Source organism: Stenotrophomonas sp. STEN030 (assembly GCF_056759995.1).
This window is the reverse complement of record NZ_JBRREB010000010.1, coordinates 1-52,675: the sequence shown is the minus strand read 5'-3', so window position 1 is coordinate 52,675 and position 52,675 is coordinate 1. Positions and strand designations below refer to the sequence as shown.

The following is a 52,675-nucleotide window of genomic DNA, read 5'->3' as shown; positions in this document are numbered from 1 at the left end:
TGCCGGTCATCGCTTCGAGCGTGGTGTCGATCCGCAGCTGCCGCGTACCGCCATCGAATACGCCACCAAGCTGGTGCTCGACCTAGCTGGCGGTACGCCGGCTCCGGTCACCGAAGCCGTGCGCGAAGCTGATCTGCCGGTCGCCGCCAGGATACTGCTGCGTCGCGCCCGCATCGTGCGCGTGCTCGGCATCCAGATTGAAGACGCTGAAGTCGAGCGCATCCTGCGCGCGCTTGGCATGCAGGTCGAGGCTGTTGCCGATGGTTGGAACGTCACCGGCCCGAGCCGTCGTTTCGATATCGCCATCGAAGAAGACCTGATCGAGGAACTGGCCCGTATCCACGGCTACGAATCCATCCCGACCACCTTGCCGGGCGGCGCTGCACGCATCGCCATGCCCAGCGAAACCCGTCTGGATGACCTCAGCGTGCGCCGCCAGCTGGTGGCCCGCGAAATGCTGGAAACCATCAACTTCGCCTTCGTCGATGCCGAGCTGCTGAAGCAGTGGCAGCAGAGCGAAGGTCTGGTTGGGCTGGCCAACCCGCTGTCGGCCGAGTTGGCGGTGATGCGTCCGTTGCTGTTGCCGGGTCTGGTGGCAACCTTGGGCCGCAACGTAGCCCGTCAGGCCGGTCGTGTGCGCCTGTTCGAGATCGGCCGCGTGTTCGCAGCGCAGGCCGGCGAGGGCAAGCCCGCGCCGAAGGAAACCGTTCGCGTTGCTGCTGCCGTATGCGGTGATGCTGCCACCCTGCAGTGGGGCGAAAAGGCGCGTAAGGTCGATTTCCATGACCTCAAGGGCGATCTGGAATCGCTGGCTGCTGCCTCCGGCGCAGCCCTGGAGTTCCGCGCCTCGCAGCGCCCGTATGCGCACCCGGCCCGCTCGGCGGACATCTGGCGCGACGGCGAATGCATCGGCTGGATCGGCCAGCTGCACCCGCGCCTGACCAAGGCGATGGAAGTGGATGCCGATGTCTACGCATTCGAGCTGGATCTGGCCCCGCTGGCCGCGCGCTCGCTGCCGCGCTCCAGCGAGCTGTCACGTTTCCCGGCGGTGCGCCGGGATCTGGCTGTGGTCGTGGCTGAATCGGTCAGCTGGGCTGACTTGTCGACAACCATCCGGGCTTCTGCTGGCGAACTGCTGCGTGAAGTGGCGCTGTTTGACCGTTATGTCGGCCAAGGCGTCGAGCCGGGCTTCAAGAGTTTGGCTATGGGCTTGATTTTGCAGGACAAGTCGCGCACATTGACGGACCGTGACGTGGAAGCCGTAGTCACCGATGTGGTGGCGGCGATTGATCATGGGCACGGCGCAAAGATCCGTGGCTGAAGCGGGATACAGGGAGCAGGCATGGCATTGACCAAGGCGGAGATGGCGGATCGGTTGTTCGACGAAGTCGGTCTGAACAAGCGTGAGGCCAAGGAATTTGTCGACGCGTTTTTCGATGTGTTGCGCGATGCATTGGAACAGGGACGTCAAGTGAAGCTGTCGGGCTTCGGCAATTTCGATCTGCGGCGCAAGAACCAGCGCCCGGGTCGCAACCCAAAGACCGGTGAGGAAATTCCGATTTCCGCCCGTACGGTAGTCACCTTCCGTCCGGGCCAGAAGCTCAAGGAGCGGGTGGAGGCATATGCTGGATCCGGGCAGTAACCGCGAACTTCCGCCGATTCCGGCCAAGCGTTACTTCACCATTGGTGAAGTAAGCGAGCTGTGCGACGTCAAGCCGCACGTGCTGCGCTACTGGGAAACCGAGTTCCCCAGCCTTGAGCCAGGCAAGCGCCGTGGCAACCGTCGTTACTATCAGCGCCATGACGTGCTGATGGTCCGGCAGATCCGCGGCCTGCTGTACGAACAGGGCTACACCATCGGTGGCGCCCGTCTGCGACTGGAAGGCGAGGGCGCCCGCGAAGAGTCGGCGCTGAGCAACCAGATCATCAAGCAGGTGCGCATGGAGCTGGAAGAAGTACTGCAACTGCTCCGTCGCTGAACTTTTTTGTGTGAAACCCGGTATAATCACCGGCTCGCCGCAAGGCGAAAGCAGTAACGATCGGGGCGTAGCGCAGCCTGGTAGCGCATCTGCCTGGGGGGCAGAGGGTCGTCGGTTCAAATCCGGCCGTCCCGACCAATTACTGTTTTAAGAACAAGGGCTTACGGCATTCGTCGTGAGCCCTTTTTCGTTGTGGTCACTAAGTGTCCACTATTCGTCCACTATCGAGGCAACGAAATGCCGGTGGAAACTGCTTGCCACGGCGCTTCATGGCCACCGAGATAGTGCTCGGTCATCGCCACATTGCTGTGGCCCATCAACGCCTGGATCTGCTCGTTGGTCCAGCCAGCTTCCTTCAGCAGGGCGCCACCCAAGCTCCGGATCTCATGGAAGGTCGGAGGGTTGTCCCCATCAATGCCGGCCGCATCGCGTGCCGTGGCGAACGCCCGTGACAGCTGCTCCGGTAACACCTGGGTGTGATGGTCCCGGTCTTTGGCTCGCATGTTGCTTGGCCGCGCCTTCTCCGGTAGCCGGTGGATCAGGTAGGGCGACACCACAGCATCACGGCAGCAGGCCAGCAGGTCGCCTAGAGGGCCGCTAGCTGCGATCTGTAGGCGGACGTTTGTGGAGCCTTCGGTTTTCGACGGCACCACCCAGAGCGCGCCATCGTGCAGGTCAGCGAAACGAGCGGAAACCACGTCCTCGCGGCGCAGCAGCGTGAGCAGCGACAGGTCCATAGCGTTCCGCACCCACTGCGGCGCGGCATCCCAGATTGCACGGTAGACCTCGATGGACAGGCGCTCGCGCTTTCGGCTGTGCGAGAACTTGCGGGTGGCCAGAGCCGGGTTGGTGTCGATCCAGCCTTCCTCCACGGCGCAAGCTAGAATCCAGCCAAGCACCAGGCGGAACTGCTGCCGTGCGCGCTCCGATTCGGTTACTTCGCGAATGAAGGTGGCACAGGCCTTCACCGTGACTTCGGCAACCGGCGTGGCGCCCAGGCCAGCCTCGATACGCCTGATGACGCTTTCGTATACTTCGGCGGTCTTGGGCGCCCACTTTCTGCCGGGAATGTCGTCGGTCCGAAATACTTTGATCGCATCGGCCACGGTCTCGCCCGGCGTAAGCACGGAAGCAATCAAATCGTTCCCGGGCATCAGCAGCGCATTGAGCTTCTTGGCTGCAGCAAAGGCCTTGGCCTTGTCCTTGCCCATGGAATGCTCTTTCCGAGTGATCGGGTGGCGGTACTTGAACCCGTCGCGGTGAGCGTAGAGGTTGGCCGGCCAGTCTCGGCGGCTCGGTTTGCGTGCACGTCCCATCATGGCAAGTTACGCCACTGCCAAGACGCTGGCGACCAGGTCGTCGCCATCAGCCAGCCATGCATGCTCATCGACGTACCACTGGCCGACGACCTTGGTTGCAGGGATCTTGCCGTTACGGCACCACCGGCCGAGCAGCTGGGCATCGGGCCGACTGTCCTCATCGAAGTACTTTTCCGCCCATTTTTGGGCAAGCATCAGCTTCATGATGCATCTCCTTGTTGCTGCTGATCGGCGATGGCATCCCATTGCGCCGCTTCGGCCAGGTAGTAGTTCACCCTTTCCTCTCGAACTGAGGCGGGGAAGTTGTATGCGACGCGCGCGGCATCAGCGGCCTCGCGATTCTTTTCAGCCAGCCACCGAGCACGGTGGCCGAATATGTCCAGCTGCTCAGCCTTTCGACGCATCCGAACGGCCTATCGCTTTGGGCTTGTCGGGCAAGGCGAAGAGGCGCTGCAGCAGCTGCTGATGCTGGGCCCGGCTCAGCTCCAAGGTGCTCTCGCACCCGACTGCCCGTATGTAGCCGCGGTAGTCGTCGACTGTCAGGCCCTTCTGGCCGTGCGCGAGCTGGCGTAGGGCTTTGATGAGCGGCTTGCTGATGCGGAAGTCACGCATCGCTCGCCTCCTGCGGGCTGTCCGCGTCCAGATAGCGCAGCTTCCACGTCGGATGAAAGGGGATCGCCAATTCGTCGTCGTCGAGCTGGATGCGCACGTGTCCGCCTCGGGCAGATCGGATCGTGCCTTGCACAGCCCTACCATTTCCAAGGTACTCAACGCGAGCGCCGCGCTTCGCGGGAACGCCGTAGTTCTTGCGGACCCAAGCCATATCACCGGCCATACTTCGCCCCCTGCGGGCGAGTTGCGATAGGTCCCCTTGCGCCCATGGCAAAATGCCGAATGAACCGCATTGAGAGGTGGATGTGAGCGTTAGCGTTGAGATAGGGAAAGCTGCTACTTGGGCCTTGGACTGGTCTGCGCTGTCCGCGATCCTCACTGGATTCGCGGGCCTCGCTGCCCTTGTTGTTGGACTTGGTCCTATCTGGCTGGAATCTAGGAGAAGAACTAAACAGGCCAAAGTGCTCGCTCAGGTGCTCGCCGATGAATTGGCTATTCAAGAGCTTTACTTGAGAGCCGCGATTGGAGTTCCCCGCGACGAGAGTGGGTATGTGACCGCTTGGGAGTACCGCGAGGTTTCCAACGCTACTTCGGTTCTCAACCCGCAACCTGTCATGGACCTCATTTCCTTCAGTCCGAATCTTCCCAGCGATGTGATCGCGGCTATCGCACAATGCTCGGCGATGCTCAGCATTGCGAAGCAGCGACGGATCTTTCTTGCTGACCCGGTTCTGGGTAAGAGATACAGCATCGCCGGAGATGCTGCGTGGTACCAGAGCGTCGCTAGAGACATTCATAGCTTGCGTCTGAGCCTCCACAAATGGATCGGAACCGAGCCGCAGAAGTTCGAGGACGACATCGTTGTCCTCTCGGAGAATCTGCGTGCCATTGCGCTTACTGAGCAGCTTGCTTGGGATGGGGAACAGTTTCAGAACGCGGTCAAGGGGGCGAAGGCCCGTTTCTAGAAGGCTCATGATTTCAACTCGCCGCTGCGGTCGTGCTCGATGGCCTTGTCAGCCGGCATGGTGCTCCAGTGCGGCCAGGTTCGGCCTTCGTTCTTTGTCTGCTTTGCGACGATGGCGGCGATGATTTCCTGTGGTGTTGCGCCGCTGCGCCATGCGCCGTCCAGCGCGAGAATGATCACGTCCACCCACTCCCGCAGATCGCCCGGGTCGGCCTCGATCTCCAGCAGCTCCTTGCGGATGTGATCGACGATGCCCGCTGCTCGGGTTCCCGGGCCAAAGGTGTGCGCTGAGAAGTAGCGCTGGCGCTCTAGGTGGGCGACTAGGTCAAACGGCGCCGCATCGCTGGTGCAAGCGCCGCTATGCGCTGGGCATGGGTGGCGCAGTGAGCCGTCTCCACTGGGGCAGGTGCAGGCAAGGGAGGGCTTGATATCGGTCACTTGGTGATCCTCAGTTGGATGTGCCGGCCTTCCCGGCTAGCGGAGAATTTGCGGGGCTGAGCTGCGGCGCGCAGCCAGGGATATCGGGTGTGCACTCCGGCCATGAGGCAGTGCGCGTTGGCGTGACGCAGATGGCCGCCGAAGCTGGAGACGCGCGCCGATATCTCGCGTAGCTCAGCGGGCGTGGCGCGCACGGTGTCGCCTTGCACGTGCTGCCCCTCCCACTCGGCCAAGGCCTGCTGCAGATGGGACACAACGCGCCGACGGGCGAGGGTGTGGGTCGGGTAGATGACGTAGCCGAGGAAGTCCAAGCCATCGGTCAGTCGGCAAAGCTTCTGCTCGGCCTTCAGTCGGAGCCCAAGCCGCTCCTGCAGGAACGCCTCGATCTGACCACGCCAGGTCGCCAGCTGCTCGCGGTCGTGGTGGAACAGCACGAAGTCATCGACGTAGCGCAGGTAGCGCTTCGCCTTGAGCTGGTGCTTCACGAACTGGTCTAGCGCGTCCAGATAGACGTTGGCGAAGAACTGGCTGGACAGGTTGCCGATCGGCAGGCCGCGCCCGGCGGGCGCGTTAGCGAGCCGCTTGTGCGGCGGAACCTGCGCGACCTCGGCGGCGGTTGCTCGGCACTGCACGCCTGCATGCAGCGGAGAGCGCCGCAGCAGCGCATGGGTGGTCTGCTGGACGCGGGCTGGCACCTTGCGTGCGTCCATGCGCTTGCGCAGCATCTGCCACAGCGTAGGGCGGTGGATGCTGTTGAAGAAGTTGGCCACGTCCAGCTGCAGATACCAGCCGCCACCTTGGCCGCTGTGAACCTGCCGGATGAACTCCTGGGCCCGGCGCACGGCAGCGTGGCTGCCACGGCCTTTCCGGTTCGCGTAGCTGTCGTGGATGAAGGTGGGCTCCCAGATCGCCTCCAGCTGCGGCACCAACCAGTGGTGCACAACGCGATCTGCGAAGTCCGGGGCGTGGATCTCCCGAGCCTTGGGGCGCAGCGCAACGAAGCATGTGGACGGACCCGGCTGCCATTGCCCGGCCTGCAACTGCCGTTGTAGTTCCAGCAGGCCATCGGCCCACCGGTAATCGAAGCGCAGCTGATTGAAGCTTGGAACCTTCTGGCGGCGTGCGCGCCGCCATGCCTGGTACAACTCCTGCAGGCCTACATCTCCCTGAAACTCACCGGCACGACGCACGGCCAACGCGAACCCGTTGTTGTTGCGGTGGTTGTTGTTGACGTTGCCGTTGTTGAAATTGACGTTCCACGCGGACGCCGAGGACCAGGCGGCCGCCTCCCCATACACTTGCGACCAGGCAGCGCAGCCCGGATGTGGATAGCGCTGCTTCGTCATGAGTTAGCCCTCGCAGGGGCGGTACGGGTACTCAGTTTCTCGCCACGCTGCGGTACGCCATTGGCTCGCGCATTCTGGGCATTGGGAGTGCTGAAGCGGCGGTTCCACCCGCCAGCTTGTGCGCCCAGCTCGTGAGCAAGGCGCGCCAGCATTTCGAATCGGCGGAAGCTGTTGAAGGCATGCAACAGCTTGGCCAACTGCAGGTGTTGCTTAAGCGCATCGATATCCCACACCAGCTGGCCCACCAGCTCTGCCTGTCGCGGCCGGTCGCTCCATGCCCGGTTGGCATTGGTGTAGACCGCCATGGCTTGCCTGCGCAGATCCGTGCCCACCGCGTAGCGGTGATAGCGCGGGAACTGGCGCACGGCCTTTTCTATCTCAAGCAGCAGGCGTTCTGCGGCCTTGATGATGGGTGGGGGCTGGAAGCGGGATGTCATTGGTCAGCTCAGCAAAGAGTCAAATCACTGACCGGCACGACGCACGGCCAACGCGAACCCGTCGTAGTCGCGGTGGAGGCTGCTGACGAGGCCGAGGTAGAAATGGACGAACCACGCGGACGCCGAGGACCAGGCGGCCGGGGTCTTGCTCCAGTACCAATCGTTCTGGATGTTCTGGAAGAAGTCCGTATCGATGGCTGGCTCGCAGCGCGAGCGGTCCACCAGCAGCGACAGCTCGTCGATGGTCGGCAGATCCCAATCGCTGTGACCGGCAAGCGTCAGGGCCTTCGCAGCGGCCTCGCACTGCTCCTGCGGCACGTCCGATTCGACGACGCTGGTGGCGGTGAAGGTCAGGCCGTGCTCCGGCAGTTCGACGGCGACCCAGTCGGTAGCGTCATTGGGCAGCTGCTGGCCGTCGGCGCCGATCTTGATGAACTTGATGTTGCTCATTCGGTAGTGCTCCTGGTGATATTCAAAAAGGCCAATTACTGACCGGCACGACGCACGGCCAACGCGAACCCGTGGTGGTAGCGGTGGGAGTCGTAGACGCTGCCGCTGCTGAAATCGACGCCCCACGCGGACGCCGAGGACCAGGCGCAGGGCGTGCTCGTCCAGTGCCAGCGGGGTTTGATTCCGGGGAACAGCGAGGTGTCGATTGCCGGTTCGTGGCGGGTGTCATCGACTAGGGCCGCGAGCTCGGCGCGGGTCGGCAGGCGCCAGTCGTTCACGCCCAGCAGGGGCAGCTCGCGGCAGCGGGCTTCGCACGCTTCCTGGGTGATGCCGTCATCGGCGGAATCCTTGCTGCCCAGCGACTCAACGGACCACATGAGGCCGGTGCTGTGGTCGATCACAGCGACGTGGTCGGTACGAGTGCTTCCCGCCGGCAGGTGAGTGCCGTCAGCCAGTACCTTGGTGAAGCCGCTCGCTTGCGGTACAGCTGCAAACCCGTCCACCGCCAGCAAGGTCATTGCTGGTTCGCGGGGGCGGATGACGATGTCCGCCGTGGCGGTTGAGATGGTGATGTCGTTCACGCCGTTTGTTCCTTCTTGGATTGGCGGTGGGTGTACCGGGCGCGGCCCGGCAGGTTTGGAATGAGCAGAAGCTGATCTGTGGTGACGCTGTAGCGGGCAACGCGGCAGGGCTTGCCCTTGCGGTTGTTGACCACGATTTCTGTGGAGTGGATCGGGTGGCCTTGCTGCCGCAGGTCGTAGATGCGCGCGCTGGCTCTGGCGATGCCCAGCTCCTGGAAGATCTCGGTAGCTGTCATCGGTCGCTTGGTGAGCGCTGCGAGCAGTTCGTCGCACTGGGCTTGGTCGGTCATGGATGCCTCACAGACTCAGTTGCAGCTGGGCGAGCTCAGACGGGAATACCGAACGCTTCGCGGGTGTTCTGCGCTTCGCCGCGCGCTGCCCGTGCACAAGGCACCACTCGGCGTGTGCTTCTTCGAAGGTAAGGTGCCTGGCGGTGTTGCTGCAGGCACATTCCACGCTGTGGCCACCGCCGGCCGACGGGCGGCGTAGGTCGAGCATGTGACGCGCCGCGTGGCCTTTGCTGCAGGGAGTGATCGGCGGCTGCTCTGTGATCATGCGTTGCATGTGCTTCTCCTATTTGCCGTAGGCCAGCAGCGCGAGAAGGACGCCGGCGATGGCGGCAGCTGCCAGGGTCACAAGAAGGGTTCCGAGGAATTCGCGGGTGGAGTGCTTCATGGCGCACCCCCGACGAAAGCCAGGTCATAGATGACGCAGCGCGCCCGGGCGGCCGAGGGGGAGTCGGCACTGACCGCAGAGAGGGGGACAACCGCAGTTGCCCGGGCGCATGCGCTTGGAACGGGGTAGGAGCCGCTGGCGACCGCATCGACGGCGTCGAGCGCGTCTTGCCAGCGGCGGGCTGAGAAGTCGGCAGTCAGTGCCACGGCAACGCCAGCGGCGCAGTTCGGCACGCGGTCGGCGACACGAAAGCCATTGAGGGCGGTTGCCGCGATGGTGCCGCGTAGTCCCCAATCGTCGTGGTCAGCGAGCTCGTAGACGGCGAGGGCGGCGCAGATGCGCGGGCTGCTGATGACCAGGTCTGCCGGGATGGTCACTTCGCCATCGGTGGCGACCTCAGCGGCCGGGGAGGGCTCGGGCTGGCCGGTGGCGGCGCAGCCGCCAAGGACGAGCAGCAGGGAGGCGAGGAGGGCGCGGATCATGCGGCACCGCCGTGGATCTGGCTGCTAACCCAATCGCGCATGCGTCCCCAACGAGCCTCGGGCGTCTCGGCGTTCCATGAGGCCTCGTCGTTCATAAAGACGATTTCGGCAACCATCGCTGGAGCAATCCCGAAGGCTTGTGCGACCGCATCGCGGTCGGTGGGATCAAGCGCGCCCATTTCAATACCGCGCTTGGAGCCGATAACGCCGAGAGTGCAATGGCACCCATCAACCGTTTGTAGCTCGTCGGCGATCAGCTTCTTGATCGGCATTGCGTCGAGAGCATCACGAAGCTCGATCAAGAACTCCTGGCCCCGCTTGCCACGCAGCGCGGCGTTTACTGCTCCGCGCCAGCAGATCAGACTCCAGCTCACGCAATCGTCGCTGTACCCCGAGCGGCTCATGCAGCACCGCCAATGCCAGCACCAGGAAGGCGCACGCGGCGGCGAAAGTGTTCCATGCGGCAGTCATGCGCCCACATGCCGTTGAACACACGGAGGAAGTCGCCGTGTAGGCGACTGAAATCGAACCTCAGAGCGCCTTCCTTGGTGGCCGCGTAGAGGAAGTCCGGGCACTCATCCTTGAATCTACGCTTGAGTCGGCCCTCGAAGGCGAGGAAGAGCCGGTAAGCCGCGCGCGCTGCGCGGTAGAACGCTTTCCATTGCTGACGTGCGGTCGCCATGAACCTGATCTCCAGCCCCTGCCCGGAATGGGTGTGTCGCGGGGCGATGGAGTGATTAAACAAGACGTTTAACTGTAAGTCAACAGCATGTTTAATTCATGCGCTCGGCTGGTCCCGCCGGTTGGACGGGATGCGGCGCATAGCGAACATTGATGCGGCCGCCGAGCCTACCTCTAGGTCCGGCTTAACTTCGGCTTGCTAGCCGGACCCAGCCGCCCTAGCATCCAGCTTCAGTAAGGGGAAATCCACCAACCGATGCCTTGTTGGTAAATCGTATAGTCCGCTCCGAGGGTCGGACAATTAGGTGGCTAGGCTGCCAACAGGCACCACAACACTTTGAGAGATGAAATGAAGCCTTCGGAGACTCAGGCGAGCATTTTGGCGGGCCAGGTTCTCATTCTTGCTACTCAAAGAGTGAGCGCCTCGTTCGATACCTTCTCGGGCTGGCTTGCTGCCGGATTTGGCGCAGCCCTAGCTCTCTTTATTGCCAATCTAGATACTGTCTCTAAGTTCGTCTCGCTTAGCAGTCTCAAATGCGCATCTTTCCTCTTTATCATCTCGGCAGCCCTTGCCGTTATAGATAAATTGCTAGCCGCGCTCATAGCGGCTGGCACTCTTGCAGCAATTGAAGGTGCAGCACTTGGCAAGGATCTCGTGGAGGGCGGCTTAGAGATCGACATACCAACGCTCTTCTCAGAAACAGAAAAGGCGCTGTTCTGGCCAGGCAGTCTGTTTGCCCGGCGAGCTTTCGCCAAGGTACAGTCAGGGGATTTTGCTATGACAGGCCGCATGTACACCAAGGTCGCTCAGGTCCAAACGTTTGTCGTCATCATTCAGGCCGTGCTGTCACTGGCTGCCGCAGTCGTTATTGTCCGCGGTTTGGCGGTCTAACAATTCATTCAAGCCAACGCCGCTTCGCGGGTCGGCTTAGTTCCAGAGGTGGGCTTCTGGAAGGCCGCCCTATAAGCGCGTTCCATTTTATCGGAGTCAAAAATGAATCCAATAGATGTTGAATCATACGCGGGCACGAGTGGAGTGACACTCCAGTGCTATCTCGGCGATCCCGTCACCACAGTAGTGATGAAGAACACCAACAATTATGCCGTAAACGTTGATTTCACCAATGGGTCCATACCATCGAGCATACTGCTTCCAGAGAATGAAACCGAAAAATTTCTGTTCGTGCAGGTGAAGTGCAGTGCAACACTCGTAGTAATAACGAAGGTGACTAAAGCCTAATTCTTACCGCTTTACCAAGCGCGCCCAGAAGCTACAGTCAGTGCAAAAAGCGCGTTCGGAGTGCGCTTCTTCAGCCGACTCTGCCACCTATTGGGGCGCCCCTCGAGCGAGACGTTAATCGTCCGGTTCTGGCCGAAGCGTGGCGGCCGACTGAAGACGGCGGTCGCAAAAAGCCCTGCATTGTCAGGGCTTTTTGTTGGTAGCTGCGGACTAGTTAAAGCGTTCGATCCTATTGCGAAGATAGACCTTTCCGCCAATCAGTGTTCCCTCTGGGATGGGGAACGGATCGCCGTAACTCTTGTTTTCGCTCGCGACATGGATGATCCCCCTGTCGATCAGGCGCTTGATCTGCTGGCCGTTTCCCATGTTGATCAGATAGATTCCGTCACCGTCAAACGACGTGATGCCCGTATCTACGACAACGGCGTCGCCCGGTTGGATGATCGGTAGCATCGAGTCACCGCTCCCGGTGATCAGGCGCAATCGGCCAGGCGTTGGCACGAAGCCAACAATGCTACGTATGTAGCCAGGCTCGAAATCTATCGCCCGTATAACTTCCGGAAAATCCGGATTCTCCACCCCTTCCCCCATGCCTGCCGTGGCCTCCAGTTGCTGAACACGAACATAGTTCTCTGGCGTCGCAGGAGTGGAGACAGCGGACCGGCCGCCAATGAACATCGGCGTGTGGGCATCCAGAATCCAAGTCGAACTGACCCCGAGCTCCTGCTGCGCCTTATTGGCGCCAGCTGCTGAGACGCCAGTTGATCGAGACTCCCAGTTCTTCAGAGTCTGGGGGGATTGGCCCAGCGCCCTAGCAAGCGCGGACTGTCCTCTGATCGCAGGCTCGAGCTGTGCAGCCGCAGCGTAAAGACGCTTCATTGAAGGGTGCATTTCGGTCATAGGGCATTGTCGCGGTACTAAACACCGTGTTGTTACACGCGACGTTGACTCTGGATTAAACATGACGTTTAATCTCCGCATGAATTCGCCCGAAAAAGTCATGCATAAGGATGCCGAGCTGATCGACTCGCTCGGTGGCCCGGCCGATGTGGCCCGTAGGTTGGGATTCGAGATGCCGAGGGGCACTCAGCGTGTCCAGAACTGGAAGTATCGAGGCATCCCCCCGTACACCCGAGTCACTCGCACAGACGTTTTCGGGCGCGCAACGGCAGCAGTCGGTTCGGTCAGTCCTACAGGCGCATTGGCCGCCGAGCTCGATTGCCGCATGAGCAAGCGCGCGCTGCGCGCCCGGCTGGGCTTCGCCAACGACAAGCAGCTGGCCACGGTTCTGGGCCTGCCTTTGGCCCAGGTCGAAAGCTGGGAGGAAGAGCGCGCGCTGCCGGCCGTGCCCGAAGTGCTGCGCCTGCTCGGCCACCAGCCGCAGGCCATTGCCGATGCGCCACCGGTAGATCCCGACGACGACCGCATCGTGTCCGTGGAGGTTGCCTGACATGCGCGCGCTGTTTGGAGCAATTCGTGGACTGTTTCGTATTCCGTACCAGCTGGAAATTCTAAGCAAGCAGTTGGAGGCTATAGAACGCAGCCAAATAGTCGCGGAGCGGCGCAAGTCGGCCGCCGCCGCGTTGGGCGACAGCCCTAAAAGTCCTCGGACTTCTCGATCATGAGCTTGTGCCGTTTTAGCTCTTCGATCGCCAGTTCCATAGCCCTTTCGTCGGTGAGCATTGTGTGCGTCGAGCCGTCGGAGAGGGTGGTTGAAGCCAGATCCTCTGGCCCTTTGGCTGACCCGACGAACTGGCGCAGTTCGCGGGCGCGGTTCCCAAGCATCAGCGCTCGTATGTCCTTCAAGTACTCCTCTTCCATGTCGCCCTCCTTGCGGGCTGCTCGTGTGGAAACAGCAGCCTACCGCAAGGAGGGCGGCGCCCGCCCTCCGGTCCCGAGGGGCCACTGAGATGAGTTTTATTCCCTTCATGGCGCCCATCGTGCGCCGCGCCTTTGTTGCAAACCACGTTCACGGAGCCACGCAATGAACATCACCGACGCAGCACACAAGACCGTGAAGGACTACCCGGGCGGCGCTGAGGCGCTTGGCGTGCGCATTGGCATGTCCGGCGCGGTGCTGCGCAACAAGGTCAACCCGAACAACAGCACGCATCACCTGAGCCTGGCCGAGGCCAGCGAGATCATGGGGGTGACCGGCGATGACCGGATGCTGCACGCGCTTGCTGCCGAGCACGGCTATGTACTGCGCCGAGTGGAGGGCGCAGCAAGTGGCAGCGTCATTGGCGCCGTCCTCGCGGTATCGAAGCGTCAGGGCGACCTTGCGCAGGCTGTGGCCACTTCGTTGGAGGACGGAAAGATCACTCCGAATGAGTCGAGCGAGATTGGGCGGCTGTGCGCTTCCATCCAGGCGGATGCTGCGGATCTTGCGCAGCGCGCCGAGCTCGCATCGGCTGGTGGGCAGTGAGCACGCCAGCCAAGGCCAAGCGAAACCCACTCGCGCGCTTCACCGACCAGCAGCTGCGCGATGAGTTGGACCGACGCGCCAAGGACGAAGGAAAGCCCAAGACTGTCTGGGTAGTGAAGCGCTCCGAGTTCCTTACGCAGAAAGCCGATGAGCTAGAAAAGACGGTCGAGACGCTGGAAGAGGAATTGATGCCGAGCGGGCCGATGCGACCAATGCAGATCGCCCGGATTCGCGCGCTGAAAGATCAGATCAAGAAGAACCGTGCCTTTGCCAAGTTGGCGAAGGCAGACGAAGACGCCGCCGACGCGCAGGCGTAAACCAACACACGTCCATTGGCGCCCAGGTAGGCGCGAGCGGTAGCAGGAGTCATGGCATGCAGTACACGATCAATCAGAACGCCTTGTCGGCCCGCGCTTCACGCGCGGCCGTGAGGGTGCGCCGATGAGCGCGAAAATGACCGGCATGGTCTTCGACCGGTACCACGCGGGTGGGGGCGAGATGCTCCTGGCGCTGGCCTTGGCTGATCACGCCCACGACGATGGAACCCACATCTTCCCGTCTGTGGCCCGGCTGGCGGCCAAGACGCGGCAGTCCGAGCGCACCATCCAGTATCAGCTTCGTGCCATGCAGGCGAGTGGCTGGCTGGTGCTGGTGAACTTCGGTACCGGAGGGCGAATGCAGGGCTACGGCCTTGAAGGGCGCCCCCGCGAATATCGAATTAGTCCGGAGTGGATTAAGGGTGCAAATTTTGCACCCTTAAAGAATCAGGGCGCTTCGGAAGGCCTGAATGCAGGGCAGGGCGACGATGCCCAGGTCACTAAGGGTGCAAATTCTGCACCCTTAAATGGCACCGGTAAGGGTGCAAACGGGCGCGCCAAAGGGTGCAATCCGGCGTCTTTAAGGGTGCAAAAAGGCGCATCTAAGGGTGCAACAGCTATTGCACCCGAACCAAGAGCAACCAAAAGCAACCAAGAGCAACACACACCGCGTGTGTGCGAAGCGTCGGGCATGACCGAGGCAGACATCGACCGCGAGCTCTCCCCGCTCGGGGCGCTGCCCGACAACCTCGACCGCCAGGTGCTCGCCCAGTTCGTCCGCCATCGCCGCGTGTTGAACCGGACGCTGTCGGTGCAGGGCTGGCTGCAGATCCTGCCAACGCTGAAATCCATCGCCGCTGCGGGCGGCGACCCGAATCAATCCCTCCGCGACGCTATGGCCGCTGGCCTGTCGCTGCCCGTCATCCCGAAGCCAGGAGCCAATAGCCATGGAAATCATCCACAGGGTTCTGCCGCCGGAGTCTCCGAGCTCCGAGCCGAGTACGAGCGCCGTCACGGCGGTGGCAGCGCTGGCCGCCCAAGCGGGGCAGGACGAGGCCCGCAGGCAGGCGAGGTCATCGATGGCGAGTACGCCGTTGTCGGCTGAGCCCAGCCAGCGCGCCATGGACGCGCTGTGGAACCTGTGGGAGCGAATGGAGGCGATGTTCCCGGGCAAGTGGAAGCGCGACAACGGCCTGGCGCCTGCCAGTGCGGACGGTCCGCTGACTGTGGCTGGCGAGACATGGGCGCTGGCGCTGAAGGGTCTTCTGCCGCGTCAGCTGGGCGAGGGCATGGCAGCTTGCATGCGCATGGGCCTGAAGTGGCCGCCAACCCCGGGCGAGTTCCGCGCGCTGTGCTTGGGTCTGCCATCGCTGCCGCAGGTAGAGCAGGAGCTGCGGCCCGGTCAGGACCGTAGCCCGTTTTCCGTGCTGGTTCGTTCGCTGATGGACCTGCACGCCTTCAACGCCGCCGACGGTTACCAGCAGTCCCGAATGGTGGCCGCTGCCTTCAGCCAGGCGATGCAGCACGTCTCCACCGGCGGAGCGCTCCCGGCTGCGGTACCTGCGCTGGTCCACGAGCGGCCGTCTTCGCCCAGCGTGACCAATCGGGAAACCGCTGCCGCCGCAATGGCGCGCGCTGCCCAGGAGCTGGGGTTCGACTGATGGCGATGCAGCACTCCACCGGAACCCCGACTGCAGCGGAGGCTGAGCGCATCGAACTGGCGAAGGTTGGCCCATGCATGGCTTGCCTGGTCCTCCAGATGGCCGGCCTTCTGTCCTCGCACCGCGTGATCTACGGCTGCGACTACAACCACGCCAAGAGCGGGAACCGCCGCCGCGGGCACTTCTTCGGCTTTGCGCTCTGCGTCTGGCACCACCGCCGCCACCCGATTGAGGGCAAGACCTTGGCACAGACGCGCGCGATCTATGGCCCGAGCCTGATGGATGGCTCCCGGGTGTTCCGCGAGACCTACGGCAGCGACGACGACTTGATCGAACAACAGACCCAAGTGAATGAACTGAGGAGAGCGGCATGACCGACGTGCGTGAACTGCTGGCCCGTCTGAACCCCACGACCATCCGTCTGGACCTTGGTATCGGAGGTGGCGTAGACGTACTAACCAACATCGATGTTTCCGGTGCTCTCGGCATGGTGCCATCAGGGCTAGGTCGCGAGCTTTTGGAGGCCTGCTGGTGGCCCGATGGGGCTGCCCTGCGACGTCACAAGCTCCGGGATTCTGTCATTGCTTTGGTTGCTCCGGAGTTGCGGCGCCAGCAGCAGCGATTGGCAGAAGCGCGGACGGATCTTGGGCTGGCGGAAGTCTGTATCGGGTGGGCAGGCGCGGCTACAGCGGAGCAGCGGTTGGCGAAAGAACGCGCGCAGACGCGACTGAGTGCGATAAAGGCACAGTCGTGGCCGATCACAACGCTGGAGTCCCTCCCAACTTTGGCTCAGGCCGCAATCCAAGAGATTGCGACGCGACCTTTTTGTGTCGCATGCCGAGGCCGGGGTTATTCGGCACCAAACGAACCGTGCGAGCCCTGCGCGCTTTGTCTAGGTTCGGGTGTTGGAGCGACTAGTGACCGCCGTCGCGCTGCGGCAATTGGCCGAGACGAAGCTGGCTATCGGCGTACCTGGAAGCCGGTCTACGAGTGGCTCCTGATGCGAATGCAGGAAGCAGAGATTGAAGCAGCCAAGCGCCTACAAGCTGCATTGGGGGTCGCCCAAAAGGGAGGTGTTATGCTCCGAGGGAACTAGGGAGGGAATCCAGATGATGGTGGAATTTGGCGCCGCGATTGGCGGCCTACGAACAGCAGTTGAAATTGTCCGCGGCTTAGCGGCCGCGGATAAGGCTATCAATGAGGCCGACTTAAAGTTGAAACTGCTCGGGGCCGTGAACGACATAGTAACGGCGCAGCAGGCACTTATAGATGCACGATTAGCCCTAGAAGAGCGCGATGCAGAGGTTGTGCGCCTTCAAGGAGCATTGGCTATTAAGAGTGAGGTTCGCCGGGTTAGAAGCGCCTACTTCGACTTAGGTGAAGACGGCTTGCCCCGTGGCGATGGATATTGCTTGAGGTGCTATGAGGTAGATCACAAGCTGTATCACTTGGCCTATGGCCGACCGATGATGAGCGAGAAGGTCATTTGTCCAGTGTGCAAGACTGACTACGTCTACGCAGGAGTGCGACCAGAGTAATGCGGAGGTGACACCTCCGCACTTTCTGCTCTACATTCCTACCATCACGCGATGAAAGCCCGGCACAAGCCGGGCTTTTTTCATTTCAACCCGATCACCACCGCCCCGTAAGCTCCTCCGCTCGCCGTGAGGCGATTGGGGCCGGTGCCGCGCGCAAGCGCGCCAGGAACGCCATGACTGGCCTGCGCACCAGGCAGTGGTGGTGATCGGACCTTCTACGCCCGTCAATCCTCACCGGACCAATCATCGACCGCAGCCGGACTGTGGTGACGGGCACCTATGCCATACAGGGGATTGACCCATGAGCACCAAGCAGGAGCCGCGCGGCGTCCGGAGCAACAACCCGGGCAACATCGATCGCACCAAGACAATTTGGCAGGGTGAGGATCGCAGCGCCGCGGCACTGGCCAGCGAGAAGCGCTTCTGCGTGTTCGAGACGCCAGAGGCTGGTTTCCGCGCGCTGGCCAAGACGCTGCTGACCTACCAGAGCAAGCACGGTCTGCGGACGGTTCGCGACATGATCAACCGCTGGGCTCCGCCGGTGGAGAACAACACCGAGGCGTACATCGCCCAGGTGGCTCGCGAGGTTGGTGTGGGCAGCCGCGAGATTGTCAGCCTCAGCAAGCAGGTACCGCTGCAGCGCATGGTGACGGCCATTGCCAGACACGAGAACGGCGGGCTGTTCTGGGACGAGGCTGTGATCGAGGCTGGCGTGCGCCAGGCCCTCGCTTGATGGACGGTGATCCGACGACAGCGCCCTGGTGGGCTGCAGGCGGTGCGTTCGCTCTATGGACGGTGCGGGAGATCTGGGGCGTCATCAACAGCCGCAAGAAAGAGCGGACCGAGACGGATGCCAACGTAACCCTGGTTGGCGGACTGACAGAGCGCATTGATCGTCTTGAGCAGTCGCAGGCTCGAATGGGCATGCAGCTGGACGAGGAGATCAAGTTGCGACGTGAAGCTCAGGAGGAAGCGCACCGGTTGCGCATGCGAGTGCAGACGCTGGAAGGCCTGCTTCGCGGATTGGGGGCGGTGATCCCGCCCGAACCGCCGTGATGTACCTGGGCATTGGCGTGCTGGCCGGGCTCGTGGTCGCCGCGCTGGCGCACTGGCACGGTGACATAGGAATGGACCCATGACGGCCCTTGTGGGCGTGGAGGTTTGAGTGAACGACGATCAGCTTGAGCGTTTGGGCCAGCTGGCCGATCGGCTGGACAACTACGTGGCCGCCGGCGCTATTCCGATGCCGGATCACATCCGTCTCGCTGCCATCAACGAGGCGATCCCCGAGATGCGGGATGAGCTGAAGGCAGTCTTGCGTGAAGCTGGCTTCGATCCATGGGGCGATGAATGAACCGCGCCCATATCCTCGCGGGCCTCCTGCTGTTTCTCGCTGGCTACCTGCTGGGCCGGGAGTGGCGGGACCGCAGTGCAGACATCGCCGCCGGCAAGCAGGAAGTGAAGCAGCTCACCAGCCAGGTGCAGGCAGAGCAGGGCGCTCGCGCGCTGGAACAGACAAAGGGCCAGGAGCTGGCCAAGATCGGAGCGAAGCATGAACAAGACCGGGAAGCGGCCGAGGCCGTCCCTGCTGCTGTTGCTGCTGATGTGCGCAATGGCGATCTCCGCCTGCGGCAAGAGTGGGCCGGCTGTGAGACCCGACTCCTGTCCCAAGCCGTCGCCAGCGCCGTCGAACGTGATGCGCTCGCCCAAAGCAGAGCAGAGCTTGCGGGTGCTGTTGTTCGAGTCGGACGGGAAGCAGACGACCAACTTGCAGCATGCCAAGCCGTTGTGACGGCGGACCGATCCCCGTGAGGCGCAACAACAGCGGCAATCATCTGGCTCTAGGCAGACTCAAGACAGGGCAGCTCAACAAGACCGAGCAGGCCTATGCCGATCGGTTGCGCGCGCTGGAGCAGGCTGGACAGATCCTCTGGCACAAGTTCGAAGGCATCAAGCTGAGGCTGGCCGACAACACGTTCTACACCCCGGACTTCGCGGTACTGGCCGCTGACGGGGTGATGGAGCTGCACGAGGTAAAGGGGTTCTGGCAGGACGATGCCAGGGCCAAGATCAAGATCGCGGCGGCCATGTTCCCGTTCCGGTTCTTCGCGGTAAAGGTGAAGGCCAAGCGGGATGGCGGCGGCTGGGATGTGGAGGAGTTCTGATGCAGCCTCATGTTCATTCGCCCGGTGATGGACGCGGTCGCCGTAGGGTCATGCTCGACGGTGAGCTGATCCATTGGGTGGTGTTCGCAAACACTGGCAAGGGTGTGGTGAGGGTTATCCCGCATCCCGTGCGCATCCATAAGCACGGTAAGCGCCCGATCTACCGGACGTTGCGAGGCAAGGTCGAGGTGGAGTTCATCGATGAATAACTCGATTGAGGCGTTGATCTCTGTCGTCGCCACGCAGCAGCAATCCATTGAAGCGCAATCCAAGCAGATGGAGGAGCAGGGGCGGCAGATCGCAGCGCAGGGCGAACACATCGGGCTGCTGGTGCAGGCAGTGGTGATGCTGCTGGGTGAGGAAACCGGCGCACCAGTGGAGTCCGACTCCACTATGGACCCTGAGCGCACCGACTTGGATGGGAATTCGTACTGATGGAAAGGCAGGGTAAGCAGCTGGCCGGCAACAGGCAGGCCAAGCGTGCGCTGCCCACCAACAGCGTGGCATGGCGTCGGTTGCGTGAATCGATCCTGATCCGCGACCTGTACACGTGCCAAGAGACTGGTTGCGGGAAGCTGGTAGGCGGCAAGGGTGAAGCGCACGTCGATCACGACGATGGCGACCCGAACAACAACGATCCCGCCAACCTCAGGACGCTCTGCACTCCCTGCCATAGCCGCAAGACGGCACGCGAGGACGGCGGATTCGGTAACGAGGCGCGTCCGGTGGTGGGTTGTGACGCAGATGGATGGCCGGTCGCCAAAGCGTTCCACGGGAAGGAAGTTCCACGCCGAACCTGAACGAGACGAGCGCGGAGGGGTGGGGGGAGTCAAAAGTCTGAGGGGGTTCGCCTCCCGATACGTGCGCCCTCCTTTCTTCGCGCATCCACAGTTGGAAAGACGACCCCCACGAGGGGTGAAAAATGGCAAATCCAAGGACACCAGCAGCAAAAGCTGCAGTTTCTGGCGCAGCGGCAAAGAATCCGAAACGGCACAAAGACCGCAAGACGCCGAAGAAGGTCAAAGCCATCGGCCAGCCCTACAAGGGAATGACGAAACCGCAGATCGCGGTGTGGCGCGAACAGGCCGAAAACATGCCCTGGCTGCACGCCGGTCATCGGCTGTTGTTGCGTCAGGTATGCATCTTGGCCGCTCGCATGGAGACGGATGAGGACATGGGTGTTTCGGCGCTGCAGGCGCTGGGTTCACTCCTGTCCAAGCTTGGCGCTACGCCGGTTGACGAGACGAAAGTAAATCATGGCGGCGACGAGGACGAAGACCCGGACGACAAGTTCTTCAGCTGACCGAACAAGCGCATATGCGCACGCGGTGCTGGCTGGTGAGATCGTCGCGGGACCGCATGTCCGGAATGCTTGCCGTCGCCATCTGAAAGACCTGCAGGACGCGCACGAACGGGGTCTGTACTTCGACCAGGATGCGGCAGAGCGTGTCTTCAACTACTTCGAGGGCGTTCTTAAGCTGAGCGAGGGACAGTTCGAGGGCAAGGCCTTCCAGCTCCACGCATCGCAGGCGTTTGTACTTGGGTCCCTGTTCGGCTGGAAGAGGGCGGATGGTCGGCGACGCTTCCGGCGTGCCTACATCGAGCAGGGCAAGGGCAACGGGAAGTCCCCCATGGCTGGTGGCATTGGCCTGTATGGGATGACAGCGGATGGGGAAGCGGGCGCTCAGATCTACGCCGCTGCCGCGAAGAAGGAGCAGGCGGGAATTCTGTTCGCCGACGCGGTGAAGATGGTCAAGGCGTCTGGCGCGCTGAAAAAGCGGCTGGAGTTCTCGGGCGGCGAGGGTAGGGAATACAACATCGCGCACCACAAGAGCGGGAGCTTCTTCCGCCCGGTGTCGCGCGATACGGGCAAAACGGGTTCGGGACCGCGACCGTACTTTGTTCTGGCCGATGAGGTCCACGAGCTGCCAGATCGCAAGACCATCGAGATGCTGGAGCGAGGCTTCAAGTTCCGGCGTCAGCCATTGCTGTTCATGATTACGAACTCCGGCAGCGATCGGAACAGTGTGGCTTGGGAGGAACACGAACACGCGGTAAAGGTGGCGGCCGGCCATACCGAAGCAGTCAACGATCCGACGTTCATCGGCGAGCCGTTGGACGACACGACCTTCAGCTATGTCTGCTCCCTCGATGAGGGCGACGACCCGCTGGAAGATCCGACGTGCTGGGCCAAGGCTAACCCCCTGCTTGGGGTGACCATCACCGAGGAATACCTCGCAGAGGTGGTCGCGCAGGCAAAGGCGATACCTGGTTCATTGAACGGCATTCTTCGCCTGCACTTCTGCATCTGGACCGATGCGGAAACGGCGTGGATGGCGCGGACGACGTTGGAGCCCGCGCTGGCGGACTTTGACGTGGCAGAGCACCACGGTAAGCGGATCTATAAGGGCCTGGACCTATCGCAGGTTCGGGACATCACAGCGATGGCTTCGGTGGTTGAGACTGGGGCGGTCGAGGTCGAGGTTGAGGTAAAGGGCGAGAAGAAGATCGTTTCCAAGCCGACCTACGATGCGTGGATCGATGCCTGGACGCCGGGCGACACGCTCGCGGCCAGGCAGCTGCGCGACAAGCTGCCGTATGAGGTGTGGGCCAAGGCGGGTCACATCCACGCGCCGCCGGGCCAGTCGATCAACTTCCGGCACGTCGCGCAGACGCTGTCGGAAGACAACGACAAGTTTGAAATAGGCCTGGTGGCCTATGACCGCTATGCGTTCCTCAAGTTTGAGACCGAGGCAAAAGAGATCGGACTCTCGCTGCCGTTCGCCGAGCATCCCCAGGGTGGTACCCGCAAAGGGAAGCCGCTGGAGGATGCGGTAAAGGCGGCGAAGGCTCGCGGAGAGCCGGCGCCCGAAGGTATGTGGATGCCTGGCTCACTGCGGCTGCTGGAGGAGGCTCTCCTTGAAGGGCGCCTCCGCCTGAAGCGGAACCCTGTCCTAGTTTCCGCCTTGATGAGCGCGGTGGTGGAAAGCGACAAGTGGGACAACAAGTGGCTGGATAAGGCACGGTCCATCAACAAGATCGACGCCGCAGTGGCGCTGTGTATGGCGATAGGCGCGGCGAACACGAGTGGCGGTGAGGTGATCTCCGTCTACGAGAAGCGCGGCATCAGATTTCTATAAGGAAGCCAATGAGCAGGTTCAATGAGAACTCCATGGCTGCGCTGGATCGGATCTGGCGCAGCGACTTGGGGGGCAAGTCCGTGCGCGCCGAGTCCCGCCAGTTCACTGGCATGGACGATCCGGCGATGCTCGAGTTCATCCGCGCAGGGCAGGGTGGCGCACACGACAGCTTCCAGCTGCGGAACATGGCCGTCCTGCGCTGCGTGTCGCTGATCTGCGGCACGGTCGGCATGCTGCCCATCAGCCTGATCGAAGCCGGCCCGCAGAAGCGGGTCGCGTCGGAGCATCCGGTCCACCGGCTGTTGAAGCGGAAGCCGAATCCCTGGCAGACGCCGTTGGAGTTCAAGCGGCACATGGAGTTGGCGAAGCAACGCCACGGCAACGCCTACGCGCGCGTTGTGTGGTCGGCCGGTCGCCCCATCCACCTGGTCCCGCTGGACAGCTCTGCGGTGCGATCGGAGCTGGGCGACGACTGGAAGATGGTCTATCGCTACGACTCGAAGAAGCGCGGCGAGGTGGTTCTGAAACAGGAGGAGGTATTTCACCTGCGTGACCTATCCGTCGATGGCGTGGTCGGTCTATCCCGGATGAAGCTGGCCGACCGGGCGATTCGCTTGGCGATGGATGCGGAGCGGGCGGCGAGCCGGATCTTCGAGACAGGCAACATGGCTGGCGGTTCCATCGAGGTACCGAGCGAGCTGAGCGAGGGCGCCTACAGCCGCATTCGCGATTCGCTGGATACGGGCTTCTCAGGAGAGAACAGCGCCCGTCGGTTCATGGTGCTGGAGGGGGGTGCAAAGGCCAACGTTTTCGGCAGCACCGCCCAGGAAGCGCAGCACATCGAGAACCGCAATGCCCAGGTGGGCGAGGTGGCCCGCCTGTTCGGTGTGCCGCGGCCGCTGTTGTTCATGGATGACACGAGCTGGGGCAGCGGCATCGAGCAACTGGGCATCTTCTTCCTGCAGTACACGATGCTCGAGCACTTCACCAACTGGGAGCAAGCCATCGAGCGCACGCTCCTGCAGGAGCACGAGCTTGAGCAGTACCAGGCGAAGTTCAACGTCCGAGCGCTGATGCGCGGCACGTTGAAGGATCAGGCTGACTTCTTCGCCAAGGCTCTCGGCGCCGGCGGCACCGCGCCCTGGCACACCCAGAACGAGGTCCGCGACCTGTTGGACTACCCCGAATCCGAGCAGCCCGGCACCAACGAGCTGCGCAACCCGATGACCCAGAAAGGAAAGCCCGATGAGCCTCCGGCAGCTGCCTGAAATCCGCGCCGAGCGGCGGCTCGGCGCCGCCCAGTTCGATATGCGTCCCGACGCGCTGGAGCGCTGGGAGCCTGAAGTTCGCGCCGCCGGCAATGATGCGAACAGCATCTCGATTTATGACTCCATCGGCGAGAACTGGGAGGGAACCGGCGTCACCGCAAAGCGGATCAGCGCCGCCCTTCGCTCCATCGGCGAGAATGACGTGGTGGTGAACATCAACTCGCCCGGCGGTGACTTCTTCGAGGGTGTTGCCATCTACAACCTGCTGCGCGAGCACCAAGGTAGGGTGACCGTCCAGGTGATGGGCCTGGCCGCGTCAGCAGCCTCGGTAATCGCGATGGCCGGCGACGAGATCCTGATGGGCGAAGGATCGTTCCTGATGATTCACAACGCTTGGGCGGTGGCCATCGGCAATCGGCACGACATGGCCGACGCGGCAAAACTGTTGGAGCCCTTCGACGCCGCCATGGCCAAGGTCTACGCGGCCCGCTCGGGCGTCACCGAGGCCGAAGCTGCCCGGATGATGGACGAGGAAACCTGGATCGGCGCCGCCCAGGCGGTAGAGGACGGCTTTGCCGATGGCCTGCTGGACGGAGCGGCCGCCACCAAAGATGCCAAGCAGGCATCGGGTGGTCGCAAGGCTCTTGCACTGGTCGAGGCGGCGATGGCCAAGGCAGGCCACTCCCGCTCCATGCGGCGCGACACCCTGAAATCGCTGTTCAAAGGCAAGCCGAGCGCTGCCGAGTCTGTCACGCCGAGCGCTGGCGGCAACGAAACCTCGGCCCTGTTGCAGGGCCTTCTCGACAATATCAAAGCCTAAGAGGCCAACACATGACCAAGATGACCCACAGCCGCGTCCCGCGCGGCCTCGTTTCCGTGTACGCCGATGGTGGCAGCCAGCCCGAAGTGAAGGCGCTGGTTGAGTCGCTGAACAAGGCGTTTTCTGACTTCAAGGCCGAGCACACCAAGCAGCTCGAAGAGATCAAGAAGGGCAATGCCGACGCTCTGCAGGCCCTGAAGGTCGACAATATCAATGCCGACATCACCCGCCTGCAGGCTGCCGTAGACCAGGCCAACACCCAGATGGCCGCGTTCCAGATGGGCGGCGGCGCGGCCGGTGCCGGCGGCCTTGCGGATGCTGAGTACAGCGGCGCATTCCTCGCACATGTCCGCAAGGGTGAGGTGCAGGCGGCGATGAACAAGGGTGTGGCCGACGACGGCGGCTATTTGGCGCCGGTCGAGTGGGACCGAACCATCACCGACCGCATGGTCATCCTGTCGGACATGCGGCAGTTGGCGAACGTTGTTCCCTGCTCCGGTGCGGGTCTCACCAAGTTGTTCAACATGGGCGGAACTGCGTCCGGCTGGGTCGGTGAAGAAGATGAGCGTCCCGAGACTGCTGGCTCCAAGTTCAAATCGCTGGGCTTCGGCTGGGGTGAGTTGTACGCAAACCCGGCTGCCACTCAGCAGCTGTTGGACGACTCTGAGATCGACCTGGAGGCGTGGCTGGCCGGCGAGGTGGATGCCGAGTTCTCCAAGCAGGAAGGTGCGGGCTTCTTCGCAGGCAACGGCGTGAACAAGCCGTTCGGCATCCTGACCTACGTTACCGGCGGCGCCAATGCCGCGAAGCATCCGTTCGGTGCCATCAATGCGGTCAACAGCGGCGCGGCCGCGGCGATCACCGGCGATGGTCTGATCGATCTGGTGTACGACCTGCCTTCGGCCTTCACCGCGAACGCTCGTTTCGCTATGAACCGCAAGACGATGGGGACCGTGCGCAAGCTGAAGGACGCCGAAGGCAACTACCTGTGGCAGCCGTCGCTGATTGCCGGTCAGCCGTCCACTCTGCTGGGCTTTGCTGTGCAGGATGTGGCTGCTATCCCGGACGTGGCGGCCAATGCTATTGCCGCGCTCTTCGGTGACTTTAAGCAGACCTACACCGTGTACGACCGCAAGGGCGTGCGTGTGCTGCGTGACCCGTTCACCAACAAGCCGTACGTCCACTTCTACACGACCAAGCGTGTGGGCGGCGGCGTGCACAACCCCGAGCCGATGCGTGCGCTGAAGATCGGCGCAGCAGCACCGTAACTGCCAGGAGGGCGGCCGCAGGGTCGCCCTCCCTCTTTGTGAGGATGAAACATGGCAAAGCTTACAAAAGCCTTCCGGGGTGTCCCCGATGGTGAGATCTATCCGATTGACTACAAGCCAGGCGACGAGTGCCCGCCTGAACTGGAGGCAGGTGCAAGCGCGTCAGGCGCGCTGGCTGAAGGCAATTCCTCTGGAAGCCCCGACCAGGAAGAGAAGGCGGGGCTCATCGCCAAGCTGGAAGCGGCTGGCATCGAGCACAAAAAGAGCTGGGGCGTAGACAAGCTCGCGGCCGCGCTGGCCGAAGGCAAGAAGGAGTAAACCATGCCGCTCGTGACCATCGCCGAGGCGCGAGCACATGTTCGTGTCGAAGCCGACTACCCCGAGGATCAGCTGCAGGGGGCGCTGGATGGAGCGGTGGCCTCCGCCGAAAGCTACTTGAACCGCCGGATCTTCGCGTCGGCCGAGGAAATCGTTGAGTCGCGTCGGGCCTATCCGGCTGTCATGAAAGCGGCGGCGCTGGCGCGTGACTCGGCGCTCTCTGATGCCGTGTTCATTGAGAGCATGGTGGAGCGGACGGCTGCTATTGAACTGGCAGCCGTCGTTTACGCAGAGGCGGCAGCGGGTGCCTATGAATGCCTCCACGGGATCGCTATGAATCCGGCCGTTCGTGCCGCGATCCTGCTGACCTTCGGCCACCTCTACGCGAACCGGTCGGACGTCATTGTCGGGCCGCAAGCAACTGAGCTGCCCATTGGGGCGAAGTCCCTGCTTCGAGGCTATCGCCGGGTGATGATGCCATGACCCTTCAAGATGGCGGTTTGCAGAGCCGGGTTAGGTTTGAGCGAAAGGTAGTAACACGATCCACGCTCGGCGGCGACACAGTGACATGGGAGCCGGTGGCTGAGGTTGGTGATAACGGGCACGTATGGGCCCAGGCGACCAACAATCTCAGCGCAACAACTGAGGCCATCGCTGCTGGTGCAGAGCGCTACCGCGAGCAAGTTCGTTTCGATATCCGGCCTCGCTCAATCGATCCGGCATGGCGCATCGTCCATCGCGGGCGCAACTTCGACATCAAGAGCTTGGCACTGAGCAATGACCGCAGTGAGCTGGCGATCATTGCGATAGCGGGAATAGCCAATGGCTGAGCAGATCAGCATCAACGGGCTGGATGGGCTTCTGCGTTCTTTGCGGGAACTGCCGAAGGCGGTTCAGGGCAAGCCGCTGCAGGTGGGCATGCGGAAGGGGGCAAACGTCATCCGCGACGAAGCGCGCAACCGCGCGCCCAAGGCGTCGGGCTTCATGGCCAAGCAAATCGTCACCAAACGCGCCAGCAATCGGTCACGCGGTCGGGCCGGCGTTGGCCAGGGTGGGGAGTACTTCACCGTCGGGGTGAAGACCGGCAAGAAGAGAAAGTACGCCAACACCAAGCGCAACAAGCGGCAGGGCCGCGTGGGCAAGGTGTACGAGGAAAGCGGCTGGGCCTACTACTGGCGGTTCAAGGAGTTCGGGACGAAGAAGATGGCCGCCGAGCCATTCCTGACCCCTGCCGCCGAGGCCAAGGGGCCCCAAGCGGCCCAGGTGATCATTGACGAAACCTGGAAGGCCATCGACAAGTTCACTAAGGGGAAGGGCTGGAAATGATGGTTCCTCTGATTCAGAGCCTCTTGCAGGACTCGGCCCCGGTTCGAGCCCTGCTGGGAGACCCCGTGCGTGTTTGGCCCAAGACGGCACCGGCTGGTGCGGCGCTGCCCTACGTAACCTGGACAACGGTTGGTGGGTCACCACTACAGCAGTTGTCCGAAGAACCACCTGCAGACGGCTGGCGGGTGCGCATCAACGTATGGGGTGAGACTTCCAACCTGGCCAACGCAGTGGCGGTTGCTATCCGCAGTGAAGTAGAGCGTCGCGGCAGCATCGAGTCCTACAACCCCACGCCCGACGACGAAGACACCGGCGCCTTCGGCATTTCGTTTGACGCGCGGCTGCTGCAGTTGCGCTGAGCGATGCAACGGCAATCCACCAGCCCCGCAAGGGGCTTTTTTCATGCCCGGCGACGGGCGAATTACAAGGAAACCCCATGGGTCAGGTAATCAAGTCCAAGCATTCCCAGCTCTTCGTCGCCATTGCGGCTACCGAGGTCATCAAGGTGACCCGCCTGCGTAGCGTTGGCTTTCCCGATGGGCAGGCGTCCGAAATCGACGTTTCGGACTATGACGATGAGTGGGATCAGTTCGTCGCAGGCCGCAAGCAGACCGGCAGCACCAGCATCGAGATCATTTATGACTCGGTAGACCACGAGGCGATCGAGGAGCTGCACACCACCGGTGCGGTCGTGAACTGGCTGGTCACCGCGCCGCTGTCGGAAACTGCGGGCGTGGCGAAGCCGGTGGCCGTGGATGGCGTAATCACGCCGCCGACCACGGTTCTGTCCAAGCAGTTCAACGGCTTCGTGCAGAACTTCGCCGTCACCAGCCAGGACAACGATGTGTGGAAGGCCACCATCACGATCCGCGGCTCCGGCGCCGTCAAAACTCATCGCCCGCCGGCCGGACCGTAACCGAAACCAACGGCGTGCACTCGGCCCGCTTCGGCGGGCCATCTCTTTTGGCAGATCGTGCGGAACCTCCGCGTGTTAGCCGTGCGCGGCCCGCACGGTCTGCCGCCAGTACAAGGAAACGGCCATGAGCAAGACCAACGAAGATCCCACCACCAAGACCGCCGGCGCTGCGCCGACCCTGCTGGCCCAGTTCCAGGAACTCGGCATGTTTGCATCGCCCGATGCCAAGCCCGACAAGATCGAGCTGCGCCCCGGGGTTGTCGCAGAACTGTTCGTGCTGGAGTTGCCGGATGTGAAGTTCCGCAAGCTGTGGGCTGACAACGACCGCGCCAAGCTGATCGCGGCCACGGTCTGCGATGCCGACGGCAAGCCGGTGCTGACCGAGAAACAAGCCGCGCAGCTCAAGCCGAACGTCGCGGCGCAGTTCCAAGCGTTGGCGTTGAAACATTCCGGCTTCGGTGCAGACGCCAAGGTCGAGGCAGAAGAAGCGGGAAACGACTAAGGGGGAAGGGCGAGGAGTGGTTCTGGCATGTCCTGGCCCTACATCTTCGCCGTACTGTCTCTGAGTTGCGGGCGACGATGTCGCGCCGCGAATTCCTGGAGTGGTGGGAGTTCCATCGGCGCAATCCGATAGACCCGGTCAGCATCTACCAGAAGCCCGCGGCGCTGATTGCGTACACCGCCGCGGCCTGTAGCCCGGGCGGAACAAAGCGCACACACGAGGATTTCCTAGAAATGCTCGTTCGTGTCCCCGAGGCCGACGAGGCTGACAAATGGTTCGAATCACTGTGAACGATCGACATGGCTGAAACATTCGGGCGGTTTGCCGCCGTCCCCATCGGTCCGCTGCTCTCTGCAAGGGACAGCGGCTTCGCCCTCGCCACCACGGCGGCCGCTAATATCAACCGCACCGCCCGCTCCGATGTTGCCCGTGACAGTGGCACTGCCGGCGTGGAGTTTGCTGTGTGGGGTGATGACGCTCTTTCGGCGGTGGTGGGCATGGCTTCTGCTACCGCTTCGCTCTCGGCCGTCCTCGGTGGAGTGGGGAGCATTGGCTGGAACCTTGCAGTTGGGTCGCTGCGAATAAACGGCACCACGGTGAAAACAGGCCTGGCTGCCGTGGCGAAGGGGGACATGGTCGGCGTGCTGATCATCTTCGGAGCGCAGCTGACGGTTCGGCTCTACCGCAATGGTGCGTTCTTGCATGAGGCCACTGCCGCCACTCTCGGGCCGCTGTACTTCGCTGCCTCGCTCGCAGCCACTAAGGCTGGCGGGCTGGCCGTGTACGTCAACGCTGGTCAGTGGTCTGCCAACAGCCAGGCAGCTGCGGCTGGCTGGGCGCTCCAGTCGGCTGCCAAAGCGAGCATTGGGCTATCAGACGTTGATTTCCTCACCGCCCCCAGCGACACGCCGGCGAACGCGCGGTATGAAGGGCTGCTGGCTGATGGCGTGAACATCGCATCGGCCATGGACTTCTGGGCGTGGGGTGGCAGCGTGAGCCAGGCGACCGTCGCTGACGTCATCGTCCACGATGCTGATGGCGCCCTGGATGGGATTGCGCTTGCCGGTGGTGCAGGGCAGGCGGTGGCCATCCGACAGGGGCCCGCCAACGGCATGCTGGCCGACAGCATCGCTGTCGGCCGCTTCGTCGTGGACCAGATCGAGATTGCCGACGACGGTACCAAGCGCATCGCACTGCTGGATGCGCATGCTGATCTGGATGAGTCCATCACCCGTGCCGTGTTCCTGCCCAACATCCCTGGGCTCGCGTGGACGGCTCAGCCGGTGGTGATCGGTGCTGTTGCGAGCGCCCCAGCCTTGGCTGCCAATTCCGATGGATCGGCCATGTTCCTTGCCGACGCGCCTGTGCATGTGGGGGCGGTGATGGACCGAGGCGACCTCATGGAGCTCGGCACGTTCACGCTGTCGCCAGATCAGCGGCAGCTGCTGATGGTCTCACCGCCGGTGGGCCCGGTGGTCGCAGATCTATCCAGCATCGGCCCAGGGCCGCAGGCGGCTACGCTGCGCCAGGCCCTCGGTGATGTGTTCGGGCGCCTGGGCAAGGCCAGTTGGTCGGGTGCCGACGCTGACGCGATCGACACCGTAACCGGGTACGCCGGCGTGGGCTATTACTCCAGGGACCCGGTGACAGCACGCACGGCGGTGGGGGCCATCCTCCCCAGCTACGGTGCGTCGATCTATCAAGCACCGGATGGGGTACTGCGGCTTGCCCGTGTGATACCTCCGGAAAGCGTGCCTGTACCGGCCTTCGAGCTGTCAGGGGATCACCTTGCTGAGGATCTGATAGCGATCCCGGACGATGCACCGAACTTGACCCGTCGCTTTGCCTATCGACCCAATGCGCAGGCCTTGGGCGCAGCAGACTTGGTCACTGACCTCGTCGATGTTCCGCAGGCGCGCCGCGACGAGATGACCGCCCTGTTCCGGGGGCAGGTGTATGCCGCCGGGCCCCTGCATCCGCACTACCGGCATGCCGATGTGGCAGCGCCGTTCGTGACGCTCTTCTGGCGGGAACAGGATGCGCAGGCCGAAGGCGATCGCATCATCAGCCTGTACGGCGTGCAGCGCTACTTCTATCAGTTGGTGGTGCGTGGGGATCAGAGCTTCGCCCCAGAACCCGGGCAGGTAGGCCGCATCACGTACAGCCGCTACGGGCTGGCTGGTGGAAAGAAGGTGCTTGTGCGCAGCGTGGAGCGCAACCCGGCCACGGGTGAAGTGGTGCTTACGGCTTGGGGGTGACACTGTGCTGATTGGATTTGACATGCCTACGGTGCAGACCGTCTCGCTGGTGGGCGGCACTTGGCTTACTGCCGATGCTGGTAGAGCCATGTTCGATGGCAAGCCTGGGCGCCGCACGCGCATCAACCGAACGGGTGCGCTGTCCATCAACATCACGCTCGCATCAGCCGTCGTACCGGGAATCATTGCTCTGCTGGGCCTCAACCTGCCTGCAGGGGTCGCTGTCACTGCTGCCGGCGCCAGCGGGCAGACCATCCGGCTTCCTGATGGTTCGGTCTGCGCTTGGCTGTTCCCAACCGGTACCGCCGCCATTTCATCCGTTGCGGTGCAGATAACCACCACGGTGATCGCTGTTGAAGTTGGGGAGATCGCGGTGTTCCGCGCGCTTGATGTGGGCATCAGCGATGGTTGGTCTGTTTCCCGCATCGATACCACGGTTCACACCCGCACCAAGGGAGGGCAGCTCAACAGCGTGCCGGGGCCAAGATATCGCCGTTTCACCGCCAGCCTGTCCGCCCGGCCAACCGCGAAGGCCTGGAACAGCGGATTGGGGGGAATGGACTGGGATGCTGTTGTGGCGGCACTTATGGGCGGTAGGCGTGGTTGCCTGGTCCCGCAGTACAGTCAGCGGAAGGGTTATCCATTGGATGCAACGCTCGCCGCTCGCTCAGCGATCTACGGCACTTCGTCGAATACTTGGGCGGTTGAGAACGTGAGTGGTGGCTACTTCTCCGGATATATCGAGTTTGAAGAGGTTCCCGGGTCGGTGGCATGATCCATATCTCCACAGGAGGGGCTATGGCGGACAAGCAAGGAAGTTTCGTAGCACGCGGAATCTACGCTGCAATCGTAGTTCTGGCGCCAATCGTTTGTCAGTCTGCAATGGCTGAGCCAAAGATCGTTCCGGCGGCGGACGTGGCTGCATGTGTGAGAGTAGGTGGCGACCTATGTAAGACCGTTCGGAATACCGCGAAGTGCAACGAATGGCACAAGGAGCACGCCGCAGAGATCGGCGCCGACACGGTCGTGATAACCGACTCTGAAGAGCACGGACAAGTTCTTGGATTTATCGGGAAGCGCAGCGAGGTAGTGGCGAATTACTATCGATGTGAGAGCCCGGGAGCCGTGACATCTCCGCCAGAAGACTGGGAGCGCGAATCTTGGAAATACGAGAGCTACATCGGTGCTGGTGATACCTCCATTACAGGCCAGGCGTTTCTTCGGCAGCGCGGTGGCGAGGTAGTTACTTGCGCTGGCAGCCCGGTACTTGCGGTGCCTGTTGGCTACTATTTTGACAGGCTTACTGTCGAGTCGTTGCCGGGGCTGCATCCGGATGCTCAATTGGCCATCAGGCGCACAACCTGCGACGCGACAGGAAACTTCCGGTTTTCAAAGCTCCCAGCTGAAAAGTGGCGCATTGTGACGAAGGTTTCGTGGGAGACCGCAGATAGATTTAGCCCAATTCAGGGCGGTATCGTTTCTCGCGTGGTTGATTCAAGAGACGGGGAAGAGCCCGTATACCTTACGAACGCTGATGTAGTCAGGTGACAACAGATATCTTACTGTAGCTGCGGAAAAAACTAGATTCAGCAATCACAGCCCCGCCAAGTGCGGGGCTTTTCTTTTGGAGAAGCCGTGAGCCTCTACACCCTGACCGTGGACCTTCTGATGAAGGTTGGCGCCTTCGAGCGCGACAGTGGCAAAGCCGCTCGCTTGTTTGGCCGTGACATGAAGCAGATGCAAGACGCGGCAAAGCGGACTGGTGTTGTGGTTGGCACAGCAATAGCCGCAGGGGTAACCGCGGCCTCGGTAGCCGTGTTCTCTTGGTCACGGGAAGTTGCCGTTGCAAGTCGCGAAATGGACAACTTCGCCGCCCTGTCCAAGTCGTCGTCGGCGGATTTTCAGCGGATGGCGGTTGGCGCCAACACTGCCGGGATAAGTGCCGAGAAGCTCGCCGACCAGCTCAAGGATTTCAACGAGAAGGTGGGCGAGTTCCGCGATACCGGCGGTGGCGGCATGAAGGACTTTTTCGACAACATTGCCCCAAGGATCGGGGTGACCAAGGATGCGTTCAAAGGCCTTTCCGGGCCGCAGGGGCTCCAGCTGTACTACAACAGTCTCGAGAAAGCGGGTCTCAGTCAGGAGCAGATGAGCTTCTACTTGGAGTCGATGGCTTCAGACGCCACCGCTTTGATTCCACTGCTGCGCAACGGCGGCGAAGGATTCAAGCGCTGGGGGGACGCCGCCCAGGCTGCCGGTGCCATCATCGATGCCAAGACCAGCAAGGCAATGGCTCGTCTAAGGGACGTGACCGTTGAAGCGGATCTAGCGTTCAAGGGCATCAAAGTCCAAGTTGCGGAAGGGGCGCTGCCTGCAATGCAGGACTTTGCCAACCTGGTCGCAGACCCAGCTTTCAGGAGCGGGCTCACCTCGATCACGGAAGGTGTCATTGGCGCCACGACAGGGATTCTTGGCTTAGCTTCGGCTGCCGGCAACGCCTATCAGAAGCTTCAAGAGCTGATGACACTCCAGGTGGGCGGCTATGGCAACGCTATGGGTGGGGAGAATATCGCTGCCCAGCGGCGAGAACTTGCTGCCGTCAGTGAGGAGCTGGCCAGCCGGCAATCGGCCTCCGGTGTCGCCGGCTCAATGGTGGCGCGCGCTGCAACCGCGCCGGCCCGAATTTTTGGCGGCCAGGGGATTGCAGGTAGCACGGATTCAGAGCTCCGGCGCAGGGCTGCGAAGCTTCGCGAGCAGATCGAGTTCAACGAGAACATTTTCGGTGACCCCGCGCAAATGCGTGTCTACATGTCTGACACGGACGCGATGCCGGATTCTTTCCTCAAGCCAAAGCCCGCCCCTAATGGTTTTGATGCTTCAGGAAAGGGCAAAGGCACCAGAAGCGGAAAGGAATCCAACGCCGCCGACAGCATGGAGCGCTACCGCCTGGAGGCCCAGCGCGCTGCAGCAGCGATGGATGGACCGGTGGCCGAGGCAATGGCCAAGCACCTGCAGCGAATGGATGAACTGAACACGGCAGTGGACGAAGGTAATCTCCTGCAAGCCGATGCCGGGGTCCTGATGGCAGAAAGCGCCTTGGGTTACGCCAAGGTTGCTGCTGAGGCGGAGCGGGCCGCGCAAGGGCCGAAAGAGCTTCTGAAGAGCATGGAGCAAGAGGTCCAACTTCTTGGGATGTCCGGGCAGGCACGGGAGCTGTACAGGCGGCAGATGCAGGCCGAGGCCGACATGCGCGATGTGATCGCCCGCGCCCAGGAGGCAGGTGTCACTTTCACCCAGGCCGAGATCGACGCACTGCATGAGCAGGCGCGGGCCTACGCTGGGCTAAGCATCAGCATGGAGGAAGCGCAGCGCGCCGCTGAGGACTGGCAGCGTGTGGCGATGAGCGCTGCTGGTGGTGTGGCTGATACCTTCTCTGGGCTTTTCGATGACTCAATCCGCGACTCGGAGGACTTCTTCGATTCTCTGAAGGATGTGTTCAAGCGCGGTTTGGCCGATATCGCCCGAACTGCGATTCAGCAAAAGTGGCTTGATCCGCTGCAGAAGCAGATGGAGCAGATCCTGTCGGGGCAGGGGTTTGCCGCGTCGGGTTCCAACTTTGGTGCGTTCGGCAGCATGTTCACTGGAACGGCGGGGGCCAATAGCACCACCGGCTCCGTGAATGGCCTGTTGTCGTTCGGCAACAACTTCGGTGCATTTACGGGCGGCACCACTGCAACGGCTGGCGCCACTTCGGCTGCTGGTGGGATCACAGGTGCGATGGGGGGAGTAATGGCCGGCGTGGCTGCATTCGCGCCATACGCGGCCCTGATCATGGCTGGTATGCAGATGGCCGACAGTGCATACAAGTCAGGGTTCGGGCTTGAGCACCAGAACAAGGGGGACATGCTCGTCCGCGCGAACCTCGCATCTGGCGGCCTGGCTACGCCGATGATGCTGGACTCGATGCTCACGGACTACACGCTGCGCGCGCTGGGCATCAGCGGGAAGACAGCCGCGGTGATTTCCGGCAGCTCATTGCTCGGCAAGGCCTTCGGGCGCAGTGCTCCGAAGATCACCGGGCAGGGCATTACTGGCACCTACGGGTTTGGGGGTCTCGATGGTCAGAGCTATGCGGACGTTAAGCAGAAGGGCGGCTGGTTCCGTTCTGACAAGAAATGGACGCAGTACGGCGCGATCGATTCGACCGTAGACCGCACATTCGATCAGGCTGCAAATCAGATCAAACGGGCAACTACCGGGCTTGCTGACAAGCTGGGTGTAGACCTGAGCCAGAAGCTTGCCGGCGTGAAGGTCAGTTTGGGCAAGATCCAGCTGTCTGCCGACAGCGAGGAAGCGCAGCGCCAGCTGGAGGCCTATCTGGCGCAGATGCAAGACACGCTGTGGACCGAGGCGGTAAAGGCGGCTGGCTTTGGCGGTCAGTTGGATGGGTACTTCGAGGCGGTTGACGTCTTCGGCGCGTTGAGCACGTCGATCGAGCTCGCTGCAGGGAATGCGGCGGACTTGGGTCGGGCGTTGAACACGCTGGAGATCCAGCGGGTCAACGAGGCCGTTGATTACTTTCAGGAGCTGGCCGACGTTGCAGGGACAGACCTTGCTACGCAGATCAGCAAGGTGACCGGGCTACTGACCGACTATTCGTCGCTGATGGCGGATGTGTCCACGCAGCTGATGACAGGGGATCTGTCTGCGTATCAGTCCCAAGCGCTGACCATCGAACGTACCTATCGGCAGCAGGTGAAGGCCGCCAACGACTACGCAAGGGCACTAGGGCTGTCCGGTGCGCGCGCTGAAGACCTGGCGAAGATCGAGGCGTTGCGTGCAACGAACATGGGCAAGCTGCAGGCCCAGATCGAGGCCGACAAGAAGAACCTCCTTGGGCAGCTAGCGATTTCAGATCTGTCGCCCCTGACTGACCAGCAGAAGCTTGATGAGTCGATGAAGCAGCTGGCCGACGCCGTGGCGGGCGGCAACACCTCGGCAGCGCAGGCGGCGGCGCAGGCTGCTCTTGGCTTTGGCAAAGACCTGTACGCGAGCGGCAAGGACTATAGCGGCCTGTACGCACAGGTCACAGGGATGATCGGTGGCATGAAGCTCGGCGATCTTGATCTTGAAGACGGTACGTCCATGGGCGAGCTGGCCGATGCAATCGAGGCCCTCCCGGATAGCTTAAGTCGCGACATTTTTGATGCGGCTGCAGGCCTGAGCAAAGAGCAGGCGCAAACCAACGCCGTCCTGCAGGAGCAGAACAACCTGCTCCTGCAGCAGAACCAGTATCTGCAGCAGATCGTGCAGGCCACCCAGTCAGCAGCAAGCACCGCTCAGCGCGAACAGATGAAAGCGCTCAACCAAAGGTAAGACATGCGCAACGTAACCCTTGTTGACCTGGGCGCGGGCCCGATCCCCGCCCAGACGCCTGCCCCTGTCCGTCAGGCAGCCTGGTTTCCGGTCGTGTACCAGGCAGCAGTTGTTCCTCCGGTGACGGACGCGGAAGTTACGCCGGTAGCAGACGGTGTTTTGCTTGAATGGCCTGCCGTCGAGTCTGGTGGGGCGCTTGTGACCTACATCATTGAGCGCGGCCCCACTGCGGCCGGCCCGTGGGAGGAGATCGCCCGCACGACCGAGACGCGGTATTTCTACAGCGATGGCAGCGGCCAGACATGGTTCTTCAGGATCACCCCCAGTGTCCGGGGCAAGCCTGGACTGGGTGACGTTGTCGTTGGCACGCCGGAGCTTGTCGCGCGCCAATCCGCCTTCGATCAGGAAGTGGCCGATCGGCTTCAGGGAGATCTGCAGAACGCTCAGGCGGTTGTGAATGAGGCCGCTGCTCGTGGGACGGCTATCGCGGCGGCTTCTGCCGCCGCTGCGCTTGATGCGACCACAAAGGCCAATGCCGCCCGCGACACTGCTATCGCTCATGCAGACGCCATCGGGGCACAGGTGGCAGACATTCTGGATGCCGATGAGTGGGTGACGACGAAAACCTACCCGAAGGGTGATCTGGTAAAGCGCAGCGGGAAGCTCTACAGAGCCCTCAGCGCGAACACGAACAAAGCCCCTGAGAGCAATACGGCCACTTGGCAGCTGGTCGGCAACTACACCTCATTGGGCGAAGCTGTAGCTGCGTCAGTGAGCATGGGCACGCAGAACACCAGCGATATCGCAGCGCAAGCAACACAGCTCAATGCGGTGACGGTGCGCATGCCGGCTGGTACTGGCGCGATTGCAACCGCTGCGAGCGTCAGCGATGAGGCATCGGCGCGTGCGTCTGGTGATAGCGCCCTGGGCGGTCGAACCAGCGTGATCGAAGCCAGGCTCCCGACAGGCTCAGACAAGCTGGCGAATGAAGCGAGGGTGGTAACTGCCGAAACAGCATCTGTCACCCGTGACAATGCCCTGGGCGGTCGAACCAGCGTGATCGAAGGTCGGCTCCCGACAGGCTCGGACAAGCTGGCCAATGAAGCAAGGGTGGTGGCCGCAGAATCAGCAGCTGCATCTGCGACTGGAGCGGTGTCATCGAGGCTCGGGGCGGTAGAAGCCCGTATGCCGGTGGGCAATGGTGGATTGGCCACAGCGGCCTCGGTGGAATCTACCAACAACAATGTTGGCATTCTGAACGGGACTGTTGTTGCCCAGGGCCAACAGATCTCGCAGAACACGGCTGCTATCGGCTCCACCCTCACATTGCTCAATCCATCGTTCGAGCTGGAGACCGGGTGGAACGGCTCGCCTTCTTCAAATGAAGACACGCTTCCAACAGGAATCACCTACGTTACAACGGACCCACATTCAGGTGTTCGCCATTTGCGTATCAATGGCGGTGGACAGGGTACCGTTTACAACAGGTCAAAACTGTACGTCGCCTCCGGCGACGATATAGATGTTTCCTTCTGGTGTGGATCGATGGGGGCTCCCAACCCTGACGGCTACATTCGTTTGTCGGTCTCCTGGAGAGATGCGTCTGGCGGTAGTCTAGGAGCCTTCGCTACGAGTGCGGCCCAGAACACCCCGGTGGGCCGATGGGCCAAAGTGGTCGGAAAGATGCCGCAACCACCGGCTGGTGCTGCTTACGGGATTCTGTACGTGCAAACCAGTCACACGGTTGGCGTGTGGGCTGTCGATGATGTGCAGGTTAGCCGGGTGGGCGCTACGCCAGCTGCTACTGCCCAAGGTCTCGTTGTACTGACCAATACAGTGACCCAGAACGGGCAGGATATCTCCGCAGTTTCAACGCGCGTTGGAACTGTCGAGGCACGTATGCCCGCTGGTGCAGGGGCGCTCTCCACTGCCGAGGCGACAGCAGCGGCGCAGACAGCGGCTGCCAATGCACTTTCTGCAGCCGGAGAGAAGGGAAAGGTGGTCTATGGTTCTTCGGCCCCAGCAGTTGCGGACCGGCTCTCGCAGAATCTCTGGATAGATACCACTAGCGGTGCCAATACCCCGAAGCGCTGGAACGGATCTGCTTGGGTTGCAGTGACCGACAAGGTAGCGACGGATGCAGCGGCTGCCGCCGCAGCGGCCTCGTCTGCCGCTGTGACGGTAAATGCTCGCGTTACCACGGTAGAACAGGCATCGGTCGAGCGCGACCTGGCGCTCGGTAGCAGGACGAGTACGATCGAAACCCGAATGCCAGACGGTACCGACAAGCTGGCAAACGAGGCGCGGGTGGTGGCTGCGGAGTCAGCCGCATCTTCCGCGACTGGGGCAGTAGCAACACAGCTTTCTCAAGTGAAGGTAACTGCTGACGACGCTGCAGCTTCTATCACAAACCTCTCGGAAGTAAGTGTTGTCAGTAATTCTATCGGCCTGGTTGATGGCGGATTCGAAACTGATAAGGGGTGGGGGCAATCAAGCACCGTAGACAAGCCGGCATATGCCCTGCCTTCGAGCGCGCAGTATAGAAATGACGTGTACCGCAGCGGCACTCGCTGCCTTCGATTCAATCCGGGCATCGCGGCGGCGGCGAGTGTCTTCAACAACTCGTGGCTGCGGGTTAAGGCCGGGCAGAAAATCCGCCTTACATATTGGGCAAGGACTACCGGATCTGCCCCCACCAATACCGGCTACATTCGTGTGAGCGTGCGCCTCTACAGAAACGATGGGACTAACCCATATGCTTTTGCGGGGGCATCGTTGCCGGTGACCTCCTTGACTGCCAGTTGGCGGAAAGTAACCGATGTCTACACCGTTCCGGACGGTGTTTTTATCACGCAGTTTGCACTGCAGTGCCTCAACGACAACTCCAACACGGCAGTGCTTGTTGACGATGTCTCTGTTGAACTGATCGGCGAAGAGGGTGAGATCGCAAGGGCCAAGGTCACTAACGTCCTTGATGTGAACGGGAACATCAGTGGCACAGTCAGCGAGAACGACGGCACGCGCAGCAGCTTCAGCATCCTTGCAAGCGCGTTCCGAGTCATCTCCAGCCTTACCGGCATGGGCATGGAATGGCTGGACGGATACCTGCGCATCTGGAAGGGCTCCGCGCAGTTGGTGCTGGGCCATTCGTTCGGCTCCGGTGACCTGGTCATGTGGTATGGGCCCAACGTGGGCGCAGCGAACTGCACTAAAGCCAATGGCCTGTTTCACCTTGACACAACAGGTGGCGGGTACTTCGGCGGGTCGCTATCCGCAGGCACATTGAAGAACGCGGTGCAGACCACGACGACGGTGACAACTGGCACTGAGTTGATCAATGGCCCGTTCGACACGAACGGAAACACTCGAAGTGTTGTTCTGAGCTTCACGCGGACCATGGCGTATGTCAGCAATGCTTTCGGATCGTCCGGTTTCACTGCCGGCGCTGGCGCGAACACCGCCACGATTCAGTTGTATCGAAAGATCGGCACGGCGGCGGAAGCGTTGTGGCAGACGCTGAACGTTTCAGGGTCAATCGACATACTGAACGAATTTGATGGTCCAGATCGTGCCAACTCACGATGGGGCGGAGCATTGACGGTGAACGACACATCCCCGGCTGGGCAGCAGGTGACATACAGGGCAGTGATCACTGGGTACACGTCGCAGGCTGTAACCCACCCCGGAACGATCAACTCGATCACTACCAGTCAGAACCTGGCGATCATCGCAACAGAACAATGAGGGATAAGAAATGCAGTCCGAAATGGAACTCAATGAATTTGGAGACGTTACGCGCGTCTACGATGAGAGCAACCGCGATGTCCTGTTCTGCAGGCGTGCCGAAATCTTCTTCACACCCAATGAGGACGGCACGCCGAGCACTGATGGGAAGGTGCTATGGCATACCCAGTGGTGGCACTACATTGGAAACGTGAAGCGCGCAGAGAGCCTGGGGCCGGTCATTGAGAACAGCATCGAGCAGGTATTGGGGGATAGCTACGAGGTTGGTGCGGCCGAGCCCTTGCCCGCATTGGTGATCGTTGCTGGTATCAAGGCCGCATACTCCTATCGGGCCGCGGCGCACTTTGGGATCAACCCGGGAAACTAGTTTGGGCTAAGTCAGCATCTGCGGACTTGTGTCAACGCCTGCTGTAACATCCAAGCAGGGCTTTAAGGGGGAGTGAGCTATGGCAATTTCGATAAGGAGCGTCTTCTTTGGTCTGGTGGCGGTATCACTGTCGGGGTGCACCACGTACAGCGAGCGTCAGCAGACTGCCCCATGGCACGTGGTTGCTAGCGATAAGTCGCTTAAGGACTATGAGTCTTGCATTTCGCCGCTGATGCGCGATGTTGACTCGAGTCTCACAACTGCCCCGGATGGGAGCTCTGTCGTTATAACGTTCCCAATTCAGAACGTTCGCTACATCTTGTCCACCGTTACGCTCAAGCCTGACGCAGGCGGGGTCAAGGCAGAGTTGCGTAGTTCTGGCCAGCGTGGGCCCGCCAAAAAGTTTGCCGCCATCATGGATGAGTGCAAATAGGGCCCGCATTTCAGGGATGATTTAGCCATCCCTTGCAAGGTGCCCTCGGGGTGCACGCCTAGTTTCACTAGCCAGGTGGCGACGAGCTCAATGATCGCAGTCTCGTCTTCTGGGTAATGGTCGATCAGGCGCTCTTCGACTTCATCGCAAATCCCCCAGAAGGTCTGCGACTCGCCGTGGTGGAGCAGGGCGTGGCTGATCTCGTTGAAGGCCAGCTTGTAATCAGCGTTCTGCTGGTTCATCAGGGTTGGTCGCTCGGATGCAGGCCATAGCCTCGATTACGTTACGGACTTGGTCGTGGAAATGGTCCAGGTCCTCGACCGCCACACGCGCTTCGATTACCTCAACTTCGCCAGCGACGATCTCGGCCAGGTCGCCGGCATGGGCGGTTTCAGCCTCGGGCTTGAGGCGGGTGGCCATGTCCTGAATCCAATGGTCCAGCTCTTCGCGGGTCATCTTGTCCATGCACGAATCCTATGCCTCGGGGGCGTTATGCTCGGGTCAACCGGAGGTGATGCGTGTGCTATTCAGCTCAAATCGAGGCCGACTACAAGAAGCTCCTGCTCCACTTAGGGCCGGTGATGTCGCTGGCGGATTTCACCAAGCTCTGGCTGAAGAACAATGGCAGCGAGCGGCACAAGGTGCCCAGGGGCATCGTCGAGACAGTTGGGCCCCTCCTTCCAGAAGATGCACAGCGAGCTTTTGCCGAGGGTTTTGCGTCGGACGAGCTGGAATGGCAGGCCGAGCTGTTCAAGCAGAAGAAGCGGCTGGCCGACAACGAGCGAAAGCTAACGGCCAAGTTCACGAAGACGGCAGAGAAAGAGGTCGGCATAGCCGGAAGAAAGATCGAGCAGTTGAAGGGCTGGCTGGATGACCTGCACCGGAAGCGACTCGGACCGCGCGATTGGGACTTCTTTCCACAGTGGTACGCGCCAGTCATGGTCCGAGAAGGCGACGGCTATGCGATCAAACCGATGCGCTACCAGCTGCGGAAGCCGGGTCTGCCGGCATCTTCCGACTTTGTGGGCGAGGGCAAGACGCGCAGGCTATCGGGGACGTACAACGCCCGCCGGGACAACCTGGAGCGGTACTGGCGCAAGCAGTTCGGCTACACGCATGGGCTGATGGTCGTGCACACGTTCATGGAGCACGTGCAGGACGAGCAGGGGGTAAACCACCGGCTTCGGTTTACGCCGAGAACCGGAGAGCCCATGTTCGTGGCGTGCTTGTGGGCCAACTGGGTTGACCCTGATGGCGTCGAGCCGGACATGCTCTGCTTTGCCGCGGTGACCGATGACCCGGAGCCCGAGGTGGCAGCCGCCGGCCATGATCGGACCATCATCAACATCAAGCCCGAGCACATCGAGGCCTGGCTCAACCCGGACCCGGCAGAACTGCAGGCGCTGTACGCGATCTTCGACGACAAGCGGCATCCGTTCTACGAGCACAAGATTGCGGCGTAAATGGCGGCTTGCTCAGTCCGGCTATGCTTCGGCTTGTTAGCTGGACCCAGCCGCCCTAAGATCAAGCTGTGCCAAAGGGGCTGCCCACCATGCGCTCCTTTGTGTGTAAGTCGTATAACCGGACCCAAGGGTCCGTCTATTAGGTAGTTAGGCCGCTATCAGGAGTTCTCGCAAGATGGAAAGGACGCAGGCAGACGCAATCGCACAAGCCATTCTGGCACCGGATCTAGACCGTCAAGAAGATACTCGGCAGAAGCGAGCAATTGAGGCAGCGTACCTTTCGCGCAAGCGCAAGGTTGCTTGGTTTGCTCTCATTGGCTCGGCCGTTGGTGCTGCAGTGGCATACCTAAGCGGAACGAGCTTCTCGGTCGGAGTGCTTTGGGGAGGGCTTGCTAGCTCCGCCTTAGGCTGGCTTCTCACACATCGGGCTGCGGCCTAACAGTTCATTCAAGCCGAACTGGCTTCGTCAAGCGTTGGCGTGCGGGCAGCTGATTACCTATCCCAGCCCGTGAGACGGCCCGGCCCCATGCTGGGCCATGCTCCCAACCCCCTATCGCTGGCTCGACAACCCTGATACGTGCTTCCTCTGCTTCAACTACGGGACCGTGGCGGTCTTGGAACTGAAGGAGGGGAAGGTGGCCGGTCGCGTCCACTGGCAAGGCCGGTCCTTCTGGCTCACGGCCGGTTCCTACCTCCAGCGCAAGATGTGGGTGGAACGGCGGATAGCGGCGAACGGCAACGAGTGGCCCTGCCAACGGGTGCTCCTCCTGCTTTTTGGCCCCTCACCATATCTTGTGTTGACGTTGATACAGGGAGGTATATGTTGTGTCCCGCTAGCGGACTAGTCCGGATGGGTCCCTGGCAATTTTTTTGCCAAACAATTCAACCTGATGGTTGAATTTGGATTCTGGTTGTGGTGTAATACTTTCGCTGGATTGTCCAGCGAAGTTAGAAGGGTTCCCATGTACATGTTCGAGGCACGTATCGGTTCGCAGGGAGGAGACGGCCATGTTGACTGAGTTTGGCAAGGCGCTTCGCAAGCTGCGGATAGATTACAGCCTCACGCTTGGTGGGCTCGGGGAGCTGCTCGGGGTGAGTGCTGCGTACCTGTCTGCAGTTGAGACTGGCCGCAAGCCCGTTCCGTCAACACTTCTGCCGAAATTGCAGAGTCATCTGCAATTGGGGGAGGCGGACGTTAAGGGCTTGGAAGTCGCGGCCGCAAAGCAAATGAATGAAGTGGTTGTGGGGCTAGGCAACCATAGGACTGATCGGGCAAAGGAATTGGCTGTCGCTTTCGCACGGAGATTCGAGACCATGAATGCTGAGGAGGTGGAGAAAATGTTGGCACAACTAGATCGACTTAAATGATAAGGAACAAGGCTTATGAGTGGTTATTGCTTCCAAGTCCCACCCTTGAGCATCGACAAGATCACCGCGTCAGCTGATCTTTTCCGCCGCTCACTGGGGGTGACCACGGATCGCTTTCCCTTGGTGGAAGTGGTTGAGCATGCGATTCCTGCCCTTTGGGATGATTTCACCCTAGAGGTCCGAGAAGAAGCGGAGATGGGCAGTGCGCATGGGCTCACCTTTCCAGAGAGCGCGGAGATCTGGTTGCGAGCTGACGTGTATCAGGGTGTCCTGGAGGAGCAGGGGCGAGACCGGTTTACGCTAGCTCACGAATTGGGGCACTTGTTGCTGCATAACGGAATTGGGATGGCGCGCAGCATGAAGATGCCAAGTGAACTCAAGCCTTATGAGAATTCTGAGTGGCAGGCGAACACGTTCGCGGGCGCGTTGTTGATACCGGTCGCGGTCGCGCAACGGCTTCGATCAGAGTTTGAATTGGCAGACGCTTGCGGGGTGAGCTTTGATGCAGCTCGTGTTCGCCTTGCTGGATTGCGCCGTAGGGGGCAAATCCGCTAAAAAAAACGCGAACCAAAGGATGGTTCGCGTGTGTATTCGGTGGGAGTGGAGCCCTCACCAATTTCTTGCTTGACTCAGCTAACCGGGGATTCTAACTACATCCGGACTGTCTGGCAAGAACAAAATCTGGCTCCAAAAGGAGGTGTTATGCCAGATGCAAAGTCATCCGGCCCCAAAGGGGTTCCGTTGGGTGTACTGCCGCTATCGCCGAGTGCGTAATTCGACGCGAGTGTTGGACGCCCACGACTACGGTCATGAAGCTTGGCGCTTCTTGGTCCGCTGTTGAGGAATTGAGTAGTTAGGAACTGGGGAAGGGGGCGGAAAACCGCCCCCAAGTCGTGTCTGGGTGTTCGATCGGGGATATGTCGAATCGACATTCGGGGGTTGACGCTGCCTAGCTGGCTTAGAAGTGGCAATTTGCGGCACTCGGGCGGCAAGCGAGGCGAGGATGTTGAGCTAAGCGCTGTAGTAGCGCGAGTGCACCCTACCGCAGCGTAAGTCTTTGATATGCATGGGCCCTGCGGGGCCAATATTGTCCGAGTGCGCACCCCATCATTTCCCCGCAATTCCAATGGCTTAGGTGGAACATCGCCGATGCCTGGGGGGCAGAGGGTCGTCGGTTCAAATCCGGCCGTCCCGACCAATTACTGATTTAAGAACAAGGGCTTACGGCATTCGTCGTGAGCCCTTTTTCGTTGTGCACCCTATTCTCACCCTTAGGTGTTCGGTGGCATTGCTCTATCGAGGTGTAACTTAACGCGAGGACGAGCTTTTTTTTTTGGGGGGGGCAGTTGTGCCCCAATGGAAATGTCGCCTGCCCGAAAACTTGATCCAGGCATTCTTGGAGGTCTCAAGGCAACCAGCCCCAAGGAGACCACTGATGCGCAAGAGTAAATTCACCGAGAGTCAGATCGTTACGATGTTGAAGCAGGTTGAGGCTGGAAGGCAGGTCAAGGATGTCTGCCGCGAGCTTGGCATTTCCGATGCGACTTCCTACGTCTGGAGATCCAAGTAAAGCGGCATGGAAACTTCGGGCGTGCAGCGGTTGCGCGACATTGAAGCCAAGTACGCAAAGCTCAAGCCGATGTACGCCGAACCGGCGATGGAGAATCATGCGCTGAAGGATCTGATTGCAAAATCACTTTAGGCCCGGCGCATAAGCTCTCGCTCTTGGCCTGGCGGCAGGACCGCCACGTCTGGAGCGAACGCAGGGCCTGTGCGGGATAGGGATGCCACAATCGACGGCACGTTACCGCCATCGACCGGATCGGGACGAAGAGATGATCGCGTTATTGGCCGAGCTCTCTGAGCGGTTTCTGGAACGTGGCTTCGGCAAGCTGTAACAATTTGTTCGTCGCCGCGGTTTGGTCTTGAATCACAAGCGTGCCTGACGTATGTACTGTCTGATGAAGCTCAATCAGCGTCGGCGAGGGAAGAGGCGTCTTCCAAACCGACACCCGATGCCGTTGGTGGCCGGTAAGCAGATCAACGGCAGCTGGTCGATCGACTTCATGTCCGAAGCGCTTTGGGATCGGCGACGGTTCCGTACATTCAAACTAATTGACGATTTCAGCCGCGAGGCTTTGGCCATCGAAGTTGATCTGAATTTACCGGCTACTTCGGTCATCCGCACTTTGAAACGAATTGCGGCGTGGCGCGGCTATCCCGCAAAGCTCCGCCTGGGCAATGGCCCTGAATTCATCGCCTTGACGTTGGCGGAATGGGCCAAGCGCAAGAACACCGCGCTGGATCTCATCGAGCCAGGATAGCCGATGCAGAACGGTTACATCGAACGCTTCAATGGTAGCTTCCGGCGTGGCGTGCTGGATATGCACGTCTTTCGCAATGTCGGGGAAGTACCCGAACAGCCAGAGCAGTGGTTGGCCGATTACAACACCGAGATACCTCACGACAGCCTCGGCGGACTGACGCCTGCCGGATTTCGCCAGTATCAAGAAACGAAAACCTCTAATTTAGCCTGGCATTGAAATACGGGGGGGTCGACAATGTTTCTTGAGTCACGGGCTTTCCGCGAGCATTGGAATAGAAAAGCCCGGAATATTAATCCGGGCTTTTTGATTACAAGGCTTCGTTTATTTTGGTTATGAAGCCCGCAAATTGGCAGTTAGTCCCTCCGCCAATAGTATTTCTGCAATTATACTTTGCATACACATGGTAAGGGCTTGCAGCCGATCCGCTCACTTTTCTAAATTCTGTCCAAGTGTAGTCGTCGGAAGATAACGCAGTGCCGGAAAACGCCCCGAGAGCTATTGTAGAAACTAAAATAAATGCAAATTTCTTCTTCATCATCAAATTTCCTTTTGTGATTGAAGTCGGACTTCACGTCGCCGCCAGACTAGATATCAGTTATCCCTGATTCGCAACTGGAGCGAGCTCAGACTATCTTGAAGTGATCAAGGAAAGCAATTCTAGGTAAGTAATTAACACTTTTTCTACGAACACAATCTCGATGCATAGCGTTTTAGCATCCGCGGGACTTCCTGCGCCGCGCCATTCAACAGGGAGCTACTGTTTCTTGGGGTCAGTGCAGATGCTTGGGGGCAGAAAAGGGTCGCGGGTTCAAATCCGGCGGTCCCGACCACTACTACAACACGTACAAGGGCTTGCGCTTCATTGCGCAGGCCCTTTTTCGTGGTGGTTGCCAGGTGTCCGCTACTTCGTGATGAGGCACGAGGCACTGGCTGGATGCATTGGAACAGTGATTGGCCGCGACCAGTTCTCGGGGTATCCCCTGCAGGCTGTCCTCAGGATGACTCCCCCAATGCATGAATCCTGGGTGCGCAGGGCGCTATGCTCAGGCCAGATATGGGGCCGCCAGTGTCGGGCCGGGTTCGTGTCCTGCCCGTGTCGGGCTGATGTCGTTACCCGCGACCGGGAGCGTCGGGATGATGTTGGTGAGCCAAACAACTGATTCAAGGAATCTTTCATGCACATCAACAGCGCCCGACTTCGCGAGCTCCGCACTGGCCGGCAATGGTCGCAGGAGCAGTTGGCCAATCTGAGCGGTTTGAACCTGAGGACCATCCAGCGGCTGGAATCAGGCGCGAAGATCTCGACCGAATCCTTGCGGGCATTGGCTGCGGTCTTCGAGGTGCCTGCCGAAAGCCTGCTGACCGGCAATCCGTCCCCCAGTCAGCCAGCGCTGGAGGCAATGCGCGACGGCGTGCTGCGCGGTCTGGAGTTCACCGGCACGACCCCGCGGGCGGATTTCTGGTGGTTTGCCCTGGCTGTTGCGATGGTGCTTGCCTTCGCCCAGCTTTTCGCCGAGGCCATTGGCCAATGGGCGCTGGAAATTACCTCCCTGCTGGTGTTGCTACCCTGGATTGCGGCCTGCACCCGGCGCCTGCGTGACGCTGGTTTGAACCCGTGGTGGCAGCTGATCAGTTTGGCGCCGGTAGGTGGCATCCTGGTGCTGCTCTATCTGCTTACCTATCCGACCAAGGCGAAGGAGCCGGCCGAGGTGGCTACGGGATGAGCAAGGGGGCCCGATAGGCTGGGGCATGTCTGGATTTGGGTGCGACGTGCATCCAGTGGTGATCCGTCACCTCGTAGCTCGACCCTGCAACCCGGAGGTCGGGCCGTCTCAAGCGGGGCGAGGGACGATACGACGCGGCGCGGATAATCGGTAAGGCCGGTATAACCGATATAGGAATCCTGCTATTGGGTGTTTAGTCCTATGCGAGTACTTCTGATACTCCTTCTATTCGTAGTCGCTGTTCCAGAGGGGCTGGCGAAATGCGAGTCTCGCTTCTATGTCATTTCTGGCTCCGTCGTCGATGCGAGTGGTGCGCCATTAGCTGGAGCCATTGTGGGCGCCTCTTGGCTGCAGAATTCGCAAGCTTACGGACCAGCTCTGACACTCACTGATCAGAATGGCCTGTACTCGCTACCCATCAGGTTCGACACTGGTTCGGGCTACTCGTTGTGGGGCGACAAGTGCAAAGGAGTCCTTCGCCAGTTCTCTCTTTCGGCGTACACACTTACTGAGAGATCAGTCCCAACTCCAGTCCCTGTTGGGCAGGGTTCGAGAATCGAGGCACCCCGCATCCAGATCAGCCGCCCGATCGAGCGAGAGCCACTCTGGCCGGATGAGTCCAGGGCTGATTAGTCATTCAAGCCGGCATCACTTGGTTGAGGGCGTTGCTGTCTCAGATCCCAGCCTATGAGACGCCATGCTGGGCCATGCTTCCAGACAACTTCAAATGGGCGAAGGTCGCAGACTTCGAGAGCCGGCTGACGGCGATTTACGTCAACGAGATTGCCGTATCCCGATTGGTCGAGCGGCTGGACGGATCGTGGTTCGTGAATCTCGCTTACCACCTGCCCCCACCTGGCGGAGCGGTGCTGCATCCGCCGCGCAGCTGCCGGAGCTACGAGACGGGCAAGGCGGGATGCGAGGAATGGGCGCGACGGAATGAGCGCAGATTACGAGCTGAGACGGCAGAGATTGCGTTCAAGAAGTGGGGACATCGGTAGCGTCGGCTGTCTTCGGACTTGGGACTACGTTGCTTGTTTGTTCTTGCAGCACCTCACTTTGCTCAGACCCTGGTGGGGTACGTCAAGACGGTGCAATGCTGCTCAGTGGGGTTTAGGATCACAGCCCCAAAGGGCGGCCGTGCTTGATCGCCCGACGTCTGACGTAATGAGGCTGCAAATGAATTATCCCGGTAAGCCATCCGCCCTGTGGCGCGTTCTGGAATTTCTCTTCGGCGGCAACATGATCGAAGGAACGGTGAAGACAGCGCTCTGGGTTTTGGCGATGGTCGGTCTTCTGAGCTGGTTGTCCTGCCGGTAACGCCATCAGCCGGCCGCGGCGGCGAGGGTGCTGCTAGTTGCTACTACGCGGGTATCAGCCCTGGTAGGCAAACCTCGGCTGAGACACGCCTTCGACAGTCACTTGCTCCACGAACATCGCATAGGGTCGGGCCCACACGCCCAGGTCGCCATACAAGGGCTTGTAGAGCACCAGCGCTTCCAATGTTTCGCTGCTCCGGGCGAGGCCGATGACTTCGTATTCGCCGCCTTTGAAGTGGCGATAGCGTCCAAGCGCGAGACTGGGAAGAGGCGGAAGGTCGGACATTGAAGATTTCTCTGTCGGGTAGGGCGGCGGATCGTAGCAGCCGGAAGAAAGGGCGGCCTGCGCACTGAAATTGAGGCCGATGCCGATCCGTGGCGAGAGGCGCACATTGGCACAAGCATGCTTGTGCCGGTCAAATCCCGAAGAACAGTGGAAGCGTCGCCTCAACGCATTGACGTAAACCTGTCGCTGATTTCTGTTCAGGGCAGGCGCCGCCAAGAGTGACAGGTAACTGGTTTCTATCCTCAGGGCTTGCCCAGGTAGCCTTCCAGGACTTGCCTGGCCAGCGTCAGGTTGGCCACGATGCTGGGGCCGAGAAGAGCTCGTGTGGCTGGGCCATTGGTGAGGCTCAAGCCGCGAATATCGAGAGACTGCCTGATGCGCTTGCCCACGAATCTCTCCAATATTGGAGATGCAGGCAATGAGGCGCGGATCTGACGCATCTCGATGATCGCCTCGCGCCAGGCTTTTTCATCCGGGGTGGCTGAAGAGAAGACGGTGATAAGCCTGTCCAAGGTGTTCAACATGTCGTGAAGCAGCTCGTCTTTGGCCACGTTCCTCTCCTTCTACAAAGGGAGGATTTTACTGGCTGTCGGATGGGCATTCAAACCTGCCGGTGTGGCGCAATGCTTCCGTTAACGCTGTTGTGGGCATGGGCTGTTGGCGTGCAGGGTCGCTCGGCAACCTGGGTTTCTGGCAGCCTCGCTAAAGTCGTTGAGGGTGCGTGCAATGCGCGCGCGATGCTTTGAATGCGGCGGTCCGATGCGTTGGCTGGTAGGCCGCAAGGTCATCACAATCTTTTGCTGGTCTGTGGCTGAAAATAGGGCAATGGCTTCGGAGAGCACCAATGAAATCCCTAGTACTTTGTATGGCTGCTTTGTCGTTGATTGGCTTGGTTGCGGCCTGCGCGCCGAAAAATGACGCAAAGACCGATCCCGGCCAGCGGCGCGTAGGCATGGCCAATCCCGCATCCGAGTATTGCGTGAAGAAGGGCGGCAAGGTCGAGATCAAGAAGAACAGTGAAGGCGGCGAGTACGGCATCTGCCACCTTGCCGATGGCACCCAGATCGAAGAATGGGAGCTGTTCCGGCGCGATAACGCAGCTGGCACCAAATAAGGGTGCTGGCTGTCTGGCTTGGATGGCCGCCAACGTCCGTGCGTATCGTGTTTAAACGACGAACAGGATGAGCGAAGCCCAGTCGTGCGTGATGCGATGTAGTGCCGAGCCATGCTCGGCTCGGTGACATCATTCGCGCGAAAATCGTTGTCGATACTGCATGGGCGTGAGCCGGGTCAGCTCCTTGAACATGCGCTGCAGGTTCGAGTCGCTGCTGAAACCAAGTTCGTTGCTGATTGTTGAAAGCGGCGCCGAGGTCAGCGTCAGGCGCTCGGCTACCTGCGCCAGTTTGATGCGGCGCGAGTACGTTGCGGCGGCGTAACCAGTTTCATACTTCACCTTGCGCGCAAGCGTGCGGCCGGACATGCCCAGCAGTTCCGCGAGCTTGTCCACGGTCAATTGATCCGCGGGCAATGCTTCAACCGATTTGTGTAGCTTGCGCAGCAAGCCGCTGGGTTGTTGGATGAGGCTCAGCGCCTGGAAGGCATCGTGTGTTTGCGCCGGCCTTGGTAGCACCATCAGCTTGACCAGATCCTGCAGGATGGCTGGGCTGACTGTCTGTTCGATCAGATTCTGGGCAATCGGCAGGTAGCCGCTGACGCCGCTTGCGGTGGCATGTCGTGCCGCATAGATGCAGGTGTTCTCTGCCTGCCAGCGTATCTTCGGATGGCATTTGCGCAGGTTGTCGAGCAGCCACCAGGTCGCGGTGGCTGCTTGCCCGTCCAAGCGCCCACTGGCTGCAGCGAGGCTGACGCCTACGCAGTAGCTCCATAGTCGGGAGCGTTTTGGAAGCTGCGACAGCGCCCGTATGAGTGCAGCGTTGTTCCGCAGCGTGGCTTCCACCTCGGCTGCGGATTCGGCCCAGAACCCGGGTACGAGCAAGGCATCGAAAGACTGGCCGTCGATGCTGTAATGGGCATGCATTTCCAGACCTTGGCTGCAGCTTACCGGCCCGGCTTTCAAGCCGACGAAGCTGGTTTGGAACAGCGGCTTGCCGGTACGACGATTGGCTGCATGCAGCAGGTCGGCAAAGCCAAGCAGGCCTGCGGGCATGCAGCCGGGATAGAGCAGGAGGCCGATCTGGCAGGTTTTTGGCATGGCCGTTATTGAATGGAATATGGCATTTCTTGCCATTATCAGACAGGCCGCACCGGCTCACCATGGGGACCTCTTTCCGACGGCCAAACCATGAAAATCCAGCAGCTCCGCAATGCCACGATCATTGTCGAAATCGGTCCTCATCGGATCCTGGTCGATCCGATGCTGGCAGGCAGGGCGACGTTGCCGCCGCTGCGCCTGTTTGCCGGTCTGCAGCGCAACCCGCTGGTGGATCTGCCAGCGGAAGCCGAGCCGTCGCTGCAGTCGGTTACCCATTGCCTGATCACCCACTGTCAGAAGGGCCACTTCGATCATCTAGACCGTGCGGGCAAACGCTGGTTGCGTGAGCGCCGCATTCCGGTGATCTGCACGCCGCATGATGCTGGGCATCTGGCGACGCGCGGCTTGAACGTGCAGCCATTGCCTGAGACGCATGAACTCGGCAGTCCTTTTCTGGGCGGGAGCATTCGTACCGTGCGCTGCACCCATGGCCGCGGTGTGATCGGGCGCTTCATGGAGCACGGCGTGGGCTATCTGATTGAGATCCCCGGCGAGCCTAGTCTGTATCTGTCTGGTGATACCGTGCTTACGCCCGCCGTCGAAGACTTTGTGCGCAGGCATCAGCCGGATGTCTGTGTCATTCCAGCCGGCGGCGCGCGGTTTGATCTCGGTGGAGAGATCATCATGGGCCTGGATGAGGCGCTGGCGTTTGCGCGCCTTGCAGAAGGCGTTGTTGTTGCCAACCATCTTGAGGCGTTGAGCCATTGTCCGGTGAGTCGGCGGGCGTTGGCGCTGGCTTCGCGGGAAGCAGGGCTGGCGGATCGCCTGCGGGTTCCCGCTGATGGTGAGGTGCTTGAGTTCTGAGCAGATGTAGTGCCGAGCCATGCTCGGCATGGGGCGTTCCCGGTAAAGCCTCATGCCGAGCATGGC

69 protein-coding genes, 1 tRNA gene and 1 pseudogene (1 of these 71 cut by a window edge) are annotated in these 52,675 nt (G+C 61.0%); 49 read left to right on the top strand and 22 right to left on the bottom strand.

Annotated features, from left to right (window positions below):
* The 4 genes from pheT to ACVOLR_RS05355 form a co-directional block, all read left to right on the top strand.
* Positions 1-1,321 carry the 3' portion of a phenylalanine--tRNA ligase subunit beta gene (gene pheT, locus ACVOLR_RS05370; RefSeq protein ID WP_481535526.1) on the top strand. Its footprint begins 1,061 nt before the window's first position, so 1,321 of the gene's 2,382 nt are visible here — the last part of the coding sequence; its start codon lies off the left edge, out of view; it ends in the stop codon at positions 1,319-1,321.
* 21 nt (positions 1,322-1,342) lie between these two features.
* Positions 1,343-1,642 carry an integration host factor subunit alpha gene (locus ACVOLR_RS05365; protein WP_054657702.1) on the top strand — a complete coding sequence of 100 codons (300 nt, stop codon included), beginning with the start codon at positions 1,343-1,345 and terminating at the stop codon, positions 1,640-1,642.
* Positions 1,623-1,979 (top strand): MerR family transcriptional regulator, encoded by a 357-nt coding sequence (locus tag ACVOLR_RS05360; RefSeq protein ID WP_303746832.1) that lies wholly within the window; start codon positions 1,623-1,625, stop codon positions 1,977-1,979. The genes ACVOLR_RS05365 and ACVOLR_RS05360 overlap by 20 nt, the downstream gene beginning before the upstream one ends.
* Before the next feature lie 61 nt (positions 1,980-2,040).
* Positions 2,041-2,117: transfer RNA gene (locus ACVOLR_RS05355), tRNA-Pro, on the top strand.
* 83 nt (positions 2,118-2,200) lie between these two features.
* On the opposite strand, the gene ACVOLR_RS05350 is transcribed toward ACVOLR_RS05355, so the two are convergent.
* The 4 genes from ACVOLR_RS05350 to ACVOLR_RS05335 are packed head-to-tail and all read right to left on the bottom strand — an operon-like array spanning position 2,201 to position 3,910.
* Positions 2,201-3,298, bottom strand: a complete 1,098-nt coding sequence (locus ACVOLR_RS05350) for a tyrosine-type recombinase/integrase (protein ID WP_481535525.1) — start codon at positions 3,296-3,298, stop codon at positions 2,201-2,203.
* 6 nt (positions 3,299-3,304) lie between these two features.
* On the bottom strand, positions 3,305-3,502 hold the full coding sequence (locus tag ACVOLR_RS05345; protein ID WP_481535524.1) for a hypothetical protein: 198 nt from the start codon (positions 3,500-3,502) through the stop codon (positions 3,305-3,307).
* On the bottom strand, positions 3,499-3,702 hold the full coding sequence (locus ACVOLR_RS05340; protein ID WP_481535523.1) for a hypothetical protein: 204 nt from the start codon (positions 3,700-3,702) through the stop codon (positions 3,499-3,501). Before ACVOLR_RS05340 ends, ACVOLR_RS05345 begins: the two co-directional genes overlap by 4 nt.
* Positions 3,686-3,910: a hypothetical protein gene (locus ACVOLR_RS05335; RefSeq protein ID WP_481535522.1), complete on the bottom strand. Its 225-nt coding sequence runs from the start codon at positions 3,908-3,910 to the stop codon at positions 3,686-3,688. The genes ACVOLR_RS05340 and ACVOLR_RS05335 overlap by 17 nt, the downstream gene beginning before the upstream one ends.
* A gap of 347 nt (positions 3,911-4,257) precedes the next feature.
* Here ACVOLR_RS05335 and ACVOLR_RS05330 point away from each other — a divergent pair, with 347 nt between their 5' ends.
* Complete coding sequence (locus ACVOLR_RS05330; RefSeq protein ID WP_481535521.1) at positions 4,258-4,875, top strand: hypothetical protein; 618 nt, start codon at positions 4,258-4,260, stop codon at positions 4,873-4,875.
* Positions 4,876-4,880: 5 nt separating this feature from the next.
* Here the strand turns inward: ACVOLR_RS05330 and ACVOLR_RS05325 are convergent, their stop codons facing one another.
* The 10 genes from ACVOLR_RS05325 to ACVOLR_RS05280 all read right to left on the bottom strand — a co-directional run bounded on the left by ACVOLR_RS05325 (position 4,881) and on the right by ACVOLR_RS05280 (position 9,965).
* A complete protein-coding gene (locus ACVOLR_RS05325; protein WP_481535520.1) occupies positions 4,881-5,312 on the bottom strand; it encodes a dATP/dGTP pyrophosphohydrolase domain-containing protein in 432 nt (143 codons plus the stop codon).
* Positions 5,309-6,658 (bottom strand): reverse transcriptase/maturase family protein, encoded by a 1,350-nt coding sequence (locus tag ACVOLR_RS05320; RefSeq protein ID WP_481535519.1) that lies wholly within the window; start codon positions 6,656-6,658, stop codon positions 5,309-5,311. Before ACVOLR_RS05320 ends, ACVOLR_RS05325 begins: the two co-directional genes overlap by 4 nt.
* Complete coding sequence (locus ACVOLR_RS05315) at positions 6,655-7,095, bottom strand: four helix bundle protein (RefSeq protein ID WP_481535518.1); 441 nt, start codon at positions 7,093-7,095, stop codon at positions 6,655-6,657. The genes ACVOLR_RS05320 and ACVOLR_RS05315 overlap by 4 nt, the downstream gene beginning before the upstream one ends.
* Before the next feature lie 24 nt (positions 7,096-7,119).
* Positions 7,120-7,545 carry an Lcl C-terminal domain-containing protein gene (locus tag ACVOLR_RS05310; RefSeq protein ID WP_481535517.1) on the bottom strand — a complete coding sequence of 142 codons (426 nt, stop codon included), beginning with the start codon at positions 7,543-7,545 and terminating at the stop codon, positions 7,120-7,122.
* A 35-nt stretch (positions 7,546-7,580) separates the two neighbouring features.
* Positions 7,581-8,126 carry an Lcl C-terminal domain-containing protein gene (locus ACVOLR_RS05305; protein WP_481535516.1) on the bottom strand — a complete coding sequence of 182 codons (546 nt, stop codon included), beginning with the start codon at positions 8,124-8,126 and terminating at the stop codon, positions 7,581-7,583.
* The gene (locus ACVOLR_RS05300; protein WP_481535515.1) at positions 8,123-8,416 is read right to left on the bottom strand and encodes a helix-turn-helix domain-containing protein; all 294 of its coding nucleotides are present in this window, start codon (positions 8,414-8,416) and stop codon (positions 8,123-8,125) included. Before ACVOLR_RS05300 ends, ACVOLR_RS05305 begins: the two co-directional genes overlap by 4 nt.
* Before the next feature lie 7 nt (positions 8,417-8,423).
* The gene (locus ACVOLR_RS05295) at positions 8,424-8,690 is read right to left on the bottom strand and encodes a hypothetical protein (protein WP_481535514.1); all 267 of its coding nucleotides are present in this window, start codon (positions 8,688-8,690) and stop codon (positions 8,424-8,426) included.
* Positions 8,691-8,797: 107 nt separating this feature from the next.
* Entirely contained in the window at positions 8,798-9,283 is a 486-nt protein-coding gene (locus ACVOLR_RS05290) for a hypothetical protein (protein ID WP_481535513.1), read from the bottom strand.
* On the bottom strand, positions 9,280-9,687 hold the full coding sequence (locus ACVOLR_RS05285) for a hypothetical protein (RefSeq protein WP_481535512.1): 408 nt from the start codon (positions 9,685-9,687) through the stop codon (positions 9,280-9,282). Before ACVOLR_RS05285 ends, ACVOLR_RS05290 begins: the two co-directional genes overlap by 4 nt.
* A complete protein-coding gene (locus tag ACVOLR_RS05280) occupies positions 9,684-9,965 on the bottom strand; it encodes a hypothetical protein (protein ID WP_481535511.1) in 282 nt (93 codons plus the stop codon). Before ACVOLR_RS05280 ends, ACVOLR_RS05285 begins: the two co-directional genes overlap by 4 nt.
* A gap of 348 nt (positions 9,966-10,313) precedes the next feature.
* Between ACVOLR_RS05280 and ACVOLR_RS05275 the strand changes: the two genes are divergently transcribed.
* The gene (locus tag ACVOLR_RS05275; protein WP_481535510.1) at positions 10,314-10,856 is read left to right on the top strand and encodes a hypothetical protein; all 543 of its coding nucleotides are present in this window, start codon (positions 10,314-10,316) and stop codon (positions 10,854-10,856) included.
* A 558-nt stretch (positions 10,857-11,414) separates the two neighbouring features.
* Here the strand turns inward: ACVOLR_RS05275 and ACVOLR_RS05270 are convergent.
* Positions 11,415-12,083: a LexA family transcriptional regulator gene (locus tag ACVOLR_RS05270; protein WP_481535509.1), complete on the bottom strand. Its 669-nt coding sequence runs from the start codon at positions 12,081-12,083 to the stop codon at positions 11,415-11,417.
* An 82-nt stretch (positions 12,084-12,165) separates the two neighbouring features.
* Between ACVOLR_RS05270 and ACVOLR_RS05265 the strand changes: the two genes are divergently transcribed.
* Complete coding sequence (locus ACVOLR_RS05265; protein ID WP_481535508.1) at positions 12,166-12,654, top strand: hypothetical protein; 489 nt, start codon at positions 12,166-12,168, stop codon at positions 12,652-12,654.
* Positions 12,655-12,800: 146 nt separating this feature from the next.
* Here ACVOLR_RS05265 and ACVOLR_RS05260 read toward each other — a convergent pair whose 3' ends face one another.
* Positions 12,801-13,025: a hypothetical protein gene (locus ACVOLR_RS05260; protein ID WP_481535507.1), complete on the bottom strand. Its 225-nt coding sequence runs from the start codon at positions 13,023-13,025 to the stop codon at positions 12,801-12,803.
* 163 nt (positions 13,026-13,188) lie between these two features.
* On the opposite strand from ACVOLR_RS05260, the gene ACVOLR_RS05255 reads away from it, so the two are divergent.
* From ACVOLR_RS05255 to ACVOLR_RS05090, 34 genes are all read left to right on the top strand, one after another.
* Positions 13,189-13,629 (top strand): phage regulatory CII family protein, encoded by a 441-nt coding sequence (locus ACVOLR_RS05255; protein ID WP_481535506.1) that lies wholly within the window; start codon positions 13,189-13,191, stop codon positions 13,627-13,629.
* On the top strand, positions 13,626-13,946 hold the full coding sequence (locus tag ACVOLR_RS05250; protein ID WP_481535505.1) for a hypothetical protein: 321 nt from the start codon (positions 13,626-13,628) through the stop codon (positions 13,944-13,946). The genes ACVOLR_RS05255 and ACVOLR_RS05250 overlap by 4 nt, the downstream gene beginning before the upstream one ends.
* A 124-nt stretch (positions 13,947-14,070) precedes the next feature.
* Positions 14,071-15,051: a helix-turn-helix domain-containing protein gene (locus tag ACVOLR_RS05245; RefSeq protein ID WP_481535504.1), complete on the top strand. Its 981-nt coding sequence runs from the start codon at positions 14,071-14,073 to the stop codon at positions 15,049-15,051.
* A complete protein-coding gene (locus ACVOLR_RS05240; RefSeq protein WP_481535503.1) occupies positions 15,026-15,607 on the top strand; it encodes a hypothetical protein in 582 nt (193 codons plus the stop codon). Before ACVOLR_RS05245 ends, ACVOLR_RS05240 begins: the two co-directional genes overlap by 26 nt.
* Positions 15,607-15,981, top strand: a complete 375-nt coding sequence (locus ACVOLR_RS05235; RefSeq protein ID WP_481535502.1) for a Ref family recombination enhancement nuclease — start codon at positions 15,607-15,609, stop codon at positions 15,979-15,981. Before ACVOLR_RS05240 ends, ACVOLR_RS05235 begins: the two co-directional genes overlap by 1 nt.
* Complete coding sequence (locus ACVOLR_RS05230) at positions 15,978-16,703, top strand: hypothetical protein (RefSeq protein WP_481535501.1); 726 nt, start codon at positions 15,978-15,980, stop codon at positions 16,701-16,703. The genes ACVOLR_RS05235 and ACVOLR_RS05230 overlap by 4 nt, the downstream gene beginning before the upstream one ends.
* Complete coding sequence (locus ACVOLR_RS05225) at positions 16,630-17,145, top strand: hypothetical protein (protein ID WP_481535559.1); 516 nt, start codon at positions 16,630-16,632, stop codon at positions 17,143-17,145. The genes ACVOLR_RS05230 and ACVOLR_RS05225 overlap by 74 nt, the downstream gene beginning before the upstream one ends.
* A 301-nt stretch (positions 17,146-17,446) precedes the next feature.
* The gene (locus ACVOLR_RS05220) at positions 17,447-17,878 is read left to right on the top strand and encodes a structural protein P5 (RefSeq protein WP_481535500.1); all 432 of its coding nucleotides are present in this window, start codon (positions 17,447-17,449) and stop codon (positions 17,876-17,878) included.
* Positions 17,878-18,201: a hypothetical protein gene (locus tag ACVOLR_RS05215; protein WP_481535499.1), complete on the top strand. Its 324-nt coding sequence runs from the start codon at positions 17,878-17,880 to the stop codon at positions 18,199-18,201. Before ACVOLR_RS05220 ends, ACVOLR_RS05215 begins: the two co-directional genes overlap by 1 nt.
* Positions 18,202-18,310: 109 nt before the next feature.
* Positions 18,311-18,499 (top strand): hypothetical protein, encoded by a 189-nt coding sequence (locus tag ACVOLR_RS05210; protein ID WP_481535498.1) that lies wholly within the window; start codon positions 18,311-18,313, stop codon positions 18,497-18,499.
* Positions 18,496-18,957 carry a lysis system i-spanin subunit Rz gene (locus ACVOLR_RS05205; protein WP_481535497.1) on the top strand — a complete coding sequence of 154 codons (462 nt, stop codon included), beginning with the start codon at positions 18,496-18,498 and terminating at the stop codon, positions 18,955-18,957. The genes ACVOLR_RS05210 and ACVOLR_RS05205 overlap by 4 nt, the downstream gene beginning before the upstream one ends.
* Positions 18,954-19,310 (top strand): DUF1064 domain-containing protein, encoded by a 357-nt coding sequence (locus ACVOLR_RS05200; protein ID WP_481535496.1) that lies wholly within the window; start codon positions 18,954-18,956, stop codon positions 19,308-19,310. The genes ACVOLR_RS05205 and ACVOLR_RS05200 overlap by 4 nt, the downstream gene beginning before the upstream one ends.
* Complete coding sequence (locus ACVOLR_RS05195; RefSeq protein ID WP_481535495.1) at positions 19,310-19,519, top strand: hypothetical protein; 210 nt, start codon at positions 19,310-19,312, stop codon at positions 19,517-19,519. The genes ACVOLR_RS05200 and ACVOLR_RS05195 overlap by 1 nt, the downstream gene beginning before the upstream one ends.
* Positions 19,512-19,745, top strand: coding sequence for a hypothetical protein (locus tag ACVOLR_RS05190; RefSeq protein WP_481535494.1), 234 nt, complete (start codon positions 19,512-19,514; stop codon positions 19,743-19,745). Before ACVOLR_RS05195 ends, ACVOLR_RS05190 begins: the two co-directional genes overlap by 8 nt.
* Positions 19,745-20,110, top strand: coding sequence for an HNH endonuclease (locus ACVOLR_RS05185; RefSeq protein ID WP_481535493.1), 366 nt, complete (start codon positions 19,745-19,747; stop codon positions 20,108-20,110). Before ACVOLR_RS05190 ends, ACVOLR_RS05185 begins: the two co-directional genes overlap by 1 nt.
* Positions 20,111-20,232: 122 nt before the next feature.
* Positions 20,233-20,613: a hypothetical protein gene (locus ACVOLR_RS05180; RefSeq protein WP_481535492.1), complete on the top strand. Its 381-nt coding sequence runs from the start codon at positions 20,233-20,235 to the stop codon at positions 20,611-20,613.
* Positions 20,614-20,638: 25 nt separating this feature from the next.
* The gene (locus ACVOLR_RS05175) at positions 20,639-22,450 is read left to right on the top strand and encodes a terminase large subunit (protein ID WP_481535491.1); all 1,812 of its coding nucleotides are present in this window, start codon (positions 20,639-20,641) and stop codon (positions 22,448-22,450) included.
* A 32-nt stretch (positions 22,451-22,482) separates the two neighbouring features.
* Positions 22,483-23,718: a phage portal protein gene (locus tag ACVOLR_RS05170; RefSeq protein ID WP_481535490.1), complete on the top strand. Its 1,236-nt coding sequence runs from the start codon at positions 22,483-22,485 to the stop codon at positions 23,716-23,718.
* Positions 23,696-24,538, top strand: a complete 843-nt coding sequence (locus ACVOLR_RS05165) for a head maturation protease, ClpP-related (protein ID WP_481535489.1) — start codon at positions 23,696-23,698, stop codon at positions 24,536-24,538. The genes ACVOLR_RS05170 and ACVOLR_RS05165 overlap by 23 nt, the downstream gene beginning before the upstream one ends.
* A gap of 11 nt (positions 24,539-24,549) precedes the next feature.
* The gene (locus ACVOLR_RS05160; RefSeq protein ID WP_481535488.1) at positions 24,550-25,806 is read left to right on the top strand and encodes a phage major capsid protein; all 1,257 of its coding nucleotides are present in this window, start codon (positions 24,550-24,552) and stop codon (positions 25,804-25,806) included.
* Between the two features lie 51 nt (positions 25,807-25,857).
* Positions 25,858-26,124 (top strand): hypothetical protein, encoded by a 267-nt coding sequence (locus ACVOLR_RS05155; RefSeq protein ID WP_481535487.1) that lies wholly within the window; start codon positions 25,858-25,860, stop codon positions 26,122-26,124.
* A gap of 3 nt (positions 26,125-26,127) precedes the next feature.
* Positions 26,128-26,607 (top strand): head-tail connector protein, encoded by a 480-nt coding sequence (locus ACVOLR_RS05150; RefSeq protein WP_481535486.1) that lies wholly within the window; start codon positions 26,128-26,130, stop codon positions 26,605-26,607.
* A complete protein-coding gene (locus ACVOLR_RS05145; protein ID WP_481535485.1) occupies positions 26,604-26,954 on the top strand; it encodes a head-tail adaptor protein in 351 nt (116 codons plus the stop codon). The genes ACVOLR_RS05150 and ACVOLR_RS05145 overlap by 4 nt, the downstream gene beginning before the upstream one ends.
* The gene (locus ACVOLR_RS05140; protein ID WP_481535484.1) at positions 26,947-27,450 is read left to right on the top strand and encodes an HK97-gp10 family putative phage morphogenesis protein; all 504 of its coding nucleotides are present in this window, start codon (positions 26,947-26,949) and stop codon (positions 27,448-27,450) included. The genes ACVOLR_RS05145 and ACVOLR_RS05140 overlap by 8 nt, the downstream gene beginning before the upstream one ends.
* On the top strand, positions 27,447-27,809 hold the full coding sequence (gp17, locus tag ACVOLR_RS05135; RefSeq protein ID WP_481535483.1) for a tail completion protein gp17: 363 nt from the start codon (positions 27,447-27,449) through the stop codon (positions 27,807-27,809). Before ACVOLR_RS05140 ends, gp17 begins: the two co-directional genes overlap by 4 nt.
* A 77-nt stretch (positions 27,810-27,886) precedes the next feature.
* On the top strand, positions 27,887-28,366 hold the full coding sequence (locus tag ACVOLR_RS05130) for a phage tail tube protein (protein WP_481535482.1): 480 nt from the start codon (positions 27,887-27,889) through the stop codon (positions 28,364-28,366).
* 124 nt (positions 28,367-28,490) lie between these two features.
* Positions 28,491-28,868 (top strand): hypothetical protein, encoded by a 378-nt coding sequence (locus ACVOLR_RS05125; protein WP_481535481.1) that lies wholly within the window; start codon positions 28,491-28,493, stop codon positions 28,866-28,868.
* Positions 28,869-28,945: 77 nt separating this feature from the next.
* A complete protein-coding gene (locus ACVOLR_RS05120) occupies positions 28,946-29,158 on the top strand; it encodes a phage tail assembly protein T (protein WP_481535480.1) in 213 nt (70 codons plus the stop codon).
* 9 nt (positions 29,159-29,167) lie between these two features.
* Positions 29,168-31,126 carry a hypothetical protein gene (locus ACVOLR_RS05115; protein ID WP_481535479.1) on the top strand — a complete coding sequence of 653 codons (1,959 nt, stop codon included), beginning with the start codon at positions 29,168-29,170 and terminating at the stop codon, positions 31,124-31,126.
* Positions 31,127-31,130: 4 nt separating this feature from the next.
* Positions 31,131-31,901 carry a hypothetical protein gene (locus ACVOLR_RS05110; RefSeq protein ID WP_481535478.1) on the top strand — a complete coding sequence of 257 codons (771 nt, stop codon included), beginning with the start codon at positions 31,131-31,133 and terminating at the stop codon, positions 31,899-31,901.
* Entirely contained in the window at positions 31,898-32,674 is a 777-nt protein-coding gene (locus tag ACVOLR_RS05105; RefSeq protein WP_481535477.1) for a hypothetical protein, read from the top strand. Before ACVOLR_RS05110 ends, ACVOLR_RS05105 begins: the two co-directional genes overlap by 4 nt.
* An 87-nt stretch (positions 32,675-32,761) precedes the next feature.
* Positions 32,762-36,502, top strand: coding sequence for a phage tail protein (locus ACVOLR_RS05100; RefSeq protein ID WP_481535476.1), 3,741 nt, complete (start codon positions 32,762-32,764; stop codon positions 36,500-36,502).
* A 3-nt stretch (positions 36,503-36,505) separates the two neighbouring features.
* Entirely contained in the window at positions 36,506-40,246 is a 3,741-nt protein-coding gene (locus ACVOLR_RS05095) for a hypothetical protein (RefSeq protein ID WP_481535475.1), read from the top strand.
* Positions 40,247-40,256: 10 nt separating this feature from the next.
* Positions 40,257-40,613, top strand: coding sequence for a hypothetical protein (locus ACVOLR_RS05090; RefSeq protein WP_481535474.1), 357 nt, complete (start codon positions 40,257-40,259; stop codon positions 40,611-40,613).
* Between the two features lie 312 nt (positions 40,614-40,925).
* Here the strand turns inward: ACVOLR_RS05090 and ACVOLR_RS05085 are convergent, their stop codons facing one another.
* Entirely contained in the window at positions 40,926-41,288 is a 363-nt protein-coding gene (locus tag ACVOLR_RS05085; RefSeq protein ID WP_481535473.1) for a hypothetical protein, read from the bottom strand.
* Entirely contained in the window at positions 41,269-41,511 is a 243-nt protein-coding gene (locus tag ACVOLR_RS05080; RefSeq protein ID WP_481535472.1) for a hypothetical protein, read from the bottom strand. Before ACVOLR_RS05080 ends, ACVOLR_RS05085 begins: the two co-directional genes overlap by 20 nt.
* A 53-nt stretch (positions 41,512-41,564) precedes the next feature.
* Between ACVOLR_RS05080 and ACVOLR_RS05075 the strand changes: the two genes are divergently transcribed.
* The 4 genes and pseudogenes from ACVOLR_RS05075 (at position 41,565) to ACVOLR_RS05060 (ending at position 46,420) form a co-directional block, all read left to right on the top strand.
* Positions 41,565-42,509, top strand: coding sequence for an SOS response-associated peptidase family protein (locus ACVOLR_RS05075; protein WP_481535471.1), 945 nt, complete (start codon positions 41,565-41,567; stop codon positions 42,507-42,509).
* Between the two features lie 1,008 nt (positions 42,510-43,517).
* The gene (locus tag ACVOLR_RS05070; RefSeq protein ID WP_481535470.1) at positions 43,518-43,877 is read left to right on the top strand and encodes a helix-turn-helix domain-containing protein; all 360 of its coding nucleotides are present in this window, start codon (positions 43,518-43,520) and stop codon (positions 43,875-43,877) included.
* A gap of 45 nt (positions 43,878-43,922) precedes the next feature.
* Positions 43,923-44,432, top strand: coding sequence for an ImmA/IrrE family metallo-endopeptidase (locus tag ACVOLR_RS05065; protein ID WP_481535469.1), 510 nt, complete (start codon positions 43,923-43,925; stop codon positions 44,430-44,432).
* Between the two features lie 880 nt (positions 44,433-45,312).
* Positions 45,313-46,420 (top strand): annotated as a pseudogene (locus ACVOLR_RS05060) (IS3 family transposase).
* A gap of 91 nt (positions 46,421-46,511) precedes the next feature.
* On the opposite strand, the gene ACVOLR_RS05055 reads toward ACVOLR_RS05060, so the two are convergent.
* Positions 46,512-46,739, bottom strand: a complete 228-nt coding sequence (locus tag ACVOLR_RS05055) for a hypothetical protein (RefSeq protein WP_481535468.1) — start codon at positions 46,737-46,739, stop codon at positions 46,512-46,514.
* Between the two features lie 640 nt (positions 46,740-47,379).
* On the opposite strand from ACVOLR_RS05055, the gene ACVOLR_RS05050 reads away from it, so the two are divergent.
* Positions 47,380-47,928: a DUF805 domain-containing protein gene (locus tag ACVOLR_RS05050; RefSeq protein WP_481535467.1), complete on the top strand. Its 549-nt coding sequence runs from the start codon at positions 47,380-47,382 to the stop codon at positions 47,926-47,928.
* Between the two features lie 1,179 nt (positions 47,929-49,107).
* Positions 49,108-49,248 (top strand): hypothetical protein, encoded by a 141-nt coding sequence (locus ACVOLR_RS05045; protein ID WP_481533313.1) that lies wholly within the window; start codon positions 49,108-49,110, stop codon positions 49,246-49,248.
* Positions 49,249-49,302: 54 nt separating this feature from the next.
* Here the strand turns inward: ACVOLR_RS05045 and ACVOLR_RS05040 are convergent, their stop codons facing one another.
* Both ACVOLR_RS05040 and ACVOLR_RS05035 read right to left on the bottom strand, forming a co-directional pair.
* A complete protein-coding gene (locus ACVOLR_RS05040; protein WP_481535555.1) occupies positions 49,303-49,533 on the bottom strand; it encodes a DUF1653 domain-containing protein in 231 nt (76 codons plus the stop codon).
* Positions 49,534-49,775: 242 nt separating this feature from the next.
* Entirely contained in the window at positions 49,776-50,084 is a 309-nt protein-coding gene (locus tag ACVOLR_RS05035) for a hypothetical protein (protein ID WP_481535466.1), read from the bottom strand.
* A gap of 293 nt (positions 50,085-50,377) precedes the next feature.
* On the opposite strand from ACVOLR_RS05035, the gene ACVOLR_RS05030 reads away from it, so the two are divergent.
* On the top strand, positions 50,378-50,647 hold the full coding sequence (locus ACVOLR_RS05030) for a putative hemolysin (RefSeq protein WP_481535465.1): 270 nt from the start codon (positions 50,378-50,380) through the stop codon (positions 50,645-50,647).
* Positions 50,648-50,776: 129 nt separating this feature from the next.
* On the opposite strand, the gene ACVOLR_RS05025 is transcribed toward ACVOLR_RS05030, so the two are convergent.
* Complete coding sequence (locus tag ACVOLR_RS05025) at positions 50,777-51,745, bottom strand: GlxA family transcriptional regulator (RefSeq protein ID WP_481535464.1); 969 nt, start codon at positions 51,743-51,745, stop codon at positions 50,777-50,779.
* A 12-nt stretch (positions 51,746-51,757) separates the two neighbouring features.
* On the opposite strand from ACVOLR_RS05025, the gene ACVOLR_RS05020 reads away from it, so the two are divergent.
* Positions 51,758-52,609 carry an MBL fold metallo-hydrolase gene (locus tag ACVOLR_RS05020; RefSeq protein ID WP_481535463.1) on the top strand — a complete coding sequence of 284 codons (852 nt, stop codon included), beginning with the start codon at positions 51,758-51,760 and terminating at the stop codon, positions 52,607-52,609.
* The last annotated feature ends 66 nt before the right edge of the window (positions 52,610-52,675 follow it).

Coding starts and splice junctions, on each gene's coding strand:
- ACVOLR_RS05020 (WP_481535463.1), top strand. CDS start 51,758: ATGGAATATGGCATTTCTTGCCATTATCAGACAGGCCGCACCGGCTCA.
- ACVOLR_RS05340 (WP_481535523.1), bottom strand. CDS start 3,702: ATGCGTCGAAAGGCTGAGCAGCTGGACATATTCGGCCACCGTGCTCGG.
- gp17 (WP_481535483.1), top strand. CDS start 27,447: ATGATGGTTCCTCTGATTCAGAGCCTCTTGCAGGACTCGGCCCCGGTT.
- ACVOLR_RS05255 (WP_481535506.1), top strand. CDS start 13,189: ATGAACATCACCGACGCAGCACACAAGACCGTGAAGGACTACCCGGGC.
- ACVOLR_RS05190 (WP_481535494.1), top strand. CDS start 19,512: ATGAATAACTCGATTGAGGCGTTGATCTCTGTCGTCGCCACGCAGCAG.
- ACVOLR_RS05130 (WP_481535482.1), top strand. CDS start 27,887: ATGGGTCAGGTAATCAAGTCCAAGCATTCCCAGCTCTTCGTCGCCATT.
- ACVOLR_RS05320 (WP_481535519.1), bottom strand. CDS start 6,658: ATGACGAAGCAGCGCTATCCACATCCGGGCTGCGCTGCCTGGTCGCAA.
- ACVOLR_RS05120 (WP_481535480.1), top strand. CDS start 28,946: ATGTCGCGCCGCGAATTCCTGGAGTGGTGGGAGTTCCATCGGCGCAAT.
- ACVOLR_RS05115 (WP_481535479.1), top strand. CDS start 29,168: ATGGCTGAAACATTCGGGCGGTTTGCCGCCGTCCCCATCGGTCCGCTG.
- ACVOLR_RS05030 (WP_481535465.1), top strand. CDS start 50,378: ATGAAATCCCTAGTACTTTGTATGGCTGCTTTGTCGTTGATTGGCTTG.
- ACVOLR_RS05145 (WP_481535485.1), top strand. CDS start 26,604: ATGACCCTTCAAGATGGCGGTTTGCAGAGCCGGGTTAGGTTTGAGCGA.
- ACVOLR_RS05090 (WP_481535474.1), top strand. CDS start 40,257: ATGCAGTCCGAAATGGAACTCAATGAATTTGGAGACGTTACGCGCGTC.
- ACVOLR_RS05290 (WP_481535513.1), bottom strand. CDS start 9,283: ATGATCCGCGCCCTCCTCGCCTCCCTGCTGCTCGTCCTTGGCGGCTGC.
- ACVOLR_RS05080 (WP_481535472.1), bottom strand. CDS start 41,511: ATGGACAAGATGACCCGCGAAGAGCTGGACCATTGGATTCAGGACATG.
- ACVOLR_RS05365 (WP_054657702.1), top strand. CDS start 1,343: ATGGCATTGACCAAGGCGGAGATGGCGGATCGGTTGTTCGACGAAGTC.
- ACVOLR_RS05360 (WP_303746832.1), top strand. CDS start 1,623: ATGCTGGATCCGGGCAGTAACCGCGAACTTCCGCCGATTCCGGCCAAG.
- ACVOLR_RS05140 (WP_481535484.1), top strand. CDS start 26,947: ATGGCTGAGCAGATCAGCATCAACGGGCTGGATGGGCTTCTGCGTTCT.
- ACVOLR_RS05025 (WP_481535464.1), bottom strand. CDS start 51,745: ATGCCAAAAACCTGCCAGATCGGCCTCCTGCTCTATCCCGGCTGCATG.
- ACVOLR_RS05185 (WP_481535493.1), top strand. CDS start 19,745: ATGGAAAGGCAGGGTAAGCAGCTGGCCGGCAACAGGCAGGCCAAGCGT.
- ACVOLR_RS05085 (WP_481535473.1), bottom strand. CDS start 41,288: ATGAACCAGCAGAACGCTGATTACAAGCTGGCCTTCAACGAGATCAGC.
- ACVOLR_RS05045 (WP_481533313.1), top strand. CDS start 49,108: ATGAATTATCCCGGTAAGCCATCCGCCCTGTGGCGCGTTCTGGAATTT.
- ACVOLR_RS05350 (WP_481535525.1), bottom strand. CDS start 3,298: ATGATGGGACGTGCACGCAAACCGAGCCGCCGAGACTGGCCGGCCAAC.
- ACVOLR_RS05055 (WP_481535468.1), bottom strand. CDS start 46,739: ATGAAGAAGAAATTTGCATTTATTTTAGTTTCTACAATAGCTCTCGGG.
- ACVOLR_RS05205 (WP_481535497.1), top strand. CDS start 18,496: ATGAACCGCGCCCATATCCTCGCGGGCCTCCTGCTGTTTCTCGCTGGC.
- ACVOLR_RS05335 (WP_481535522.1), bottom strand. CDS start 3,910: ATGCGTGACTTCCGCATCAGCAAGCCGCTCATCAAAGCCCTACGCCAG.
- ACVOLR_RS05260 (WP_481535507.1), bottom strand. CDS start 13,025: ATGGAAGAGGAGTACTTGAAGGACATACGAGCGCTGATGCTTGGGAAC.
- ACVOLR_RS05245 (WP_481535504.1), top strand. CDS start 14,071: ATGAGCGCGAAAATGACCGGCATGGTCTTCGACCGGTACCACGCGGGT.
- ACVOLR_RS05220 (WP_481535500.1), top strand. CDS start 17,447: ATGAGCACCAAGCAGGAGCCGCGCGGCGTCCGGAGCAACAACCCGGGC.
- ACVOLR_RS05125 (WP_481535481.1), top strand. CDS start 28,491: ATGAGCAAGACCAACGAAGATCCCACCACCAAGACCGCCGGCGCTGCG.
- ACVOLR_RS05160 (WP_481535488.1), top strand. CDS start 24,550: ATGACCAAGATGACCCACAGCCGCGTCCCGCGCGGCCTCGTTTCCGTG.
- ACVOLR_RS05105 (WP_481535477.1), top strand. CDS start 31,898: ATGATCCATATCTCCACAGGAGGGGCTATGGCGGACAAGCAAGGAAGT.
- ACVOLR_RS05165 (WP_481535489.1), top strand. CDS start 23,696: ATGAGCCTCCGGCAGCTGCCTGAAATCCGCGCCGAGCGGCGGCTCGGC.
- ACVOLR_RS05310 (WP_481535517.1), bottom strand. CDS start 7,545: ATGAGCAACATCAAGTTCATCAAGATCGGCGCCGACGGCCAGCAGCTG.
- ACVOLR_RS05275 (WP_481535510.1), top strand. CDS start 10,314: ATGAAGCCTTCGGAGACTCAGGCGAGCATTTTGGCGGGCCAGGTTCTC.
- ACVOLR_RS05235 (WP_481535502.1), top strand. CDS start 15,607: ATGGCGATGCAGCACTCCACCGGAACCCCGACTGCAGCGGAGGCTGAG.
- ACVOLR_RS05040 (WP_481535555.1), bottom strand. CDS start 49,533: ATGTCCGACCTTCCGCCTCTTCCCAGTCTCGCGCTTGGACGCTATCGC.
- ACVOLR_RS05070 (WP_481535470.1), top strand. CDS start 43,518: ATGTTGACTGAGTTTGGCAAGGCGCTTCGCAAGCTGCGGATAGATTAC.
- ACVOLR_RS05295 (WP_481535514.1), bottom strand. CDS start 8,690: ATGCAACGCATGATCACAGAGCAGCCGCCGATCACTCCCTGCAGCAAA.
- ACVOLR_RS05265 (WP_481535508.1), top strand. CDS start 12,166: ATGACGTTTAATCTCCGCATGAATTCGCCCGAAAAAGTCATGCATAAG.
- ACVOLR_RS05230 (WP_481535501.1), top strand. CDS start 15,978: ATGACCGACGTGCGTGAACTGCTGGCCCGTCTGAACCCCACGACCATC.
- ACVOLR_RS05195 (WP_481535495.1), top strand. CDS start 19,310: ATGCAGCCTCATGTTCATTCGCCCGGTGATGGACGCGGTCGCCGTAGG.
- ACVOLR_RS05050 (WP_481535467.1), top strand. CDS start 47,380: ATGCACATCAACAGCGCCCGACTTCGCGAGCTCCGCACTGGCCGGCAA.
- ACVOLR_RS05345 (WP_481535524.1), bottom strand. CDS start 3,502: ATGAAGCTGATGCTTGCCCAAAAATGGGCGGAAAAGTACTTCGATGAG.
- ACVOLR_RS05180 (WP_481535492.1), top strand. CDS start 20,233: ATGGCAAATCCAAGGACACCAGCAGCAAAAGCTGCAGTTTCTGGCGCA.
- ACVOLR_RS05300 (WP_481535515.1), bottom strand. CDS start 8,416: ATGACCGACCAAGCCCAGTGCGACGAACTGCTCGCAGCGCTCACCAAG.
- ACVOLR_RS05150 (WP_481535486.1), top strand. CDS start 26,128: ATGCCGCTCGTGACCATCGCCGAGGCGCGAGCACATGTTCGTGTCGAA.
- ACVOLR_RS05215 (WP_481535499.1), top strand. CDS start 17,878: ATGGACGGTGATCCGACGACAGCGCCCTGGTGGGCTGCAGGCGGTGCG.
- ACVOLR_RS05270 (WP_481535509.1), bottom strand. CDS start 12,083: ATGAAGCGTCTTTACGCTGCGGCTGCACAGCTCGAGCCTGCGATCAGA.
- ACVOLR_RS05155 (WP_481535487.1), top strand. CDS start 25,858: ATGGCAAAGCTTACAAAAGCCTTCCGGGGTGTCCCCGATGGTGAGATC.
- ACVOLR_RS05280 (WP_481535511.1), bottom strand. CDS start 9,965: ATGGCGACCGCACGTCAGCAATGGAAAGCGTTCTACCGCGCAGCGCGC.
- ACVOLR_RS05285 (WP_481535512.1), bottom strand. CDS start 9,687: ATGAGCCGCTCGGGGTACAGCGACGATTGCGTGAGCTGGAGTCTGATC.
- ACVOLR_RS05240 (WP_481535503.1), top strand. CDS start 15,026: ATGGCGAGTACGCCGTTGTCGGCTGAGCCCAGCCAGCGCGCCATGGAC.
- ACVOLR_RS05095 (WP_481535475.1), top strand. CDS start 36,506: ATGCGCAACGTAACCCTTGTTGACCTGGGCGCGGGCCCGATCCCCGCC.
- ACVOLR_RS05170 (WP_481535490.1), top strand. CDS start 22,483: ATGGCTGCGCTGGATCGGATCTGGCGCAGCGACTTGGGGGGCAAGTCC.
- ACVOLR_RS05315 (WP_481535518.1), bottom strand. CDS start 7,095: ATGACATCCCGCTTCCAGCCCCCACCCATCATCAAGGCCGCAGAACGC.